General features: G+C 64.5%; 51 protein-coding genes (2 of these 51 running past the window's edge). 26 read left to right on the top strand and 25 right to left on the bottom strand.

The genetic code is table 11. From position 1 onward, the window contains the following. Both selD and senB read right to left on the bottom strand, forming a co-directional pair. Window positions 1-186, bottom strand: partial view of a selenide, water dikinase SelD gene (gene selD, locus ACEN9O_RS29285; RefSeq protein WP_495615294.1) — the 5' portion only. 864 nt of this gene lie to the left of the window's left edge; 186 of the gene's 1,050 nt are visible here — the first part of the coding sequence; the start codon lies at window positions 184-186; its stop codon lies beyond the left edge, outside the window. Window positions 187-200: 14 nt separating this feature from the next. Then, the gene (senB, locus tag ACEN9O_RS29280; protein WP_495615293.1) at window positions 201-1,184 is read right to left on the bottom strand and encodes a selenoneine biosynthesis selenosugar synthase SenB; all 984 of its coding nucleotides are present in this window, start codon (window positions 1,182-1,184) and stop codon (window positions 201-203) included. A gap of 34 nt (window positions 1,185-1,218) precedes the next feature. Here senB and senA point away from each other — a divergent pair, with 34 nt between their 5' ends. The 4 genes from senA (at window position 1,219) to ACEN9O_RS29260 (ending at window position 6,012) form a co-directional block, all read left to right on the top strand. Beyond that, window positions 1,219-2,421 carry a selenoneine synthase SenA gene (senA, locus tag ACEN9O_RS29275; RefSeq protein ID WP_495615292.1) on the top strand — a complete coding sequence of 401 codons (1,203 nt, stop codon included), beginning with the start codon at window positions 1,219-1,221 and terminating at the stop codon, window positions 2,419-2,421. A 70-nt stretch (window positions 2,422-2,491) separates the two neighbouring features. Beyond that, window positions 2,492-3,781 (top strand): Xaa-Pro dipeptidase, encoded by a 1,290-nt coding sequence (locus ACEN9O_RS29270; protein WP_495615291.1) that lies wholly within the window; start codon window positions 2,492-2,494, stop codon window positions 3,779-3,781. A 186-nt stretch (window positions 3,782-3,967) separates the two neighbouring features. Further along, complete coding sequence (locus ACEN9O_RS29265) at window positions 3,968-5,287, top strand: hypothetical protein (protein WP_495615290.1); 1,320 nt, start codon at window positions 3,968-3,970, stop codon at window positions 5,285-5,287. A 218-nt stretch (window positions 5,288-5,505) separates the two neighbouring features. Further along, window positions 5,506-6,012, top strand: coding sequence for a P-loop nucleotide/nucleoside kinase family protein (locus ACEN9O_RS29260; protein WP_495615289.1), 507 nt, complete (start codon window positions 5,506-5,508; stop codon window positions 6,010-6,012). Here the strand turns inward: ACEN9O_RS29260 and ACEN9O_RS29255 are convergent. The 5 genes from ACEN9O_RS29255 to ACEN9O_RS29235 form a co-directional block, all read right to left on the bottom strand. After that, window positions 6,009-7,241 carry a malic enzyme-like NAD(P)-binding protein gene (locus ACEN9O_RS29255; protein WP_495615288.1) on the bottom strand — a complete coding sequence of 411 codons (1,233 nt, stop codon included), beginning with the start codon at window positions 7,239-7,241 and terminating at the stop codon, window positions 6,009-6,011. The two genes, ACEN9O_RS29260 and ACEN9O_RS29255, sit on opposite strands and share 4 nt — an antisense overlap. A gap of 92 nt (window positions 7,242-7,333) precedes the next feature. After that, window positions 7,334-8,626 (bottom strand): Glu/Leu/Phe/Val family dehydrogenase, encoded by a 1,293-nt coding sequence (locus ACEN9O_RS29250; RefSeq protein WP_495615287.1) that lies wholly within the window; start codon window positions 8,624-8,626, stop codon window positions 7,334-7,336. Between the two features lie 208 nt (window positions 8,627-8,834). Then, on the bottom strand, window positions 8,835-9,797 hold the full coding sequence (locus ACEN9O_RS29245; RefSeq protein ID WP_495615286.1) for a LysR substrate-binding domain-containing protein: 963 nt from the start codon (window positions 9,795-9,797) through the stop codon (window positions 8,835-8,837). Between the two features lie 12 nt (window positions 9,798-9,809). Next, window positions 9,810-11,156, bottom strand: coding sequence for an MFS transporter (locus tag ACEN9O_RS29240; protein WP_495615285.1), 1,347 nt, complete (start codon window positions 11,154-11,156; stop codon window positions 9,810-9,812). 18 nt (window positions 11,157-11,174) lie between these two features. After that, entirely contained in the window at window positions 11,175-11,645 is a 471-nt protein-coding gene (locus ACEN9O_RS29235) for a MarR family winged helix-turn-helix transcriptional regulator (RefSeq protein WP_495615284.1), read from the bottom strand. 137 nt (window positions 11,646-11,782) lie between these two features. Here ACEN9O_RS29235 and ACEN9O_RS29230 point away from each other — a divergent pair, with 137 nt between their 5' ends. Together ACEN9O_RS29230 and ACEN9O_RS29225 are read left to right on the top strand one after the other, a co-directional pair. Beyond that, window positions 11,783-12,988, top strand: coding sequence for a cation:proton antiporter (locus ACEN9O_RS29230; RefSeq protein ID WP_495615283.1), 1,206 nt, complete (start codon window positions 11,783-11,785; stop codon window positions 12,986-12,988). A 12-nt stretch (window positions 12,989-13,000) separates the two neighbouring features. Continuing rightward, window positions 13,001-13,249 (top strand): DUF3297 family protein, encoded by a 249-nt coding sequence (locus ACEN9O_RS29225; protein WP_090320741.1) that lies wholly within the window; start codon window positions 13,001-13,003, stop codon window positions 13,247-13,249. Window positions 13,250-13,330: 81 nt separating this feature from the next. On the opposite strand, the gene ACEN9O_RS29220 is transcribed toward ACEN9O_RS29225, so the two are convergent. The 9 genes from ACEN9O_RS29220 to ACEN9O_RS29180 form a co-directional block, all read right to left on the bottom strand. Beyond that, on the bottom strand, window positions 13,331-16,345 hold the full coding sequence (locus ACEN9O_RS29220) for a TonB-dependent receptor (protein ID WP_495615282.1): 3,015 nt from the start codon (window positions 16,343-16,345) through the stop codon (window positions 13,331-13,333). A 124-nt stretch (window positions 16,346-16,469) separates the two neighbouring features. Then, window positions 16,470-18,479, bottom strand: coding sequence for a glucosidase family protein (locus ACEN9O_RS29215; RefSeq protein WP_495615281.1), 2,010 nt, complete (start codon window positions 18,477-18,479; stop codon window positions 16,470-16,472). Window positions 18,480-18,637: 158 nt separating this feature from the next. Continuing rightward, a complete protein-coding gene (locus tag ACEN9O_RS29210) occupies window positions 18,638-20,605 on the bottom strand; it encodes a glycoside hydrolase family 97 protein (RefSeq protein WP_495615280.1) in 1,968 nt (655 codons plus the stop codon). A 65-nt stretch (window positions 20,606-20,670) separates the two neighbouring features. Then, window positions 20,671-21,636, bottom strand: a complete 966-nt coding sequence (locus ACEN9O_RS29205; protein ID WP_495615279.1) for a LysR family transcriptional regulator — start codon at window positions 21,634-21,636, stop codon at window positions 20,671-20,673. Window positions 21,637-21,791: 155 nt separating this feature from the next. Beyond that, a complete protein-coding gene (locus ACEN9O_RS29200; RefSeq protein WP_495615278.1) occupies window positions 21,792-21,983 on the bottom strand; it encodes a hypothetical protein in 192 nt (63 codons plus the stop codon). Window positions 21,984-22,097: 114 nt separating this feature from the next. Beyond that, entirely contained in the window at window positions 22,098-23,348 is a 1,251-nt protein-coding gene (locus ACEN9O_RS29195; protein ID WP_495615277.1) for an MFS transporter, read from the bottom strand. Next, entirely contained in the window at window positions 23,341-23,652 is a 312-nt protein-coding gene (locus ACEN9O_RS29190; RefSeq protein ID WP_495615276.1) for a hypothetical protein, read from the bottom strand. Before ACEN9O_RS29190 ends, ACEN9O_RS29195 begins: the two co-directional genes overlap by 8 nt. A gap of 18 nt (window positions 23,653-23,670) precedes the next feature. Further along, window positions 23,671-24,222, bottom strand: coding sequence for an RNA polymerase sigma factor (locus tag ACEN9O_RS29185; protein WP_495615275.1), 552 nt, complete (start codon window positions 24,220-24,222; stop codon window positions 23,671-23,673). A gap of 47 nt (window positions 24,223-24,269) precedes the next feature. Beyond that, window positions 24,270-25,076, bottom strand: coding sequence for a class I SAM-dependent methyltransferase (locus ACEN9O_RS29180; protein ID WP_495615274.1), 807 nt, complete (start codon window positions 25,074-25,076; stop codon window positions 24,270-24,272). Window positions 25,077-25,149: 73 nt separating this feature from the next. On the opposite strand from ACEN9O_RS29180, the gene ACEN9O_RS29175 reads away from it, so the two are divergent. From ACEN9O_RS29175 to ACEN9O_RS29165, 3 genes are read left to right on the top strand one after another with little or no spacing between them, the layout of a single operon-like run. Then, on the top strand, window positions 25,150-25,542 hold the full coding sequence (locus tag ACEN9O_RS29175) for a helix-turn-helix domain-containing protein (RefSeq protein WP_495615273.1): 393 nt from the start codon (window positions 25,150-25,152) through the stop codon (window positions 25,540-25,542). A gap of 50 nt (window positions 25,543-25,592) precedes the next feature. After that, window positions 25,593-25,853: a DUF4160 domain-containing protein gene (locus ACEN9O_RS29170; RefSeq protein WP_495615272.1), complete on the top strand. Its 261-nt coding sequence runs from the start codon at window positions 25,593-25,595 to the stop codon at window positions 25,851-25,853. A 5-nt stretch (window positions 25,854-25,858) separates the two neighbouring features. Beyond that, window positions 25,859-26,113 (top strand): DUF2442 domain-containing protein, encoded by a 255-nt coding sequence (locus ACEN9O_RS29165; protein WP_495615271.1) that lies wholly within the window; start codon window positions 25,859-25,861, stop codon window positions 26,111-26,113. Window position 26,114: 1 nt separating this feature from the next. Here the strand turns inward: ACEN9O_RS29165 and ACEN9O_RS29160 are convergent, their stop codons facing one another. Beyond that, complete coding sequence (locus tag ACEN9O_RS29160; protein WP_495615270.1) at window positions 26,115-27,035, bottom strand: restriction endonuclease; 921 nt, start codon at window positions 27,033-27,035, stop codon at window positions 26,115-26,117. A gap of 261 nt (window positions 27,036-27,296) precedes the next feature. Here ACEN9O_RS29160 and ACEN9O_RS29155 point away from each other — a divergent pair, with 261 nt between their 5' ends. Continuing rightward, entirely contained in the window at window positions 27,297-29,729 is a 2,433-nt protein-coding gene (locus ACEN9O_RS29155) for a glycoside hydrolase family 95 protein (RefSeq protein ID WP_495615269.1), read from the top strand. A gap of 65 nt (window positions 29,730-29,794) precedes the next feature. Here the strand turns inward: ACEN9O_RS29155 and ACEN9O_RS29150 are convergent, their stop codons facing one another. Further along, window positions 29,795-31,198: a DEAD/DEAH box helicase gene (locus tag ACEN9O_RS29150; RefSeq protein WP_495615268.1), complete on the bottom strand. Its 1,404-nt coding sequence runs from the start codon at window positions 31,196-31,198 to the stop codon at window positions 29,795-29,797. A gap of 371 nt (window positions 31,199-31,569) precedes the next feature. Here ACEN9O_RS29150 and ACEN9O_RS29145 point away from each other — a divergent pair, with 371 nt between their 5' ends. Continuing rightward, window positions 31,570-31,986, top strand: a complete 417-nt coding sequence (locus tag ACEN9O_RS29145; protein ID WP_495615267.1) for a hypothetical protein — start codon at window positions 31,570-31,572, stop codon at window positions 31,984-31,986. A gap of 49 nt (window positions 31,987-32,035) precedes the next feature. Here the strand turns inward: ACEN9O_RS29145 and fabI are convergent, their stop codons facing one another. Then, the gene (fabI, locus tag ACEN9O_RS29140) at window positions 32,036-32,827 is read right to left on the bottom strand and encodes an enoyl-ACP reductase FabI (RefSeq protein ID WP_332855625.1); all 792 of its coding nucleotides are present in this window, start codon (window positions 32,825-32,827) and stop codon (window positions 32,036-32,038) included. Window positions 32,828-33,025: 198 nt separating this feature from the next. Beyond that, window positions 33,026-34,411, bottom strand: a complete 1,386-nt coding sequence (locus ACEN9O_RS29135) for a transglycosylase SLT domain-containing protein (RefSeq protein ID WP_495615266.1) — start codon at window positions 34,409-34,411, stop codon at window positions 33,026-33,028. Window positions 34,412-34,637: 226 nt separating this feature from the next. Between ACEN9O_RS29135 and ACEN9O_RS29130 the strand changes: the two genes are divergently transcribed. Both ACEN9O_RS29130 and ACEN9O_RS29125 read left to right on the top strand, forming a co-directional pair. After that, window positions 34,638-35,195, top strand: coding sequence for a DUF1415 domain-containing protein (locus tag ACEN9O_RS29130; RefSeq protein WP_495615265.1), 558 nt, complete (start codon window positions 34,638-34,640; stop codon window positions 35,193-35,195). Next, a complete protein-coding gene (locus ACEN9O_RS29125; RefSeq protein WP_495615264.1) occupies window positions 35,192-35,383 on the top strand; it encodes a DUF1289 domain-containing protein in 192 nt (63 codons plus the stop codon). The genes ACEN9O_RS29130 and ACEN9O_RS29125 overlap by 4 nt, the downstream gene beginning before the upstream one ends. Before the next feature lie 113 nt (window positions 35,384-35,496). On the opposite strand, the gene ACEN9O_RS29120 is transcribed toward ACEN9O_RS29125, so the two are convergent. Further along, complete coding sequence (locus ACEN9O_RS29120; protein ID WP_495615263.1) at window positions 35,497-36,006, bottom strand: DUF1993 domain-containing protein; 510 nt, start codon at window positions 36,004-36,006, stop codon at window positions 35,497-35,499. A 174-nt stretch (window positions 36,007-36,180) separates the two neighbouring features. Between ACEN9O_RS29120 and ACEN9O_RS29115 the strand changes: the two genes are divergently transcribed. Together ACEN9O_RS29115 and ACEN9O_RS29110 are read left to right on the top strand one after the other, a co-directional pair. Beyond that, on the top strand, window positions 36,181-39,303 hold the full coding sequence (locus ACEN9O_RS29115; RefSeq protein ID WP_495615262.1) for an EAL domain-containing protein: 3,123 nt from the start codon (window positions 36,181-36,183) through the stop codon (window positions 39,301-39,303). 63 nt (window positions 39,304-39,366) lie between these two features. Further along, on the top strand, window positions 39,367-41,604 hold the full coding sequence (locus ACEN9O_RS29110; protein WP_495615261.1) for a xanthine dehydrogenase family protein molybdopterin-binding subunit: 2,238 nt from the start codon (window positions 39,367-39,369) through the stop codon (window positions 41,602-41,604). 9 nt (window positions 41,605-41,613) lie between these two features. Here ACEN9O_RS29110 and ACEN9O_RS29105 read toward each other — a convergent pair whose 3' ends face one another. Continuing rightward, complete coding sequence (locus ACEN9O_RS29105) at window positions 41,614-42,624, bottom strand: IS110 family RNA-guided transposase (protein WP_495612909.1); 1,011 nt, start codon at window positions 42,622-42,624, stop codon at window positions 41,614-41,616. 315 nt (window positions 42,625-42,939) lie between these two features. On the opposite strand from ACEN9O_RS29105, the gene ACEN9O_RS29100 reads away from it, so the two are divergent. The 3 genes from ACEN9O_RS29100 to ACEN9O_RS29090 all read left to right on the top strand — a co-directional run bounded on the left by ACEN9O_RS29100 (window position 42,940) and on the right by ACEN9O_RS29090 (window position 46,303). Beyond that, complete coding sequence (locus ACEN9O_RS29100) at window positions 42,940-44,004, top strand: rhodanese-like domain-containing protein (RefSeq protein WP_495615260.1); 1,065 nt, start codon at window positions 42,940-42,942, stop codon at window positions 44,002-44,004. A gap of 104 nt (window positions 44,005-44,108) precedes the next feature. Then, on the top strand, window positions 44,109-45,293 hold the full coding sequence (locus ACEN9O_RS29095; protein ID WP_495615259.1) for a hypothetical protein: 1,185 nt from the start codon (window positions 44,109-44,111) through the stop codon (window positions 45,291-45,293). Further along, window positions 45,290-46,303, top strand: a complete 1,014-nt coding sequence (locus ACEN9O_RS29090) for a DUF4034 domain-containing protein (protein ID WP_495615258.1) — start codon at window positions 45,290-45,292, stop codon at window positions 46,301-46,303. The genes ACEN9O_RS29095 and ACEN9O_RS29090 overlap by 4 nt, the downstream gene beginning before the upstream one ends. 1 nt (window position 46,304) lies before the next feature. Here ACEN9O_RS29090 and ACEN9O_RS29085 read toward each other — a convergent pair whose 3' ends face one another. Further along, window positions 46,305-46,733 (bottom strand): thioredoxin family protein, encoded by a 429-nt coding sequence (locus ACEN9O_RS29085; protein WP_495615257.1) that lies wholly within the window; start codon window positions 46,731-46,733, stop codon window positions 46,305-46,307. 97 nt (window positions 46,734-46,830) lie between these two features. On the opposite strand from ACEN9O_RS29085, the gene tsaB reads away from it, so the two are divergent. From tsaB to ACEN9O_RS29065, 4 genes are read left to right on the top strand one after another with little or no spacing between them, the layout of a single operon-like run. Next, on the top strand, window positions 46,831-47,532 hold the full coding sequence (gene tsaB / locus ACEN9O_RS29080; RefSeq protein WP_495615256.1) for a tRNA (adenosine(37)-N6)-threonylcarbamoyltransferase complex dimerization subunit type 1 TsaB: 702 nt from the start codon (window positions 46,831-46,833) through the stop codon (window positions 47,530-47,532). Further along, window positions 47,529-47,999 carry a ribosomal protein S18-alanine N-acetyltransferase gene (gene rimI / locus ACEN9O_RS29075; RefSeq protein WP_495615255.1) on the top strand — a complete coding sequence of 157 codons (471 nt, stop codon included), beginning with the start codon at window positions 47,529-47,531 and terminating at the stop codon, window positions 47,997-47,999. Before tsaB ends, rimI begins: the two co-directional genes overlap by 4 nt. Further along, a complete protein-coding gene (locus ACEN9O_RS29070; RefSeq protein ID WP_495615254.1) occupies window positions 47,996-48,916 on the top strand; it encodes a uracil-DNA glycosylase in 921 nt (306 codons plus the stop codon). Before rimI ends, ACEN9O_RS29070 begins: the two co-directional genes overlap by 4 nt. Continuing rightward, on the top strand, window positions 48,909-49,931 hold the full coding sequence (locus ACEN9O_RS29065) for a DUF1853 family protein (protein ID WP_495615253.1): 1,023 nt from the start codon (window positions 48,909-48,911) through the stop codon (window positions 49,929-49,931). Before ACEN9O_RS29070 ends, ACEN9O_RS29065 begins: the two co-directional genes overlap by 8 nt. A 7-nt stretch (window positions 49,932-49,938) precedes the next feature. Here ACEN9O_RS29065 and lplT read toward each other — a convergent pair whose 3' ends face one another. Then, on the bottom strand, window positions 49,939-51,201 hold the full coding sequence (gene lplT / locus ACEN9O_RS29060; protein WP_495615252.1) for a lysophospholipid transporter LplT: 1,263 nt from the start codon (window positions 51,199-51,201) through the stop codon (window positions 49,939-49,941). A gap of 129 nt (window positions 51,202-51,330) precedes the next feature. Between lplT and alr the strand changes: the two genes are divergently transcribed. The 3 genes from alr to ACEN9O_RS29045 all read left to right on the top strand — a co-directional run bounded on the left by alr (window position 51,331) and on the right by ACEN9O_RS29045 (window position 54,197). Continuing rightward, the gene (gene alr, locus ACEN9O_RS29055; protein ID WP_495615251.1) at window positions 51,331-52,425 is read left to right on the top strand and encodes an alanine racemase; all 1,095 of its coding nucleotides are present in this window, start codon (window positions 51,331-51,333) and stop codon (window positions 52,423-52,425) included. Between the two features lie 4 nt (window positions 52,426-52,429). Further along, window positions 52,430-53,806, top strand: coding sequence for a DNA repair protein RadA (gene radA / locus ACEN9O_RS29050; RefSeq protein WP_495615250.1), 1,377 nt, complete (start codon window positions 52,430-52,432; stop codon window positions 53,804-53,806). 70 nt (window positions 53,807-53,876) lie between these two features. Continuing rightward, on the top strand, window positions 53,877-54,197 hold the full coding sequence (locus tag ACEN9O_RS29045; RefSeq protein WP_495615249.1) for a PilZ domain-containing protein: 321 nt from the start codon (window positions 53,877-53,879) through the stop codon (window positions 54,195-54,197). Here ACEN9O_RS29045 and ACEN9O_RS29040 read toward each other — a convergent pair. Further along, window positions 54,178-55,356, bottom strand: coding sequence for a citrate synthase family protein (locus tag ACEN9O_RS29040; protein WP_495615248.1), 1,179 nt, complete (start codon window positions 55,354-55,356; stop codon window positions 54,178-54,180). The two genes, ACEN9O_RS29045 and ACEN9O_RS29040, sit on opposite strands and share 20 nt — an antisense overlap. A gap of 100 nt (window positions 55,357-55,456) precedes the next feature. Here ACEN9O_RS29040 and ACEN9O_RS29035 point away from each other — a divergent pair, with 100 nt between their 5' ends. After that, a protein-coding gene (locus ACEN9O_RS29035; RefSeq protein WP_495618554.1) for a CoA transferase crosses the window boundary here: on the top strand, window positions 55,457-56,044 show its 5' end (the start). It continues 762 nt past the right edge of the window; the window shows 588 of its 1,350 coding nt (coding positions 1-588); the start codon lies at window positions 55,457-55,459; its stop codon lies off the right edge, out of view.

Raw genomic sequence — 56,044 nt, 5'->3', positions numbered from 1 at the left:
CGCCTGCTCGTTATTGAGTTTGTAGACGGCGGCGTCGTCGGCGGTCTCGATGCCGACCATCAGCTCCTTCGGCACCGGGAAGCCGGACGAATTCTTCAGGATCTCGGACAGCACGCCCGGCGCGATCTTGCAGCCGCAGCCGCCGCCGTGGGAGAAGGAGGTCAGTTTGATAGCATCATTGTTCATTTTTCATTCCTTGTTTAGCTGTGTTTAGCCTTGTGCAGCAGATTATCCACCAACTCCAGCAAAGCTGCCTGCTCGGCCGCCGGTGCGAATAAAGGGCGCCGCGCGTCGCATTGGGTGCGCAGCAGCTTGTAGAAGTCCGGTTCGGCCAGCGCGCGGTCGATCAGCCGCGCCAGCGCGGCGGCGTCGCCGGCCGGGAAATAGCCGGCGTAGTCGTCGCCCAGCATGCCGCGGTTGCCGCTGATGTCGCTGGCCAGCACCGGCACCCCGCTGCAAACCGCTTCGATGATGACGTTGGCGCCGCCCTCCATGTGCGAGGTGATCGCCATCAGGTGGCTGCGCTTGAGGCGCTGCCGCGTGGCCGCGTGGGGCAGCGCGCCCAGCCAGCGGTAGCGCGGATGGGCGGCCGCCGTCGCCAGTGCCGCTTGTTCCAGCGCCGGTTCCAGCGCGCCGCCGACGTGGACCAGGCGCGCCTTGGGCGCAGTGACCAGCGCGGCGGCGCGCATGAAAGTCAGTGGATCTTTTTCGGCACGCAGGTGGCCGACCATGACGATGTCCAGATGACGTTTGTTCGCAGGCTCCGCAGACCGCAGCGTGGCCGCCGACTGGAAGATCACGCTGGCCTTGGCGCGCAGTGGCGCGGGCAGGGCGTCCATGCCGGCCGGCTGCAGCAGCACCAGCGCGCTGGCCTGGCGCAGCGCCTGCTGGGCGCTGGCGTCGGTCTGGATGTCGCGATACAGGTCGGTCCCCGTCAGCAGCAGGATGGACGGCTGCTGCGGGAAGGCGCGCGCGTAGGCGTCGAGCGACGGCGCGGAGCGGCGCGCATGCAGGGCGATCAGCAGGTCGGGCGCGGCGTGCTGGCCGGTGTCGGGCCACTGTTGCGAAATCGATACCCGATAGCGCGTGCGCAGAAAACGCGCCCAGCGGCTGGCGCTCTGCCAGTTGCCGTTGTTGGCGCGTGCGGAGGCGGGACTGACGATCCAGATGTGGGGTGCGCTCACTGGTGTTTTGGCTAAAATTCGTTACAATCGGCTCATGACTTCAAGCCCAACTTCGTTCAGGACCGCGACGCCGCAGCAGATGGCGCAGGCGCTGCGGCATGCGCGGGATTATACGCTGATGCTGTTCGACTGCTTTGCAGCGGCCGGCATGGACGCGCCGGCGCGGGTGCCGCAACTGCGCATCGTTAATCCGCCCTTGTGGGAGCTGGGCCATATCGCCTGGTTCGCCGAATGGTTCATCCTGCGCGAGGCCGCCTCCAGCCATCCGGCCGACGCCAACGGCAACTGCCTGCTGAGCAAAGGCGACGACTGGTTCGATTCGGCGATGGTGCCGCACCGCGCCCGCTGGACCCTGGACCTGCCCAGCACCGGCGCGCTGAAGACCTACTGCCACGAAGTGCTGGACCGCGTGCTCGACAAGCTGTCGCGCGAACCCAATGACGATGCGGCGCTGTATCCGTACCGCTTGGCATTGGCGCACGAGGACATGCACGGCGAAGCGTTGCTCTACACCTTGCAGACCCTGGGCCTGACGGCGCCGGAGCAGGCGGCGCATAACGGGCATCCGCTGTTTTCGCCGTCGGAAATCGGCTTCCCCGGCGGGACCATCCAGCTGGGCAGCGCCGAGGGCGCAGGCTTCGTGTTCGACAACGAGCGCCAGGCGCACAGCTTCCGCGTGGCGCCGTTCTCCATCGACAGCACGCTGGTGACCAACGCGCAGTATGCCGATTTCGTCGGCGACGGCGGCTACGACAACCGCCAGTTCTGGAGCAGCGCCGGCGCCGACTGGCTGATGCGTCAGGAGCGTTCGGCGCCGCGCTACTGGCAGCGCGACGGCGGCCAATGGCGCACTGTGCGTTTCGGCCAGCCATCGACCTTGGCGGGCGCCGAGCCGGTGCGCCACCTGAACCTGTATGAGGCGCAGGCTTACTGCGCCTGGGCGGGGCGCCGGCTGCCGACCGAAACGGAGTGGGAGTATGCCGCGCAGTCCGGCCATCCGGCGTTCCGCTGGGGCCAGCTGTGGGAGTGGACGGCGTCGCCGTTCGAGCCTTATCCCGGCTTCACGGCGGACCGCTACCGCGAATATTCGGAGCCGTGGTTCTCCACGCACCAGACCTTGCGCGGCGCGTCGTTCGCGACGCCGCAGCGTTTTGTCTCGGCCAGGTTCCGCAACTTCTTCCTGCCCGAACGCGACGACATCTTTGTCGGATTCCGCACCTGCGCCTGGCCCGGATAGTTCAACAATTAGAAGGCTTTTTTACGGGGGCTCTGCTATTCTTTTCTTTTCCCAGAAAAGAGCCCACCCCATGAAACTCAAGCATCTCCTGATCTCCGCCACTGTCCTGAGCACCCTGGGCGTGGCCGCGCCGTCGTTTGCCGACGGCGGCAAAGTGGTGGCGATCCGCGCAGGTAAGCTGGTCGATGTCGTCGCCGGCACGGTGCTCGAGGATCAGACCATCGTCATCACCGGCGAGCGCATTACCTCGGTGGGGCCGAGCGCCTCGGCCAAGGTGCCGGCCGGTGCGCAGCTGATTGACCTGTCGTCGCAGACCGTGCTGCCAGGCCTGATCGACATGCACACCCATTTGACTGGCGACCCTTACCTGGGCGGCTACAACGCGCTGGGCGTGTCCGACACCCGCGCGGCGCTGTACGGCGTGCGCGCCGCGCGCAAGACGCTGGAGGCGGGCTTCACCACCGTGCGCAACGTCGGCGCCGGCGGCTTTGGCGACGTGGCGCTGCGCGACGCCATCAACGACGGCGATTTTATCGGCCCGCGCATGCGCACCGCCGGTTACGCCATCGGCATCCAGGGCGGCCACTGTGACGAGAACCTGCTGCCTGCCGAGATGAAGTTCACCAGCCGCGGCGTGGCCGACGGCCCGTGGGAGGCGCGCGCCAAGGTGCGCGAGATGGCCAAGTACGGCGCCGACGTGATCAAGATCTGTGCGTCGGGCGGCGTGCTGTCCAAGGGCGACGAGCCGGGCGCGCAGCAGTACACGCTGGAAGAGATGCAGGCCATCGTCGGCGAGGCGCATAAGCTGGGCCGCAAGGTGGCCGCGCACGCGCACGGCACCAGCAGCATTCGCGATGCGATCCTGGCCGGCGTCGATTCGATCGAGCACGCAAGCCTGATCGATGACGAGGGCATCAAGCTGGCGCGCGAGAAGGGCACGTACCTGGTGATGGATATCTACAACGACGACTTCATCCTGCAGGAAGGCGAGAAGGCCGGCATGCTGCCGGAATCGATCGCCAAGGAGAAGGTGATCGGCCAGCTCCAGCGCGACAACTTCCGCAAGGCCTTCACCGGCGGCGCGAAGATGGCCTTCGGCACCGATGCCGGCGTTTATCCGCACGGCGACAACGCCAGGCAGTTCGCCTACATGATCAAGTACGGCATGACATCGATGCAGGCGATCCAGGCGGCCACCATTAACGCGGCCGACCTGCTGGGCTGGAAGGACCGCGTAGGCTCGCTCACGGCCGGCAAGTTCGCCGACATCATCGCCGTCAAAGGCGATCCGGCGGAAAACGCGACGGAACTGACCAAGGTGACCTTCGTGATGAAGGGCGGCGAAGTAATCCGCAAGTAAGTCGTTTCAAAAAGCGCGCAGCGTCGTTGTGGCGTCTAGCTGCGCATTTTGAAACAACTTACAAATAAAGGCCTGCCGGGTCATCCCGCTGGCTCGCGGGGCCATGCTGTTGTGGTGCGGATGGTATAGGGACGGGGTTGTTTTTCTATATACTTTTCGCTTTCAGACAGTGCACTGCGAGCCAGTATGCGTTTTCCAAATTTCCCCCGCCATCTGGCCTTGTTGGCGCTGGCCGCCGCGTTGACCGCCTGCGGTGGCGGCTCCGGTTCATCCAGCCCCACCACGGGCACCACCGCCGCCACCACCTTCATCGGCACCGCGCCCGACACCACCAGCGTCATTGACGTCGACACGACGCGGAGGGTGGTCATTTTGCCCGGCGGCGCAGCGTTGAAAGGTATGAGCGACGCGATAGTGATCGGCGACCATATCGTGGTGCGCTCTTTCTCCGACTCGACCGTCGTCGTCAACGGCAACCAGGTGCATCCGCGTACCCGATTGAGTGTGCTGGACAAGGATGGCGCGATGCTTTCCTCTACCGACTACGGCTTCACGCTGGCAGCTGGCTACACCGGCGAGTGGCAGATGCTGCCGTCGCCGGACGGCTTTGTGATGCTCCAGTCGGGGCCGGGCACCAAGCTGCTGCACTTTGACGCGCAGGCCAAGCAGATCGACGACACAATCGACCTGTATCCACCGGTTGCATCGACATCGACCACCGAGCTGGCCTCGGCGGAGAGCAGCGGTGTGGTGGATGGTAACGGCTTCTGGCTGGTCACCAGCTTTTCCCTGCTGCCGATCACCGACAAAACGCAGTACTTGCTCAAGCTTTGCAAGTTCGATTTCAACGGCCGGCAGTTGACGCCTCCGTTCGAGATATCGACATCGGCCCTGCATCCGCACGTGGCGGCGTCGGACGGCGCGGTGCTGTCCACCTGGCTGGAGAATGGCGGGGCCATGGTCGCCATATGGCCGAAAGGGCTGGGCGCCCCGGTCCTGCATTCGCTGGGCACCAGCGGCGCGCTGCCTTATCCGATTGCGCTGGACGACAGCGGCAAACTGGGCGTGCTCTGGAACGGCAAGGCCACGCTCTCCAGCCCCGGCGGCGTGATGGGCGTGGCGCTGGATAAATCCGGCGTGGCGGTGCTGCCGGCTGGCCGCACCGACCTGGGACAAGAGACCTTGTCCAGCCACTGGCTTGGCAGCGGCCGTTCGCCCGACCTGGATGCGCATCTCTACAAGGGCAGCCTGCTGCTGGCCGACGTGGTGGTCGGCTCTTATAAAGTCGGCGATCCGGTGGGCGATGTGTTGGTGCTGGCCGACTACGGTGTCGGCACGGCGGCGATGTCGGCGCAGAAGTCGACCTTCTCGCGTCTCAAACTCACCGGCCCTTACGCCGAGTTGGGTGGGACTGCGGTGATACGGCAAATGATATTTGCCGATCGTGCCTTGCTGTTGATCGGTGACGAGAACCACCTTCAGGCCCTGCGCATCACCCGCAGCTGAGCGGTTGGGGCGGAGGTTGGCGCGGTTTGTTGACACGGTTGACAAGCTATGCGATGCTCGAAGCATGATGCTGACTACTCGCCAATTCTCGAAACGCACGATTATTGCCGCCATTATTCCGATGGCGGGTTAGCTTTTTATTGTCGAAGAAGCCCGCCCCGGAGGCGGGTTCTCTTTTTGGAACGTCGCCTTTGGGGTTTTAAACCCAGGAGAGTTCCATGAAAACAGAAGCCCAAGTTCCCGCTGTCGCGACCCTGCATCTCGTATGCGGGAAAGTCGCGGCGGGAAAATCCACGTTGATGAGCGAGCTGGCGCAAGCCCCGAACACTGTGCTGATCAGCGAGGACAAGATGCTGGCGACCCTCTACCCCGGAGAAATCCAGTCGCTGGCCGACTACGTGCGCTGTACGACGAAATTGCGGAGCGCCCTGCAAGGCCTGATCAGGGAAGTGCTGGCCGCCGGGACGTCGGTGGTGCTGGACTTCCCTGCGAATACCATGTCGACGCGTAGCTGGATGAAGACGCTGTTCGCCGGCATCCCGGCCGCGCATTGCCTGCACTATCTCGACGTCAGCGACGAGGAGTGCAAGCGGCGGCTGAAGCGCCGAAATGAAGAAGGCCTTCACCAGTTCAGCACGAGCGAGGCCGAATTTGACTTGATCACGCAATTCTTCGTCCCGCCAGCGGACGAGGAGGGCTTTAACGTGAAAAAGACAAGTTCTTAGATCAGCGATTCAGCCAGGTCGCGCAGATCCTCGGCGTATTCCAGCTCGATCAGCTCCTTGCGGGCGACGCCGCTGCGCCAGGCCGCGGCGGCGATCTTCGGCGTGACGCCGATCAGCAGGCGCGGGTCCAGCAGGCCAGGCACCACATAGTCCTTGCCGAAACGGGCGTCGCTGCGCGCGATGTCGGCCAGCGCCACCACGCAGGCGCGCTTCATTTCCTGGTTGATGGTCGAGGCGCCGCAGTCCAGCGCCGCGCGGAACAGGTAAGGGAAGCACAGCGCGTTGTTGATCTGGTTCGGATAGTCCGAACGGCCGGTGGCGATGATGGCGTCCGGCGCCACTTCGCGCACCAGTTCCGGGCGCAGCTCAGGCTCGGGATTGGCCAGCGTGAAGACGATAGGGTGCGGCTTCATGCGCTGGATGTCCATCGGCGACAGCACGCCGGGGCCGGATACGCCGAGGAATACGTCGGCGCCGTCCATCACGTCGGACAGCTTGCTGGCGCTGGTGTCCTGCGCCCATGCGGCTTTTTCGCCGTCCAGCGCGCGCGCCGTGGTCAGCACGCCCTTGCTGTCGCAGACGTAGATGTTCTTGCGTTCCGCGCCCAGGTCCACCAGCAGTTCCAGGCAGGCGATGGCGGCGGCGCCGGCGCCGGAGCAGACGATCTTCACGGTGGCGATATCGCGGCCGGTCATCTCGATCGCGTTCAGCATGCCGGCGCCGACCACGATGGCGGTGCCGTGCTGGTCGTCATGGAACACCGGGATCGACAGGCGCTCGCGCAGCTTGCGCTCGATGTAGAAGCATTCCGGCGCCTTGATGTCTTCCAGGTTGATGCCGCCGAAGGTTGGGTGCAGCGCGGCGATGATGTCGACCAGCTTATCGGGATCGGTTTCGTCGATCTCGATGTCGAAGGCATCGATGCCGGCGAATTTTTTGAACAGTACCACTTTGCCTTCCATTACAGGCTTGCCGGCCAGCGCGCCGATGTTGCCGAGGCCGAGCACCGCCGTGCCGTTGGTGATCACGCCGACCAGGTTGCCCTTGGCCGTGTACTCGTAGGCCTTGGCCGGCTCGCGCTGGATTTCCACGCACGGCGCGGCCACGCCAGGCGAATACGCCAGCGCCAGGTCTTCCTGGGTGGCGACGCTCTTGGTCACTTCGATGGCGATCTTGCCGGCGCTGCCAGCGCGGTGGTAGGCCAGTGCTTTTTGTTCGATGGTGCTCATGGTGTCCTCGTTATTTTGTTTGGCTCTGAATGCGAAAAACGCCCGCACGGGCCGAAGCCGGTGCAGGCGCAAAACTGCTGGGGTTCAATACATCATGGATACAGGCCGCGTACTTCGCGGGCCTGCAGTACGCGGGTGCACGCCAGGATGAAGGTGGCGGTGCGCAGCGTGACTTTCTTATCCTGCGACACCGTCCACACGGCGTTGAAGGCGTCCTGCATGATGCGGGTCAGGCGGGCGTTGATCTCGTCCTCGCTCCAGAAGAAGCTGGAGAAGTCCTGTACCCATTCGAAGTACGACACGGTCACGCCGCCGGCGTTGGCCAGCACGTCCGGCACGATCAGCACGTCCTTGTCGGTCAGGATGTCGTCCGCTTCCGGGGTGGTCGGGCCGTTGGCGCCTTCCAGGATAATCTTGGTGCGGATCGTCGGCGCGTTGGCGGCGGTGATCTGCTGTTCCAGCGCGGCCGGAATCAGGATGTCCGATTCGATGCCCCAGAACGCGTCGCGGTCCAGGAAGGCTTCGGCGCCGGCGAAACCGGTGACGCTGCCGCATTCGGCGACGTGCTGGTGCAGACGTGCCACATCCAGGCCGCCCTGGTTGACGACGGTGCCGGTGTGATCCTGCACGGCGATGACTTTGGAGCCGGCCTGGGCGAACATGGTCGCTGCCACACCGCCGACGTTACCGAAACCCTGGATCGCCACACGAGCGCCTTCGATCGCCACGCCGCGCTTGGCGGCGGCTTCGCGGCCTACCACGAACACGCCGCGGCCGGTCGCTTCGCGGCGGCCCAGCGAGCCGCCCAGCGAGATTGGTTTGCCGGTGACGACGCCGGTCGACAGGTTACCTTCGATCATGGCGTAGGAGTCCATCATCCATGCCATCACCTGTTCGTTGGTGTTGACGTCCGGTGCCGGGATGTCCTTGTTTGGTCCGATGATCAGCGAGATTTCGCTGGTGTAGCGGCGGGTCAGGCGTTGCAGTTCGCCGCGGGACAGGGTCTTCGGATCGACACGGATGCCGCCCTTGGCGCCGCCGTATGGTACGTTCACTGCCGCGTTTTTCACGGTCATCCATGCCGACAGGGCCATCACTTCGGACAGGGTCACGTCCTGGTGGAAGCGCACGCCGCCTTTGCCCGGGCCGCGCGACATATTGTGCTGGACGCGGTAGCCTTCGTAGTGGGCGATGGAGCCGTCATCGCGCTCGATCGGCACGTCGACGGTCAGGATGCGCTTTGGACGCTTGAGGGTTTCGACCCAGCGCGACAGGTTGCCCAGGTGCGGCGTGACGCGGTCGATCTGCTGCAGATAGACACCCCAAGGGCCCAGGTCTTCTGGATTGAGGTAGGAAGGCAGTGCGTGTGCTTGTACAGTGGTCATGCTCAAGTCTCCGTTTGAATTCGTGGCTGAAGGCCGCTCGTGGCGTTCTTCAAGTGGAGCGAATCATAGGACGGGAGACTGAAAACGGGCCAATGCTGTATGCGCATTCGGCTATGCAAAAAATGCATAGTTATGCGCCGCCGTCGTTCCCGCGCAGGCGGGAATCCATGCTGAGTATGGATTCCCGCTTTCGCGGGAATGACGGGTTTCAGCGCTCGGAGACCGTGACGCGGCGTTTGCGGCCGCTGTCTTTTTGCTGCTGTTCGAGGAATTCCCACAGTCTTTCGACGATGGCCTTGCCGCGCCGTTGCGCCGACGGGCGCTCGCGGTACAGGCGGATTTCCATCTCGATTTCCCATTCCGAGGCACCGCCGTCGGCGCGTGCCAGCTGCTTTTGCTTGAGCTCCCGCGTGACCGCCGATTCGGGCAGGAAGGCCACGCCACGGCCTTCCAGCGCCATCATCTTCAGGCCTTCGGCCATGTCGGTTTCGTAGTGCGGGTCCAGGTGCAGCGGGGTCTTGGTGTCGGCCAGGATCAGCTCCACCATGCGGCCCAGGTAGGCGTTGTTGGTGTACGATAAAAACGGCAGCGGCTCCTTCTTGGTACCGGGTAGTTTGAATTCCGGCGCCTTGTTCTTATCGCAGCGGGCATAGGGACGCAGCGATTCGCGGCCCATCACCAGCATGTCGTAGCGGCCCGGATCGAGCTGCACCGGCTGGCGCGGATGGTGGTAGCACAGCAGCAGGTCGCAGCCGCCTTCGACCAGCTGCATCACCGCGTCGTGCACGTTGAGTGCCATCAGGCGGCTGCTGATCGGCGCGAAGTCCTGCTCCAATGCGGTCAGCCATTTCGGCACGAACGTCAGCGACAGCGTGTGCGGCACTGCGAGGTCGATGCTGGTCTGCGCGGCGGCGCGCTTGGAGCGCAGCATGTCGCGCGCGCCGTTGATCTGCGCCAGCATCTCCAAGGCCTGCTCGTAGAACACGATGCCGGCCGGCGTCAAACGCGTGGGATACGAGGTGCGGTCGATCAGGTCCGTGCCCAGCCAGTTTTCCAGCGACTGGATGCGGCGCGAGAAGGCGGGCTGCGTCACGTGCCGCAGCGCCGCCGAGCGGCTGAAATTATTGGTCTCGACCAGCGAGATGAAGTCTTCCAGCCATTTGGTTTCCATGCACGTTTCCTTTTACTGCGGTTGCGGGGTGTTCGAGCTGATGCCGCGGATCGGCGTGAACAGGAATGCCAGCGTCGCGAACACCACCAGTATGATGCCACCGCCGAAGAACAATTGCGACAGCGAGATCATCGTCAGCACCCAGCCGGTGACGGCGGCCGACAACGGCGCCAGTCCCATGAAGATGAACATGAAGATGCTCATGGCTCGGCCCATCATGTGCGGCGGCACGCGACGCTGGATCCAGGTGAAGACGTTGATCTGCATATAGCCGGACAAAAGGCCGAGCGTCAGCATCAGCGCGCACGCCTGCCACGGCGCTTGCACGGCGCCGAGCGGCATCACCAGGAAGCCGGCGATGGCGTCCGCCACCAGCAGCACGGTGCCGAAGCTGGCGAAGCGCAGGCGCGCGCCCAGCACCGCGGCGCCGGCCATCCCGAACAGCATGCCGGCACCGTTGGCGCCCATCAGGATGCCGAGGGCGGAGGCGCCTTGCAGCTTCTCGCTGGCCAGTACCGGAATCGCCACCTGCATCGAGCCGCCGATGAACAGCGATACCGTGCCCCAGTAGATGAAGCACAGGCGCAGCGGCACGTCGTTCCACACCATCATCAGGCCGGCGCCGACGGAGCGCAGCACCGATTGCGGCGCTTCCGTTTGCGCCGGCGCCTTCAGCGGACCGACCTTGGACAAGGTCCAGGCGGAGATCAGGAAGCTGAAGCAGTCGAAGCCGAACGCGAAGGCCAGGCCGCGCGCATCTGCCACCATGCCGCCGCTGCTACCGGAAACGGCCAGCAGGCCGGCCGCCATCAGTGGGCCGATCAGCATCGACAGCTGGCGCAATCCCATCAAGACGCCGTTGGCCGCCTGCAGATGCTCGGCGGCGATCGCCTGCGGCATGATCGAGGTGCCCGACGGGATGCCGAAGGCCTGCGCCAGTCCGATGCCCAGGGCCAGCACGTAGATGATCATCAGCGTCAGGTGCGCGTTCAGGTCGATGGTCAGCGACAGCGATGCGCTCAGGGCGAAGGTCAGCGTCGGCTGGTTGTGCAGCACCAGCAACGCCAGCAGGCCAAGCAGCACGGCATTGGCGTACTTGCTGAGCATGAGGACGCGCTTGGGCGAGTAGCGGTCCACCACGGCGCCGCCGATCAGGATGAAGACCGCGCGCGGAACGCTCATCAGCGCGATCACGAAGCCTAGCGCCAGCGTGTCGCCGGTGAGCTTGAGCACCAGCCAGGGCAGGGCGATCATGGTCAGCTGGTCGCCCAGCATGGAGATCACGCCGCCGCGCAGCAGCCATTTGAAGTTCGGGTCGCGCTTCAATGCCGCGCGTTGCAGTTTTTTTGGATCGTCCATGATGGTTTTCTGTCCCGGTCAGGAGTTGGTGGCGTTCATGCCGGCGATCAGGCCGAGCGCCGTGCTCAGTTCATCGAAGTGCGCGGTGGGACAGTTGCGCAGCAGTTCCTTGCTGATCTGCTCCGCCACCGTGACGGCGTTGTTCAGCAGCTCGCGGCCGGTGTCGGTGATGGCGGCGTAGGCCACGCGGGCGTCGCGCGGATCCTGCTGGCGTTCGACCAGGCCGATTTTTTCCAGCGGCAGCAGGGTGCGGGTGACGCCGGACGCGGTCAGGCCCTGGCGCTCGGCCAAGTCGACGCGGCGCAGGCGGCCGCCGGGGGCGCGGTTCAGGTAATGCAGCAGCATGAAGTCGCTGAAGCTGATGCCGTGGTAGCCGCCCAGCACCTGGTCGAGCCGGCGCACCAGCGTGGCCTGCGCGCGCGCCAGCCGCAGCGCGAATTCCAGGCTGGGGCTGATGGCGGCCGGGGTGTCGTCAATGATGTCGTTCATGGTGTACTCCGTTGTCAATTAATTCTTGATAAATACTTGATTGAGCAAGTATATAGCAATTGCTTGACTACGCAAGTAGTTTTTATTAATTATCTATGATATCGTTTTCAGATTCCAAAAATATTGCAGGAGACACAATGCACATGGGTACCACCGAAATATTCCTGATCGCGATGCTGATCATTTTCAGCGTGCCCTATCTGATCTGGAGATTTGGCAATACGGACTACTACGCGCCGCTGGTGGTGGTGCAGATCATCACCGGCATTTTGCTGGGGCCGGGCATCATGGGCCGCGCCTATCCGGAGTACTACAGTTTCGTCTTCAACCCGCAGGTGGTGCAGTCGCTGAACGGCATCGCCTGGTGGGCGGTGATGATCTTTGTGATGATCGCCGGCATCGAGCTGGACCTGAAGAAGGCCTGGGAACACCGCCGCGAAAGCACCATCACCGCCGGCCTGGCGCTGGGCACGCCGCTGGTGTTCGGCTGCGTCGCCGCGCTGGGGCTGGTCGGCTATGAAGGCTGGATGGGGCCGAAGGCGCACAGCTGGCAGTTCGTGCTGGGCGTTGGCATGGCGTGCGCCGTGACCGCGCTGCCCATCCTGATCCTGCTGATGGAAAAGCTGGAGGTGCTGCGCCAGCCCATCGGCCAGCGCATCCTGCGCTACGCCAGCCTGGACGATATCGCCATCTGGGGCGTGCTGGCGGTGATCCTGCTGGACTGGGACCGCGTCGGCCGCCAGCTGGGCTTCCTGGTGGTGTTTGCCGTGGCGACCAGGCTGTTCCGCATGATGATGGTGCGGCTGGAGGAGCGCGACCGCTGGTACATCTCCTTCATCTGGCTGGCGGTCTGCGCCTTCGCGGCCGACTGGGCCGGCCTGCATTACATGGTCGGCGCCTTCCTGGCCGGTGCGGTGATGGACGCGGACTGGTTCAACCAGGAGAAGATGGACTTCATGCGCGCCAACGTGCTGATGGCCATCATGCCGGTGTTCTTCCTCAGCACCGGCCTGCGCACCAACTGGGCGATGGGCGGTTCGGCCGTGTTCATCGTGGCGGCGGTGATGCTGTTCGCCTCGGTCAGCGGCAAGCTGGCCGGCGTCCACCTGGCTGGCAAGATCCTCAAGTGGGGGCCGGGCGAGGCGTCCATCATCGGCTGGCTGCTGCAGACCAAGGCGCTGATCATGATCATTTTTGTCAACATTTTGCTCGACAAGCAAATCATCACCAGCGAGACCTTCACCGCGCTGCTGCTGATGGCGATAGGCAGCACCATGCTGACGGTGCCGGTGGTGTACCCAAAATTGCAGCGGGTCGCGCAGCTGATCTTCAAAACCAGCTGATATAATTGCGGGATGAACGATACTACCCAACTCCCTCCATTGCCGGATCGTCTGTCGATCGATCCGCGCAGCCCGCACCACGTTGCCGCCGTGTTCGAACACGATGTGGGCATCCGTTTTAACGATAAAGAACGCCTGGACGTTGATGAGTACTGCATCAGCGAAGGCTGGATCAAGGTCCCGGCCGGCAAAAGCCTGGACCGCAAAGGCAACCCGATGCTGATCAAGCTGAAGGGCAAAGTCGAAGCGTTTTATCGTTAATTCAACCGCTGTAAAAAAACCACCCGCCTGAACGCGCTCAAGATCGCGTTCGGTGCGGGTGGTTTTTTTTCGTGGCTACGGTCAGAACTTGTAGTTGTACTCCGCCGTGAAGCGCACCTGCCGCTCAGGCGAACGGCCCAGCACCTGGTTGTAGTACGGACTGATCGTGTCCGCGCCCGAGTTGTAGACCGGCTGCGTGGCCAGGTCGGTCTGCTTGTTCAACAGGTTGAACACGTCGGCCTTCAGGGTCAGGCCCTTGAGCCAGCGCGGCATGTAGGTCGCATTCAACGCCAGCCGGACGTCGGTCGGCAGCGTGCCGACCGAACCGCGCGGCGTCAGCTTCTCGTCGCAATAGAAGGTCGCGGCGCCATACCAGCCTGCCGGGTTGTTGTTGACGTTGAGCGCCTTGGGCAGGTTGCCGATGCAGGACTTGGGCGCGCCGGTGGCGATGTTGAGGTTGGCGCCCACGCGCCATTCCGGCGTCAGGTCGTAGTAGCCATACGCCTTGAGCACATGCGTGTGGTTGTTGGGCAGCAGGCCATTCGCGCCGTCCATCAGTTCCGGATAATCGAAGGCGGTGGTGGCGGCGATGTCGGCCTGGCCGATGTCCGATGCCACCTGGCCTTCCATATTGCCCCGGCTGCGCGACCACGTGTAATTGAGCTTGCCGTACCAGCCGTTGCGCAGCGGGTGTTCGACGAAGAAGTCCAGCGCCGTGTAGATGCGTTCCACCTTGGGCAGGCCCATGTCCGCGGCCGTCAGCGGCACCGTCACCAGCTTGCCGTCGCCGCGCAGGTCCAGCTCCAGCGTGTTGCCGCGGCCTGGATTGACCAGCAGGCAGGGCATGGTGTATTTGCTGGCGTCGACGTTGTTGCGGCGCGCCCAGGCATCCACCGGACGCTGGTCGCACCAGTCTTCGATGGTGTTGCGCAGCGTGCGATAGGTGAACTTGGTCCCGGCGGTGTAGGCCGGCGTCAGCGCCGCCTCGAAGCCCAGCGCCAGTTCGTCCTGGTAGGTGGCGCCCAGGTTGCTGGCCGCCACCTGGTGCGGATCCTTGGCCTGGCCATACTCGTTACCGGCGGAGAAGGGCGGGCTGATCTCGGTCAGGCCGGTCGGCACGCCGGTCTTGGGATCGACGCCGGTGTAGGTGAAGTAGTGGTCGATGTGCACCGGGTTGCCCGCCAGGCGCAGCGCCACGCTGGTGGGGATCTGCAGGTGGTAGCGGCCGGCGTTGGCGAACAGCTTCATGCTGCTGTCGCCGTGCACGTCCCAGGCCGCGCCCAGGCGTGGCGCCAGCATGTGGCGCTGCTCGGCATATGGCACGCCGAAGCTGTTCTTGTTGGTGAACTGCTCGTTGCGCAGGCCCAGGTCCAGCAGCAGCGTGTCGGTGATCTGCCAGCGGTCCTGCAGGTACTGCGCGCTCTGGTCGGTCTTCGGCGCGGCCGAATCGCTCTGGTGGTATTCGTCCACGTAGTAGCCCTGCGTGCCGTAGCCGCCGCCGGATGCCGGCGAGCGTCCGCCCGGCACCGCCGCATTCGGATTGGACGAGCGCGAGTAGTACCAGGTACCGCCGCCCGCCAGCGAGGAGCCGTTGATGGAGGAGACGTTGTTGTGGTCGATGCCGGCGCGCAGCGCGTGGTCGCCCAGCTTGTACTCGACGTCCAGGCGCAGTGTCGATTGCTTGTCCTCCGCGTTCTCCACCTGCATGGTGCCGCCTATGGGCTGCGGGTTGGTGTAGCTCAGCCCCGGCACCTGCGCGCGCGCCGGTGCGCTGACCTGGAACACGCCCGGCACGTAGCCCTCGACGCTTTGCGGATAGGTCGATTTGAAGCGGCCAGCCAGCGCCGTCACGGTCAGGCGGTCGGTCAGGAAGCCGGTGTATTTCAGGATCGAGTCGTTGGTGATGGCGCCGTCGCCCGTCACGCCGTCGGCGCGCACGTTGTTGCGCTGTAGCGTGGCGTAGCTGAAGCCGTAGTTTTGCTGCGTCTTTTTGGTCTCGTCGTGGATCTGGGTGAATTCGAGGCGGTGGTCGTCGTTGATGTTGTAATCGAGCTTGACCAGGTAGCGTGGCGTGCGGCTTTCGCGCTCGGTCCAGCCGTTGGTCTTGTTGGTCGAATCTGAATCCTTGCTGATGTAGCCGGTGGTGAAGCGGTCCTGCTCCACGTTGGCGAACACGAACAGCTTGTCCTTGATCAGCGGGCCACCCACGTAGGCGCTGCCGAAGACGTCGTTGGCGGAGTTGGCGCCGCGGTAGGTCAGCAGCTTGCCGTCGGTGGCGGGATTGGCGCCGGTCTGCGGATAGTAGGTGTCCTCCGGCTTGGCGCGCAGCTTGTTGGGCGTGTACTGCAGCACCGCGCCGGCTTCCCAGCGGTTGGTGCCGCTCTTGGTGGTGATGTTGACCACGCCGCCGGTGGAGCGGCCGAATTCCGCGCTATAGCCGCCTTGCAGGATCTGCGCTTGCGCGATGGCGAAGAACGGCAGGGTGGTCGAGCCGATCTGCTTGTACACATTGGTGACCGGGAAGCCGTTGATGTAGTACGAGTTCTCCGTCACGCCGGCGCCGCCGAAGCTGTCGCCGCCGATGCGCGGATTGCCGCGCGAGGTGCCTGGCGCCAGCTGGATGATGCCCGACAGGCTTTGCGCCACCGGCAGCGCATCCAGTTCGCGGGCGGTGAACACGGCGCCGTTGTTGGTGTTGCTGACGTCGATGCTGCGGCGCCGGCTGGTGACGGTGACCGACTGTACGGCCTCGAACGAGGCTTCGACGCCTTGGCCGATCAAGGCTTCCACTTCCAGCGTGCGTTCGACTTCGCCGCCGCGCATCAGCATGACCTTGTAGGTGCCGGGCTGCATGGAGGTGGCCTGATAGCGTCCGCTGGCGTCGGGATGGACGGTGCGGCGCGCGCCGTTGGCGATATTCTCCAGCACGATGCTGGTGCCGTTGGCGTTGGCTACCTGCCCGTAGATGGAGCCGGTGGCGTTCGATTGCGCGTAGGCCGGTGCGAGCACGCCGCCTGACAAAAGCGCGCCGCCGAATGCCAGCGCGAGGGCGTGGGCGACAAGCGTCATCCGGGCGCGGTGAGTGGGGTTCTTCATGATGTCTCCTGGTTGTTTTTATGATGGCCGGCTGCCGCAGGCAGCCGACGGAGACATACTAGGCAAGGCGGGGATGGCAATCTAATGAATCTTTAGCGACTACCATTGCTGAAAACGATATACATTAATTGGGGAGCGTGACCTGCAATGGCGCCTTGCCGTCCCAGGCCTGATCCAGCACGGTCTTGCCGTTCAGGCGCACCAGCACGCGTTGCGCCGGCTGGCCAGGTCGAAGGCGTGTGGTGATCAGATCGAGCCCTGCGCCCTGGTCGCCCGCGCCGAATGCGCGTATGCGCCGCAAGGCCATGCGCGGCCAGCCCTTGGGCAGGCGCGGCGCGAAGCTGAAGCTGCGCAAGCCTGTGGCCTCGATACCGAACAGGCCTTCCGTCATCACCCGCGCATACAGGCCGCTTTCGGCCGACAGGTGGCGTTGCTGGCCTTCCGGCCAGGCCTCCACCGCGTACGGCACGTGTTCACCCAACAGGCGGCGGCCGGAGTAGTAGCGCAGGTAAGGCATGGTGCGTTCCAGTTCGCCCGCCTTCAGCAGGCCGCGCAGCGCATACAGCGTGGCGCGGTCCCAGAAGGTCTTGTCGCCGGCCTCGGTGAGCACGCCGTTTTCCGACCATAGCTGCGGCGACAGCAGCGCATCGATGGTGCCGCGCTGGCGTTCCGTGATGCCGAGCGCCAGCGGCAGCGCGATCCACGCGCGTAGCTTGTCGTTGCCGGCGTAGTAGCGGTAGGTGTCGAAGCCGCCCATGCTGGCGCCGAAGTAGCGTTCGATGGCGGCGCGCTGTTCCCGCGCCTCCTGCTGTAGCGCGGTGGCGCGCTGCTGGTCGCCCAGCGCTGCGTTCAGGCGTGCGGCGCCGGTCAGGCCGCCGTAGGCCAGCACGTTGGTCGACAGGTTGGCTTTGCCGGATGGGAAGCGGCCTTCCAGTTCATCGCTGTCGGAATGGACAATGCCTTCGGCGTCGCGCTGGCGGCGGGTGAATTCCAGGCACCAATCGATCAAGGGCAGCAGCTGGCGCGCGGTGCCCGCATCGCCCTGCGCCAGCGCGAACTGGCTGGCGCCGTAGGAGATCATGGCGCAGTCGCCACGGTCGCCGGCGCCGTTCCAGTAGCCGCGGCCCTCGGCGATGATGGAGGAGGGCAGCGGCTTGTATTCGGGATTCATGTAGCGCGCGAACAGGCCGAAGCTGATGATCGCGCTCTGCACGGCGGCGCGGTCGCCCAGGTAGGGGAAGAAGGGATTGACGTATTCCGCCTGGTCGTTGGCCCAGATGGCGGCGTAGTAGCGGGTGCCGCCCGGTCCGTGCAGCAGGCCGCCGCGCGTGGCAAACACGCTTTCGGCGGCGCGCACTTTGGAGAAGGCGAACATGGCGTCGAGCACGGGGTCCGGCGTTTCCAGCACAAGGTCACCGCGCCACTGCGCCACCTTGCGCGCCCGCGCCTGCAAGGCTTCGTCGCCGTCCACGTACACCATTTCGTTTTGCAGCCGGCCGCTGATGATTACGTCGACATGCACGCGCGCGCCCGGCGCCAGCGTGCCTTCGCGCGCGGCCGACTGCACGGCGATCACGTAGGCGCCGTGCGTGCCTTTGTCGGCGGGCGTGGTCTCGCTGTGGTCCAGCGCGGCGAAGCTGTAGCGCCGTGCTGCCTTGCCGTTGTTGACCAGCTCCAGCCGCTCCACCAGCGCCGGCTCGTCCGGCGACGGCGTCAGCGTGCGGATCAGCAGCAGGCCCGGCGCCAGCTGGGATTGGAGATCGAGGCGACCGTCGAAGCGCACTTGTTGCAGGCGCTCGGCGGTGGCGGGGGTGCCGTCGATCGTGATGGTGGGCGAGGCCTCGGGGCCGAACTTGCGTATCAGGCTGGCGTGGGTGTCGTCAGGGATGGTGCGCAGCATCGGCCACACCACGGTGCGCGACAACAGCAGCGTGCCGTCAGGCTGGCTGCCGTAGTCGATCACCGCCGATACCTGGCGGCCGCTCATCTCCAGCTGGTCGCGATGGGTGTCGGCGACTTGCCAGCGGATCGCGTTGCCGTCGATCTGCCAGCGCGGTGTGAAGGCCGGTGGCGCTGCTTGTGCAAGGCTGGCCGCCAGCAGCGCGGTGGCCAGGGCGCGTAATGTTATGTGCATGTCGTTCTCCTTATGGGAATTCCGAGATTTCGTCATTCCCGCGCAGGCGGGAATCCATAGATTTCGTCATTCCCGCGCAGGCGGGAATCCATAGGTCGCATAATTGGAGGCGGCGCATGGATTCCCGCTTTCGCGGGAATGACGGGGGCGAGGTGTGCTTATTGCGCAGTTTTGACGGGGCGGATGATGGCGGCCCAGCCGCCGCCTGGCGCCAGGCGCATGGTGAGGCGGCTGGTGCGGCTTACGCTGGCGCTGCCGGTCTGCACGTCGGTGGCGAAGATCGCCGCGTTCGGGCCATCCTCCATGCTGCTTATCTGGTAGCTGCCTTCGCCCAGGAAGGACAGGTCGAGCGCCAGTTCACGGCCGTCGGCGCCGGTCATGGCGCCCACGTACCAGGTGTCGCCGTGGCGGCGCGCCATCGCCACGTAGCGGCCCAATTCGGCGTGCAGCACGCGGCTCTCGTCCCATTCGACCGGCACCTGGCGGATGAAGTCCAGCGAGGACGGATTGGCGCGGTACTGAGACGGGCTGTCGGCCAGCATCTGCAAGGGGCTTTCATAGACCACGTACATCGCCAGCTGGTGCGCGCGCGTGCCTTGGCTCATGGGGCGGTCGAAGCTGGCCACGAAGTCCTTGCGGTGGGCGTTGCTCATGGCGCCGGGGGTGTAGTCCATCGGTCCGGCGAACATGCGGATGAAGGGGATGGTGACGTCGTGCTCTGGGGTTTGCTTGTCGGTCCACTTGTCGTTTTCCAGTCCCTTCACGCCTTCGAAGGTGAGCACGTTCGGCCAGGTGCGCTGCAGGCCGCTGGGCTTGAAGCTGCCGTGGAAGTCCACCAGCAGCTTGCGCGCCGCTGCCTCGCGCGCCACGCGCTCGTAGTAGTTGACCATCCACTGGTCGGCGCGCTGCATGAAGTCGACCTTGATGCCGGCCGCGCCCCAGCGCGCGAACTGGTCCAGCGCCGCCGTCATCTGGGTGTCCAGCGTTTTCCACGAGACCCACAGAATGATGCCGACGCCGCGCTCCTTCGCATGCGCCATCAGCGCCGGCATGTCGATCGCCGGCTTGACCGCCAGCAGGTCGCCCAGCTCATACCAGCCTTCGTCCATGATGATGTATTCGAGGCCGTTCTCCGCCGCGAAGTCGATGTAGTGGCGATAGGTGCGGGTGTCGATGCCAGACTTGAACGGCACGTTGTACAGGTGGTTGGCGTTGTACCAGTCCCACGCCACCTTGCCGGGCTTGATCCAGTCGGTCTGCTTCAACTCCTGGGCGTCGGCCAGCAGGTAGGGCATCTGGTTCAGCAGCAGGCCGCCGGCGTCGGCGGCGACGCCCAGGATGCGCCACGGGTAGGCGCGCGTGCCGGCGGTGCGCGCGATGTAGGGCGCTTCCTGCGTCACCGGCACGTTGCGGTCGTCGCGCGCGGTCTCGGCCAGCGCCACCTTCGGGAAGATGGCGCGCAGGCCGTCCGCCTCGCCGTGCAGGTACATGCCGGGATAGTCGCGCAGGCCGGATTCGGTCAGCACCAGGTGGGCGCCGCCGCTACGCACCAGCGCCGGCACGCCGATCAGTTTTCCGGCCGCCTCGCCGACGGCCAGCGGCTGGTAGTAGTGCTCATTATGCGACTGCATGGACTTCTCCTGCGGCCAGTACAGCGTGTCCTGCGGCCGCACATGGACGCCCGCCAGTTCGTCCTCCACCGTCACCTGGCCGGGTAGCTCGGTACGAAATCGGTAGGCGATGCCTTCGTCGTAGGCACGCACCTCCAGCGCGTAGCCACCGTCGAAGTCCAGCCGCAGGCCGTTGTAGTGGTCGCGCACGTGGCGCGACTTCTGCGCCACCACGGGCCGCACCGTGGTATCGATGCTGGTGCGCTGCTGCCCGGTCAGGCGCGGATGGTCGCCCAGGGTGCCGATGCCGCTCAGTTTAAGGCCGATGGTGGTGGGCAGCACCAGCTGGGTGTCGCGGTGGGTGACCGCCAGCGTGAGCTGCGCGCCGGTGTCGATGGTGACGCGCAGTTGGCGGTCTGGTGAGCTCAGCTCCAGCAGGTTGGTGGCCTGGCTGGCCAGCGGCGCGATCAGGAACAGCGCGCTCGCCAGGCGGCGCGCGAAGGATAGGTGTTTCAAGGCAGTCTCCACATAGGTATTTTTGGCATGCTAAGCGCGCGGGGCGATAGCAGTCCATTCACCTTTTATGCGCTTGCCATATCCAATACGGCAAGGCTGGTCGACGCCTGGCGTCGTATCGCCTGCAGCAGCAGCTCGGCGCCCGGCGACAGCAGGCGGTCGCGCCGGCGGATGATGCCGAAGGGGTCCATCTGGCACGCCAGTTCGATCGGCAGCACCGTCAGCAGGCCCAGTTCCTGGTAGCGCAGCGCGACGTCGGCCGACATCACGTTGAGCGCGTCGCTCATTTGCAGCATGCTGGTGATCAGCACGATTTCGCTGGTGTCGACCACGTCGCCCGGCGGTTCCAGGCCGGCGTTGTGGAATTGCTGGTCGAAGCGCTGGCGCAGGATGCTGCCGGGCGGCGGCATGATCCACGGCGCGCACGCCAGCTCGTGCAGCGTGAGCCGCGCGCGCGTGGCCAGCGGGTGGCCGGTGCGCGCCACCACCACCACCGGTTCGGCGGCCAGTTCCTCGTATTGCAGGTCGGCGCTGTCGGGCAGGCCGATCATGCGCGCCAGCAGGAAATCGAAGGTGCCGCGTTGCAGGCGATCGAGCAGCACCACGCTCGATTCGACTTGCACGCCGATGCGCAGCAGCGGCGCCATTTTCTTGACGCGCGTGATGGCGCAGGGCAGCAGCCGCATGGCCGGCGTCATGATGCTGCCGACGTCGACCTGGCCGGCCAGGCCGGAGCGCAGCGCGACGATGTCCTCGTGCGCGCGCGCCAGGCTGGTGAGCGCCATGCGCGCGTGGCGTATCATGCTCTCGCCGTAGATGGTGGGTTCCATGCCGCGCGGCAGGCGCTCGAACAGCGCGATGCCGAGCATGTCCTCCAGCTCCTTGAGCTGCTTGGAGGCGGCCGGCTGCGTCATGCACAGGACTTCGGCCGCGCGCATCAGCGTGCCTTCGTCGTCGAGCGCGATCAGCAAGAGCAGCTGGCGGGTTTTCAGGCGTGCGCGCAGGAACCAGTTTGGATTAGGTGCGTTCATGGCGTCTCCCTTGTCATTATGAAAAAATTATAAGGGGCGGAGCCATAGCCAACCAATGATGCAATCGAGGCGTTTGATATCTAAATCGGCATAATGCGAAACGGCCCGGTCGGGAATCCGACCGGGCCGTTTCGCATTGCCGCGGAGTGGCTTGTTTAATGCGCCGGCGGTTCGCCGCGTAATCTGTCCAGCATCTGCAAGGTCGCCGGCAGCAGGTTCATGATGCCGTGGTAGGCACAGTATTCACAAAATGCTTCCTCCGGACTCATGGCGGTGATGCTGGCGTCCGAGTGTCCGCGGCGGCGCAGTGCGCGTAAGCAGGCTGCGTCCATATTCCTTGCGTTCATGCGCTGATTCCCTTTCGAATGGTTCAAGGTTGGTTGGGGAGTGTGTCTCAGCGCAATTATATGCTCAAAATAATTCCATGTGGCAACTATGTTGAGATATTTTCAGTTTTGGGGCTATTTTGTCATGGCGGCTGCCTGCGGCATCGCGTTGGCCGCCGCATTGCGGTTCAGGCGCCACAGCAGCGTCAGGCCGACCAGCGAGGTGCCGACCACGACAAAGCCCACCACGTCGAAATGCTGCAGCTGGCCGGTCGCGCTCTGCGTAACGATGTGGCCGGCCAGCACCGACGCCACGCCGCCCGACAGCTGCTGGATCGAGGCGCTGATGGCGTTGAACGAGCCGCGCTGGGTCTGTGCCGGCACCATCGACATCATGGCCTGGAACGGAATCATGCGCGAGAAGATGCCGATGAACAGCACCGTGTTGACGACGATAAGCACCGGCAGCGAGGTCACGCCCAGGTGGGTGTAGATCAGCACCATGGTGATGGTCAGCGTGGTGCCGAACGTGAACACGCGGAACTTGCCGACCGCGTCGGCCAGCTTGCCGATCAGCGGGCCGATGAAGATGGTGCACAGGCCGGTGACCAGGTAGACCGTCGGCAGGTGGGCCAGGTCGATGCCGAGATTGTTGACCACATAGGCGCTGCTGAACGGCATCAGCATGAAGCCGCCGGTGGTCAGCAGCGCGGTGGTGGCGAAGGCCAGCAGGTAGCGCCGCTCGGTGACGGTGTGGAACAGGTGCATCCAGGCGCTGTGCTCCTGCGGCTTGCCGAGGTGGGCGTCGACCGGTTGCAGCTTCCACGCCACCAGCAGGCCGCCGGTCAGGCCGAAGGCCGCCATGGCGATAAAGGGGATGTGCCAGTTCCACTGGCTCGACAGGTAGATGCCGGCCGGGATGCCCAGCACCTGGCTGGCGGCGAACGCGGTCTGGATCAGGCCCATGACGCGGCCGCGCTGCTGCGGCTCGAACAGGTCGGTGGCGATGGCCAGCACGACGGAGCCGATCACGCCGCCGAACAGGCCGGTGACGATGCGCGCGGCCAGCAGCGATTCAAAGCTTTGCGCCATGCCGCACCACAGCGTGCCCAGGATGAAGCCGGTGTAGAAGAACAGCAGCAGCTTCTTGCGGTCGAAGCGGTCGGCAAAGCCGGCCGTGAGCAGGCCGGACGCGCCGGCGCTGAAGGCGTAGGCCGAGACGATCAGGCCGAACTGTTTGGGGCCGATGCTCAGGGCCGGCATGATGACGGCGCCGAGCGGCGACATCAGCATGAAATCGAGGATGACGGCGAATTGCAGGAAGGCCAGCATCGCCACCACGGTTTTCTGATAGCCGCTGAACGGCGTCGGTGTGGGTTTAGTCATGTATTTGTTCTTTGTTGGGGCGGCAATAGGCGCCGCGGTCTTTGTGGAATTGTGCGCGCTCTTCCGGCGTCATTGCCTGCCAGCGCTGCCAGCGTTCGCGGCCGTAATGGCCGCCGTGGCGTCCGCGGAAACCGCCGAACAGAATTCGACATAGTACCAGCAAGCCTAGCGCGCGCCAGTAGTCGATTTGCATGCTGCCGGCGAAAACGCCGGGCATGACGGCGTTCCATAACATCATCACGACCCAGGCCAGCGCGGCCACCCCCACGAGGATCAGTGGCAGGAACATCAGTTTCCTTTTCATTTCAGTTACTCCTTTCTTTCATTCATTGTCGTACAGGGTTTGCAGGCGCGTGCGCAGGTACAGGACCGCGTAGCGCTTGCGGGCCAACAGGGTGTTGATGGACAAGCCGCTTTGCGCGGCCATTTCTTTGAAGCTGGCGCCATCCAGCTCATGGGCGATGAAGACGTCGCGCTGGTTGGCCGGCAATTCTTCCAGCGCCGTCTGCAGTTCGGCCAGCAGCACGGAGCGCGCGTAGGCGTCCTCCGGGCTGCCGTCGGACGAGGGCAGCAGCAGGTCGAGGCGGCAATCCTCGCCGTCCTCGCCGGCCATGTCGTCGAGCCGCACTTCCTTCTTCTTGCGGAAGCGGTCGATGATGCGGTTGCGCGCCACCCGGAACAGCCAGGCGCTGACTTGCTCGATCGGCTCCGGCAGGCGGTAGGCCTGGACGAATTCGTGGAAGACATCCTGCAGGATGTCGTCCGCATCGGTGGGATCGCTGACGCGGCGCCGGATGAAATTCCCGAGACGCGACCGCTCCCGCAGTACGGTGGCAGCGATATCCTGTTCGGTGGTTGAATTCGGTGGTGTCATGGCTCTGTAGACGGCTCATGACTGAGCATATTGTGTCAAATTGGAACTTATTTTTGTGCGCGCACGTTCCAGCAGGCGGCCGTGAAGCGGACCTCGTCGCCATGCACATAGGGCTCGAAGCCCGCGCGCACGGCTTGCGCCACTTGCTGGCGGGTGTGGTCGTCCGCCGTTTGCAGCGCGCGGCCTACCGGGCCCAGCTGGGTCAGGTACTGGTATAGCTGTTTTTCGGGGAAGGCGCAAGCGATGTCCAGCGGCTCGATGCCGATGGCGCGCCAGCCGCCTTGTTCAAGGATGGCATGCAGGCGCTGCCGGTTGGCCAGGCCGAACTGACCGGGCTCGTCGGGACGGCGCGGCGGCAGGCCGGGCAGCAGGTGGGCCGCGCTGCGTTCGGCGGCGGTCATGAAGGGATTGTCTTCGGGGCTGCGCCAGACGATTGCATGCAGGCTCGCACCTTCGCGCGCCGCTTGCCGCAGGTTGCTGAACGCGGCCACGGGATCGTCGAAGAACATCAGGCCGAAGCGGGAGACGATGGCGTCGAAGGTGGCGGATTCGAAGACGTGCGTTTGCGCGTCGTCGAGGATGTAGCTGATGGTGGACTGTTGGCCTCTGGCTGCTGCGGCGGTCAGCATCGGCGCGGAGACGTCGATGCCGGTGCAGTGGCCGTCCGGGCCCAGCTGGCGGGCGATGGCATGGACCATGCTGCCGGTGCCGCAGCCGACGTCCAGTACCCGGCGGGCGTCGCTGGGGATGGCCTGCACGATCAAGTCCTCGATGGGCTGGTACATCCGGTCGAGCATGTCTTGCGCGGCGACCCAGGTGTTGCCGGCGGCGCCGTTCCATAGTGATGCGTCCATGATATGTCCTCTCGCTTGTGTTCAAAAAGTGAAGGTGCTACTGTGCCACTTCAAGTCAACTTGAGGTCAAGCGATGGCGAGTCTGGACATAGCCGAAGTGGCGCGGATATCGGGCATGCCCGCCTCCACGCTGCGATTTTACGAGGAAAAGGGCTTGATCTCGCCGATTGGCAGGCGTGGCTTGCGCCGGGTGTTCGACGCCGGCGTGGTCGAGCGGCTGGCGCTGATCGCGTTGGGCCGCGCGTCCGGCTTTACGCTCGACGAGATCGCGGGCATGTTCGGCGCCGACGGCGACCTGCGCATCGACCGCCACCTGCTGACGGCCAAGGCGGACGATCTGGACCGCACCATCAAGAAACTCACCACCATGCGCGACGGCCTGCGGCACGCGGCCGTGTGCAAGGCCGCCAGCCATATGGAATGCCCCACCTTCCGGCGGATCTTGCGGATTACGGCCAGGAAGTAGGCAGGCTTTTGCTATACTGATTTTGACTTCATACGTTGGAGCGGTCAGCTATGCCTACGATCAGCATCTTTTACGGCCTTGTGATCCAAATGTTTTTTTGTGATCACCTTCCGCCGCATTTCCACGTGAAGTATGGTGAATTCAAAGCCACTATCGATATTCGGAAGCAGGAGCTGATGGGTGGCCGATTGCCTCCCAGGGCGCTCGGTTTGGTGTTGGACTGGACCGATTTGCATCAAGATGAATTATTGGAAAATTGGCGTCTATGTGAAGCTATGCAGGCTCCTAATCCAATATCGCCATTGGAGTAACAAGTATGGATTGGGATGTCGTCGATTTGAAACTGCAGGATGAGCATACTTTCTGGGTGCGGTTTCAGGATGGAGTTGAGGGTGTCGTCGAATTTAAGCCGTCCGCTTTTCGAGGAGTCTTTGCCCATCTGCGTGACCATGCACTGTTCGGTCAAGTGACCGTAGTGGATGGTGTCGTTACTTGGCCAGGGGACCTTGACCTGGCGCCGGACGCTATGCACGACGAGATTCAGGGTAAGGGTTGCTGGATATTGTCCTGAGCTAAAGCGAGTTCAGGTGGTAGTGATCTTGCAGGTGAAATTTCAGGGGACTACTTCTGCTAATGTGGCAGTCGGCCGGCCCCGGAGTGTGGGCTAGTTGAGCGTAGCGAAGCATATCGAAGAATCGATTTGCATCCACTAGATTGACAGGCATGACTGTTTCCGTACTTTGTTGTGCAGCTTTGACCGCGCCTTTGCTGAAGCGCGATGTGGACACAAACACTCCACGCGTATAGCCCCCTAAAAACAAGGCTCCCAAGAATGCCCTGATTTGCTCGACTTCTACTGTATTTTTTTGCCTTTTGACCTGAATACCTACGCGGTTACCTGTAGCGTCTTCCAAGACAGCATCAATTCCTCCGTCGTTTGTGTATGCTGTTGCAACTACCTGACGGCCAAAATCACTGAAGACGCTTGCTACAGTTAATTCCAGCAATCTAGGGTGCATCGTAGTCCTTGCATCAAACTTCTGCCTCAGATACTGGCGCACTTCCCGAACTGGTGCAGCGATATCTGTGAGGTCCAAATCTTGTAGGGCGGACATTGATGCTAGGGTTACGACCCAATACTGCCATTGTTGGGCCGCTAACACCGCTCTGTCTTCTGCGATCCACCAACCACATTCGGGGCAGATGTGAAGGCAGATCTTTCGCTCGCAAATCTCGCCGCTGAGTTCCGTTTGCGGACTGCCTACAGGCGCTCCTAGAAATTCCGGGGCGTGAGTCATTAGACTGTGAGCCGATTCGAATTCTGAGAATGGGACATCCCATAAGTCAGGATCATAGTAGTCGTCTGTGCCGCTGCCACAGTAAGCGCATTTAACTTCATCCTCATCTTCGAGGTTCCACCTCCACCACGGCAATTCCAGGCGCATAGCTGAGGGAGAGATAATTGACTGGACATGTTGCCTGGCTGTTTTCATGGCTACGACCTAGTTGGAGCTCAAGGTATGAGTATTTTGGATCAAATTTTCCGGGTGCGTCGCGCCAATGCCGGATCAGCTGTCTGGTGAAGCGTTCGATACGCTTGACTATCAGCGAATAGGAAAGACTCAGGCGTCTTGTCTTGCTGCTTGGCCGGAATGGCATTCGTTGAAGAATATTGTTTTCGGTTTAGTCAATTCCATAATTGAGTGGCTGCATTTCTAAAGTCACAATGGGCAAAACGACTTTATAGACGAGACATGAAAACGACGCGCCGAAAATTTATGATTTCCGCAGGGCTGGCAACGGCCTTTCCTGGCTTGGCCCACGCCACCGTCAAAGCGATCTCCCGCGGCGACGCGGAAAGCCTGTCCTTATGGTACGAGAACGGTGCCGGTCCTTGGGTGGAGGCTCTTCCCGTGGGCAATGGCCGGCTCGGCGCCATGTGTTTCGGTCGCGTTGCGCAAGAGCGTATCCAGCTGAACGAGGACACCTTGTTCGCGGGCGGTCCGTATGAGCCCAACAATGCGGACGCGCTACGCGCTTTGCCGCAGGTGCGCGCGCTAATCGACCAAGGCAAGTACCGTGAGGCGCAAGAGCTGATTTCAGCGTCCATGATGGCGACTCCAAGCGTACAGATGCCTTACGGGGCCGCTGGCGATTTGTTCCTGGACTTCAAGGGCCTGTCGGGTGGCGAAGCATTTCGACGCTGGCTGGATCTCGACACCGCAATCTCCTCTGTACGTTTTGCGAATGGCGCGGTCCAATACAAGCGTGAAGTATTCGCCAGCGCTCCTGACCAGGTGATCGTCGTGCGGCTCACCGCCTCCGGCGGCTTGATGAACTTCGACCTCGGTTACCGGCATCCGATGGAAGCCAGTTATGGCGAGACGGATTACGCCGGCGTCAAGACGGCCGGCGCTGCCAGGCAGATCCCCTGGGATCACCGCGAATCGCTGCACAAGGACCGGCGTCCTTCCGATCTCCTGGTACGCAAGGATGGCCAGGACGCGCTGCTGATCGAAGGGCGGAATATCGGTTACGCGGGGATCGCGCCGGCCTTGCGCTATGCGGTTAGAGTGCGGGCTCTGGGCGACGGCACCATCAACGTCCGCGAAGATGGTATCGAAGTACGTGATGCGAAGGTGGTGACACTGGTGATCGCTGCCGCCACTAGTTACGTCAACTACGCGGATGTCAGCGGCGATCCGGTGCGGGCGGTGCGCCAGCAAACCGAGGCTGCCGCACGCCGCTCGTATGCCGATCTGCGCGCACGCCACCTGCACGAACACCAGGGACGTTTTCGTCGCCTGTCGCTAAGGTTGGGCTCTGGCACCGCCGATCCCCGCCCAACCAATGTGCGCGTCGCGCAGTCCGAGGCGCAACCGGATCCAGGGCTTGCCGCGCTTTACGTCCAGTACGGCCGCTACCTGCTGTTGTCGGCATCGAGGCCGGGAAGCCAGCCCGCGAACTTGCAGGGGATGTGGAACGAGGGCGTCAATCCCCCGTGGGGCAGTAAGTACACGATTAACATTAACACCGAGATGAACTACTGGCCGGCGCAATCGGCCAACCTGGCCGAATGCGTTGAACCTCTGCTTCGCATGGTCGAGGACCTGGCGGTCACCGGGGCGCTGACTGCCACCAAGGCTTATGGCGCGCGCGGCTGGATGGCTCACCACAATACCGACCTTTGGCGCGCCACTGCGCCGATTGATGGCGCCTTGTGGGGCATGTGGCCCTGCGGCGGTGCCTGGTTGTGCCAGACGCTATGGGATCATTACGAATACAATCCGGAGCCGGCTTACCTGCGGCGCATCTATCCGCTCTTGAAGGGCGCCTCGCTGTTCTTTGTCGACGCGATGGTGGAAGATCCGAAGGGCAGGGGACTGATTACCTCGCCGTCTATTTCGCCGGAAAATCAACATCATGCGGGCGTCGCCATTTGCGCTGGGCCCACCATGGACCGCCAGATTGTGCGCGATCTGTTCGGCTGGACGATCAAGGCGCATGCGCTGTTGAAGGAAAGCGATAGCGACTTCATATCCGAGCTGAATGCGAAGCGCCGCCGGCTGCCTGAAGACCGCGTTGGCGCGAAGGGCCAACTGCAGGAATGGCTGGACGACTGGGATGCCTCGGCGCCGGAACAACAGCACCGCCATGTCTCCCATTTGTATGGCGTCTACCCAAGCGAGCAGATCAACATACGCGACACCCCTGAACTGGTGGCGGCCGCCAAAGTCACGTTGAACACACGCGGCGACCGGTCCACCGGCTGGGCCACGGCGTGGCGGCTTGCGCTGTGGACCCGCATGGGCGAGGCCGAGCGTGCCTATACGATTTTGACGGGGCTGCTGGGGCCGGAGCGGACGTATCCCAATATGTTCGATGCGCATCCGCCCTTCCAAATCGACGGCAACTTTGGCGGCACCGCGGCGATCCTGGAAATGCTGGTGCAATCCTGGGGCGGAGAAGTTCGTTTGCTTCCCGCGCTGCCGCGGGCATGGCCGGAGGGTTTCCTGCATGGCGTGCGTGCGCGCGGCGGCCTGGAACTGGATCTGGACTGGGCCCAGGGTAAATTGCGCCAGCTGCAAGTGCGCGGCAAGCCTGGACAGGCGGTCACCTTGGTCTACGGGGATCGCAAGATCGCTATCGTGCTCAACGCCGAAGGGCGTCTGCGCATGACGTTCTGAAGTTCCAGCCGGCCCAAACGCAAAAAAGCCCCCAGCGGGGGCTTTTCAGTTCAGCGGACTAGCGATTAACGGTCGCCGTAGCTGCGGCGTGCGCCGTCGCTGCTGCGTGGGTTGCTGCCCTTGTAGCCGCCGCCGGTGCTGCCTTCCTTGCGCGGTGCGCCTGGCTTGCTGAACGTGCGCTGGCCCGATGGCTTGGCGCCGCCGCGGTTGTCGCCCGGCTTCCAGCCGCCTGGACGCGGCGACGAACGCGATGCCGACGCGGTCTTCTTCGGCTCGTAGCCTTCGATGACGTTGACCGGAATCAGCTGCTTGGTGAAGCGCTCGATACGCTTGACGTTCATGCCTTCGGCGTGGTTCACCAGCGAGATCGCCAGACCGTTGCGGCCGGCGCGGCCGGTACGGCCGATGCGGTGCACGTAGTCTTCAGGGAACTTCGGCAGGTCGTAGTTGAACACGTGGGTGATGGTCGGCACGTCGATGCCGCGGGCTGCGACGTCGGTGGCGATCAGGATCTTGACCTGGCCACGGCGCAGGCTGTCGAGCGTGCGGTTGCGGGCGCCCTGGTGCATGTCGCCATGCAGTGCGGCGGCCGAGAAGCCGGCGATGTTCAGGCGGTCGGCGATGGTGTCGGCGTCACGCTTGGTGGCGGTGAAGACCACGGCCTGGTCCAGCGAGTCGTCGCGCAGCAGGTGGTCCAGCAGGCGGTTCTTGTGCGACAGGTCGTCGACGAAGTGCACGCGCTGGGTGATGTTCTCGTGCTTGTTGGCGGCGCTGAGGATCTGGATGATCTGCGGATCCTTGGTGATGCGGCGCGCCATGTTGCCGACGACGCCGTCCAGCGTGGCCGAGAACAGCATGGTCTGGCGGGTCGACGGGGTGGCGTCGACGATCTTTTCGATGTCGTCGATGAAACCCATGTCCAGCATGCGGTCGGCTTCGTCCAGCACCAGGATTTCCAGCTGCGAGAAATCGATCTTGCCCGATTCCATGTGGTCGATCAGACGGCCCGGGGTTGCCACCAGAATCTCAGGATTCTTGGCCAGCAGTTGCATCTGTTTTGGGTAAGGCATACCGCCCAGGATCGACACGGCCTTGATGCGGCGCAGGTTGACGCTGTACTTGTCGGTATTGGTGGTCACTTGCAGGGCCAGTTCGCGGGTCGGGGTCAACACCAGCATCTTTGGCTGTGCAGCTTTGAAACGTGGGCGCTCGCCGCGGGCGCGGGCGGCTTGCATTTCTTGATTCGGAGTCTTGCCGGCGGCTGCCGGGTCGATCTCGGACAAACGGTGCAGCGACGGCAGCATGAACGCTGCAGTCTTGCCGGAACCGGTTTGCGAGGATACCAACAAGTCCTTGCCTGCGATCGCCGCAGGGATAGCCTGCTGCTGTACCGGGGTCGGCGCGGTGTAGCCGGCGTCGGTCAGGGCTTTGATGATGGACGTGTTGAGACCAAGTGCTTCAAATGTCATGCTGTTCTTTCGTAAAAAACCGGCGTTCATGCAAAAGCTGAACGCGAAATAGCTACGCCTACCAAAACGAAATGACTCAATCAAAATCGAAAGAAATTTCGGCACAAAAGCTTTGCGCCGGGACGGTGTCAGGTGCGACACCAAAGGCGGGAGGGCTTTATAAGCGACATCAGGGTGATGCGCTAAGGCTTGCGAAGCTGCTAGTAATACTTGGCTGATCAATCGGCGCTGCTTTTGTTGCAACGCGCTCACTGCAGCGCACAGGCGACACTATACAGCAGTTACGCTGGTCTGTATAGGTCAATCCCGGGCTATTGTGCAGTGCCGCAGTTATTTGTGTGCTAACTTTGTGTATTTGACTGGAGCGGACGATGCAAATTCGATGGGGTTGGATGGCGATCCTGTGCGCGGCGGCGCAGGCGGTGGCGGCGCCGGTGGAGGAATTGAAGCCCGCGCAGCTGGCGGCGTTTGTCGCCGGGCACGAATATGTGGTGGTGCAACTGACCTCGCCCGATACGGGCTGCGGCTACTGCATCGGCGCCGACAAGATCTTCGACCAGGCCGCTGCCGCGCCGCACCAGCCGGCGCTGGCGTTTGTGCGCGTGCAGTGGTCGCCGTGGCGCCAGATCCCCGACTTTGGCAAACTGATGCCGGTGTACGGCGTGCCGATGCAGTATGTGTTCAGGCAGGGCAGGCTGCTGGGCGATATCAGCGGCCGTCCCAGCGGCGCGCAAGCCTTTGTGGCCAAGGTCGACGCGGTGATCGCCAATCCGCCCGTGCCCCAATGAAAAAACGCCCTGCATGCAGGGCGTTTTGCTGGGGTGGGGCGGATGCGGATCAGGTGTAGTCTTCCGCGTTCAGGCCCATGACGTGCGAGAAGCCGCCGTCGACGTAGGTGATCTCGCCGGTGATGCCGGAGGCCAGGTCGGACAGCATGAAGGCGGCGGTGTTGCCCACTTCTTCAATGGTGACGTTGCGGCGCAGCGGCGCGTGCGACGAGGCAAAGCCCAGCAGCTTGCCGAAGTCCTTGATGCCGGACGCGGCCAAGGTCTTGATCGGGCCGGCCGAGATGCCGTTGGCGCGGATGCCCAGCTTGCCCAGGTTTTCCGCCAGGTAGCGTACCGACGCTTCCAGCGAGGCCTTGGCCAGGCCCATGGTGTTGTAGTAGGGGATGGCGCGCACCGCGCCCAGGTACGACAGGGTCAGCAGCGACGAGCCTTCCTTCAGCAGCGGCAGCGCGGCCTTGGCCATGGCCGGGAAGCTGTAGGCCGAGATGTCGTGGGCGATGCGGAAGTTCTCGCGGGTCAGGCCGTCCAGGAACTCGCCGGCAATCGCTTCGCGCGGCGCGAAGCCGATCGCGTGCACCAGGCCGTCCAGCTGCGACCAGCTCTGGCCCAGGTCGGCGAACAGCGCGGCGATCTGCTCGTCGCTGCCGACGTCGCAGTCGTAGACCAGCTTGCTGTCGAATTCTGCGGCGAACTCGGTGATGCGGTCCTTGAAGCGTTCGCCGACGTAGGTGAACGCCAGTTCGGCACCTTCGCGATGGCAGGCCTTGGCGATACCGTAAGCGATGGAACGGTTCGACAGCAAACCAGTGATGAGGATTTTTTTGCCTTGCAAGAACGCCATAGTGACTCCGATTGCAACTGCGTGCCGTGGCTCGCCCTGGAGGGCTGGCTGGCGACGTCAGTGGGGTTGTTGTTTGTGTGAGGGGCGCGTTGCCGGCCGCTGCAAGACCAAGATTGTAGGGCGAGTGGGCCGCGACTGCAACCTTTGATCGCTGCCTCAGCCCCGGCGGCCTGCGCTCAAACCGGGGCCGGGCGGGCGTCAGTCGCGGTTTTTGCGGTGTTTGCCCTTGACGGCGTCGCGCGAGACGTGGGCCTTGACCAGCGCCACCGGGCTGGACCTGGAAGCCTTGCCGCCCCTGGCCAGTTTGTAGCCGGCCTTGCTGGTGGTGCGCTCGCGCTCGGCCTCGAAGGCGACGGTGGCGTTGCGCTCCACCTCAGGCGAAATGTCGACGCTGGCCGAGGTCGAGATCTTCGGCACCAGGATGGTGGAGCCGGCCTTCAGCAGCGTCTTCTGCGGGATGTTGTTGGCCTGGCGGATGACTTCCGGCGTGGTGTGGAAGCGCGAGGCCAGCGTGCTGATGCTTTCGCGCGCGGTGGTGATCTTGTGCGTGGTCCAGGTCGACAGCTCCTTGCCCCATTGCGCCAGGTTCAGGTGGAACTTGTCGGCGTTTTCCTTGGGCAGCAGGATCTTGGTCTGCTCGTCGCCGGTGATGACCGGGCGCTTGAACTGCGGGTTCAGCGCCTTGAACTCGTCGACCGACAGCTCGGCCAGGTGGGCGGCGATGGTCAGGTCGATGTCGCTGGTCTTGTCGACCGCGGTGAAGTAGGGCGTGTTGTCGATGGCCGGCAGGTTCAGGCCGTACTGGGCCGGATTGGCGATGATGTTCTTCACCGCCTGCAGCTTGGGCACGTAGTTGCGGGTCTCGGCCGGCATCAGCTCGGCCAGGCTTTCGAAGTCGGTCGGCTTGCCGGCGGCCTGGTTGCGCTTGATGGCCTTCTGCACCGAGCCTTCGCCCCAGTTGTAGGCGGCCAGCGCCAGTTGCCAGTCGCCGAACATGTCGTACAGGCGCTGCAGATAGCTCAGCGCGGCGTCGGTCGAGGCCAGGATGCCGCGCCGCTCGTCCTTGAAGGCGTCCTGCTTGAGGTTGAAGTCGCGGCCGGTGCCCGGCACGAACTGCCACATGCCGGCGGCGTTGGCGCTGGACAGGGCCTGCGGGTTGAACGCCGATTCGATGAAGGGCAGCAGCGCCAGCTCGGTCGGCATGCCGCGCTTTTCCAGCTCGGTGACGACGTGGAACAGGTAGCGCGAGGCGCGCGCCGTGGTGCGGCTGATGTAGTCGGGACGGGCGGCGTACCAGTTGACGTGCTTGGCCACCAGGTCGTTACTGATATCCGGAATGGCGTAGCCGCTGCGGATGCGGCCCCAGACGTCTTTTTCGCGGAAAGCATCGTCCTCGGCTGCCTTGGCCGGTTTGTTGACTTTCAGGGAGGAGACATCGAGGGCGGGAGATTTGGGCAGGGCGGACAGCGGCAGCGGTGCCGCCGGCGGCAGGCCCGGCGCTTCATCGTAGGCCTGGCTGATCGCCGGCGCCATCAGGGCCAGCAGGGTCGCCAAGGCGGCGGATTTAGAAATACGTGCTTGCATAGTTTTCCATTGTTGTCGACGAGTAACATCGAGCGGACCATGAATAAACGTGGAGTGTACGAAGGTCGGGGTAGCGAGTCAAGAAATATGTCAGGTCGATGACTAATTCTTTTGCGCAATAATTCTATGTAAATAAGGCGGAGATCGCTGCAAAATGGCTGAAGTATGAGTTCCCGCCAAGAATGCGTACAATTCTGCTTTTGAGCAGTCAACAAGGAATTGAACTATGAGTAAGCCCGCCATCGATCACGACGCCGTCATCGCCGAGACCGTCAACTGGGTGGACCAGGCCGTCATCGGCCTGAACCTGTGCCCGTTCGCCAAGGCCGTGCAGGTCAAGCAGCAGGTCCGCTACGTGGTCTGCGAGGCGACCACGCCGGAAGAGCTGCTGGAAAAGCTGATGGCGGAGCTGGAGTACCTGGCCGAGACCGATCCGGAAAAGGTCGACACGACGATGATCATCCATCCCAACGTGCTGGCCGATTTCGAGGACTACAACGAGTTCCTGGACGTGGCCGACGCCGCGCTGGAAGAGATGGACCTGGACGGCATCCTGCAGGTGGCCAGCTTCCATCCGGACTACCAGTTCGCCGACACCCACAAGAACGATATCGAGAACTACACCAACCGCTCGCCCTACCCGACGCTGCACCTGCTGCGCGAGGACAGCGTGGAGCGCGCGGTGGCGGCCTTCCCGGAAGCGGGCGAGATCTTCGAGAAGAACATCGAGACGCTGCGCGCCCTGGGCCACGACGGCTGGGATAAGCTGATGAAGGTGAAATGATGGCCAACCTGCCGCTCCGGCCGGACACGCCCTGCGTGGCGGTGTGCTCGACCACCTTCGACGAGATCTGCCGCGGCTGCGGCAGGTCGGTGGTCGAGGTGGCGCACTGGGTGTCGATGAGCGCCGAGCAGAAGGAACTGGTGTGGCAGCGCATCCTGGCGCAGGGTTATCCGCGCCGCAATACTTGAGCCGCCGCAAGGGTCGTCCCCGCGCAGGCGGGGATCCATGCTGAGTATGGATTCCCGCCTGCGCGGGAATGACGGCGATTGGATTCCCGCCTGCGCGGGAATGACGGCGATTGTTAATACGTGCCGATGAAGTTCTTCTTGCCGATGTCCAGGCCGTTGTGGCGCAGGATGTCGTAGGCCGTGGTGGCGTGGAAGAAGAAGTGCGGCAGCGCGTAGTGGAACAGATAGGTCTGGCCGGTGAAGTGCTTGGTCTTCTCGCCGCTGCCGGTGGTGATCTCGCGCGTCTCGCTGCCTTCGATGGCGCTGGCCGGCACGCTGTCGATGTAGGCCAGGGTCTTGGCGATGCGGGCCTTGAGCTCGGCGAAGCTGGTTTCGCTGTCCTCGTACGACGGCACGTCCAGGCCGCCCAGGCGGGCTGCGGCGCCTTTCGAGAAGTCGCAGGCGATCTGGATCTGGCGGGTGAACGGCAGCATGTCCGGGAACAGGCGGAACTGCAGCAGCGCGTTCGGCTCGATCTTTTTCTCGGCGGCGTGGGTCTCGGCCTTGTCGAGGATGACCAGCAGGCTGTTCAGGATTTGCTTGAACACGGGAATGGAGGCGGAATACATGGAGAAAGTGGTCATGGCAAGGTCCTCGGTTGAATTGAGTCGCGATGATAGCCTGCCTGTGGGTTTTTTGCTTGGCCCCTGACTTTTCGAGGCGTTTCCGTGCATAATTCCGGATAGTAAGCTTAAAGTTTGCGCGACTAACCAACTATAGACAGATGATGCAAACTTCTCACGACTACGTCCCGGTGCATGATTAGCGCCTTATACGAACGGATGCGTACCAGGCTCAGCGCCCTGTACGGCCTGTCGATCTATGGTGCGCTGTTGCTGGTGGTGTTCGGCGGCCTGGTGATCCCGGCGATCATCGGCAGCTATCTGCTGATCGGCGTGCACGAGCAGCAGTCGGCGCGCGTGGCGCTGAACGAATCGCTGCAGCGCAACGCCGACATCCTGGCGCTGGGCATGCAGGAATCGCTGTGGAATATGAACGCCGAGTCGGCCCGCTCGCTGGTCGAATCGGTGATGCGCGACCAGTCGGTGCTGCAGGTGGAGGTGGTCGGCCAGGCCGACACCCAGTTCATGAACGTGCATTCGTCGCGCCGCGCGGCCGGCAACGTGTTCCGCGCCGAGCGCGAGATCCTGGTGCGCGGCGAGCGCATCGGCCGCATCACGGTCGAGATGGACGATGCCCGCAGCCAGCAGGAGCTGCGCGAGAAGCAGGTTTCCTATGTGTTCGTGCTGGCCGGGCAGCTGATGGTGTCGCTGCTGCTGATCGTGCTGTTCCTCAATTCCCGCCTGATCAAGCCGCTGCGCAAGCTGATGCGCTTCTCCGACCGCCTGTCGCACGGCGATTTCGAAACCCGGCTGGACCTGGTCGGCAGCGACGAGCTGGGCCGCCTGGCCGGCCAGCTGGAGCAGATGCGGGTGGCGATCAAGCGCCTGTTCGAGGACATCGGCCAGCGCGAGGAGCGCTTCCGCACCATCGTCACGCAGGTGCCGGGCGCGGTGTTCCGCTTCCGCCCCGACGGCCCGATCGACTTCGTCTCCGACGCCATCGAGGAGATCTCCGGCTATTCGGCCGCGCAGTTCATGCGCAGCACCACCCACTCGTGGACCAACCTGATCGCGCCGGAAGACCGCAAGAAGCAGCGCCGCGCGGTGTCCGAGGCGATCCGCGGCGCCCAGCCCTACGAGGTCGAATACCGCATCCTGGACGCCTCCGGCACCGAGCGCTGGGTGGCCGAGAACGGCCAGCCGCAGCCGCACGACGGCGAGGGCAACGCGCCCTGGGTGGACGGCATCATCTCCGACATCAGCCAGCGCAAGCACAACGAGATGCGCATCGAGGGCCTGCTGGCCGAGCAGAGCGCCATCCTGGACAACGTGATGTTCGGCGTGATGTTCGTGCGTAACCGCCAGATCGTCTCGGTCAACCGCCGCTGCGAGGAGCTGTTCGGCTACGAGCCGGGCGCGATGACCGGCGCCTCGACCTCCATCGTCTTCCCCAACTCCTTCGATTTCGAGGCGGCCGGCGCGCGCCAGTATCCGTCGCTGTCGGAGGGCGACTACTTCAACGAGGAGCGCCACTACCGCCGCAAGGACGGCAGCCTGTTCTGGTGCATGGTCAGCGGCTACGCGCTGGACCACAAGCGCGCCAACGAGGGCAGCATCTGGGTGTATGCCGACATCACCGCGCGCAAGGAGGCCGAGGAGAAGCTGCGCCTGTCGGCCACCGTGATCGAGCACATCGCCGACGGCGTGGTGGTGCTGGACGCCCAGGGCACCATCGTCGCGGTCAATCCGGCCTTCACCCAGATCACCGGCTACACCGAGCAGGAGGCGCTGGGCCACGACCACACGCTGACGCGCTCCGGCCGCCACGACGCGGAATTCTACGCCGACATGTGGAAGGCGCAGGTGGAGAGCGGCTTCTGGCGCGGCGAGATCTGGAACCAGCGCAAGAACGGCGAGCTGTATCTGGAGTGGCTGACGGTGAGCGCGGTGCGCGACACGCGCGGCGAGACCACGCATTACGTCGGCGTGTTCAGCGACATCACCAAGGCCAAGGAATCGCAGGAAAAGCTGGACCACCTGGCGCACCATGACCCGCTGACCGCGCTGCCGAACCGCCTGCTGTTCCACGACCGCCTGCAGCACGCCCTGCAGCGCGCCACGCGCGACGGCGAGCAGCTGGCCTTGCTGTTCATCGACCTGGACCGCTTCAAGAACGTCAACGACACGCTGGGCCACCACATCGGCGACGAGCTGCTCAAGCAGGTCGCCAAGGCGCTGCAGGAGCGCCTGCGCGAGGGCGACACGCTGGCGCGCCTGGGCGGCGACGAGTTCATTGTGCTGCTGGAGGATATCGACAACCAGTTCGGCGCCAGCCAGGTGGCCGAGAAGCTGGTGCAGATGTTCGAGCAGCCGTTCATGGTGGCCGGCCACGAGCTGTTCGTCACCTGCAGCGTCGGCATCAGTGTGTTCCCGGAGGACGCGGTCGACCTGAATATGCTGATACGGAACGCCGACGTGGCGATGTACCAGGCCAAGGCGCGCGGCCGCAACGGCTACAGCTTCTACACGCCGTCGATGACCGGCGAGGGCGTCGAGCGGCTGCGGCTGGAGACCTTCCTGCGCCGCTCGATCGAGAAGGACGAGATCTTCCTCAACTACCAGCCGCAGGTGGAAATCGACACCGGCCGCCTGATCGGCGTGGAGGCGCTGGTGCGCTGGAACCATCCCGAGCTGGGCCTGATCCCGCCGATCCGCTTCATTCCGCTGGCCGAGGACACGGGCTTCATCAACCAGCTGGGCAAGTGGGTGCTGGAGGAGGCATGCCGCCAGATGATGCGCTGGCAGGCGGCCGGCCTGCAGGTGCCGAAGATGGCGGTCAACCTGTCGGCCAAGCAGTTCGAGCGCGGCAGCATCGTCAACATGGTGGCCGACATCCTGCACGAGACCGGGCTGGCGCCGGAGCGCCTGCAGCTGGAGGTGACGGAGTCGGTCATCATGAACACCGGCGACGCCATGGTCTTCATCAACGACCTGCACTCGATCGGTGTGGGCCTGGCGATCGACGATTTCGGCACCGGCTACTCGTCGCTGGCCTACCTGAAGCAGCTGCCGGTGCAGACGCTGAAGATCGACCGTTCCTTCATCAAGGACATCTCGACCGACGTCAACGACGAGGCCATCGCCATCGCCATCATCCAGCTGGGCAAGAGCATGAACCTGTCCGTGATCGCCGAGGGCGTGGAGACCGAGGAACAGGCGGCCTTCCTGCTGCGCCACGGTTGCGGCCTGGCGCAGGGCTACTTCTACAGCAAGCCAGTGGCAGCGCAGGACTTGCTGACACGCTGGCACCAACCATAAATCATAGATAAATCACGGGAGACCCCAGTGCAGCCATCGTTAAAAAGAACGCGCCGGCGCTTTATGTTCGGCGCCGTCGCCGCGGCCGGCGCGCTGGTGGTGGGCTGGGGCGCGATGCCGCCCAGGCAGCGCCTGCACGCCTCGCATCCGATGCTGCTGGGCGGCGCCTCGGTGGCGCTCAACGGCTGGGTCGCGGTGGCGCCCGACGGCACGGTGAGCGTGGCCATGGCGCGCAGCGAGATGGGACAGGGCGTGCATACCGCCCTGCCGATGCTGGTGGCGGAGGAGATGGACGTGCCGCTGTCGGCGGTGCGGCTGGTGCAGGCGCCGGCCGATAAAATCTACGGCAATATCGCCATGCTCAAGGACGGCCTGCCGTTTCACCCGGACGACAACGGCAACCTGAAGGCGGCGGTCAGCTGGACCGTCGGCAAGGTCGCGCGCGAGCTGGGGCTGGTCATCACCGGCGGCTCGTCCAGCGTGAAGGACGGGTGGCAGCCGATGCGCGAAGCCGGCGCCGCCGCGCGCGCCATGCTGGTGGCCGCCGCCGCCAGGCAGTGGAACGGGCGCGTGGAAGACTGCCGCACCGAAGACGGCTTCGTCATCCATGCCGACGGCCGGCGCCTGGCCTACGGCGCGCTGGCGGTGGCCGCCGCCACTGCGACGCCGGGCGAGATCCGCCTGAAGGCGCCCAAGGATTTCAAGCTGATCGGCCACGCGCAGCCGCGCCGCGACACGCCGTCCAAGGTGAACGGCACGGCGGTGTTCGGCCTCGACGTGCGGCCGGAGGGCATGGTGTATGCGGCGGTGCGCATGTCGCCGGTGATCGGCGGCACGGTCGCCAGCGTCAACGTGGCCGCGGTGCTGAAGATGCCGGGCGTGGTGGGGGCGGTCGATTTTTCCCGCGTGCTGCCGGCCAGGACCGGCGCCGGCAGCGGCGTGGCGGTGGTGGCCAAGACCTGGTGGCAGGCCAGGCAGGCCGCGCTGGCCTTGCCGGTGGAGTGGTCCACCGACGAGCGGGCCAGGATGTCGAGCGCCGCCATCTACGCGGAGTTCGGAGCGAAGCTCGACTCGGAATCGGGCCACGCCTACTTCAAGGCCGGCGACATGGACGCGGTGGAGGGCAAGGCCGCCGGCGTCGCCAGGACCGTGACGGCGGAATATCGCGCGCCCTATCTGGCGCATGCGGCGATGGAGCCGGTCAACTGCACTGCGCAGGTCAAGGACGGTTATGTCTACCTGTGGGCGCCGACGCAGTCGCCCGGCTTCGCGGTGGAGACGGCGGCCAGAGTGGCCGGCGTCCCGGCGGACAAGGTGGTGCTGGTCGTGACCCTGCTGGGCGGCGGCTTCGGGCGGCGGCTGGATGTGGACATGGTGGCGCAGGTGGTGGCCGTGGCCAGGGAGACCGGCGGCCTGCCGGTGCAGATGATCTGGTCGCGCGAGGACGACACCACGCACGACGTGTACCGCCCGGCGGCGCTGGCGCGCTTCAGCGCCAGCCTGGACGCGGCGGGCAATGTGCTGGGCTACGATAACAAGTCGGCCAGCGGGTCGGTGTCGCAGCAGTTCTTCAAGCGTAACCTGGGCTTGCCGGCCGCCGGGCCGGACAAGACCACGGCCGAAGGCGAGTTCGATATGCAGTACGAGTTCCCCAACCAGCGCATCCGCCATGTGATCGTCGACAGTCCGGTGCCGCTGGGGTTTTGGCGTTCGGTCGGGCATTCGCACAATGCCTTCTTCAAGGAGAGCTTCATCGACGAGCTGGCGCATGCGGCGGGCAAGGACGGCGTCGAGTTCCGGCGCGGCTTGCTGAAGCGGCATCCGCGCCATCTGGCGGTATTGGATGCGGCGGTGGCCAGGGCCGGTGTCGCGCCGGCCGGGCGCGCGCATGGCGTGGCGCTGCACCAGTCGTTCGGCACCATTGTCGCGCAGGTGGCCGAGGTGTCGGTCGAGGGCACGGAGATCCGCGTGCACCGGGTGGTGTGCGCGGTCGATTGCGGCATCGCCGTCAATCCCAACATCATCGCGCAGCAGGCCGAATCGGGCGTGGTGTTCGGGCTCTCGGCGGCCTTGTTCGGCGCGGTGACCATCAAGGACGGCAAGGTCGAGCAGACCAACTTCCACGACTATCCGGTGGTGCGCATGAACCAGGCGCCCGAGGTGGAGACCATCATCATGCCGAGCGCGGAGCATCCCGAAGGCATGGGCGAGCCGGCCACGCCGCCGATCGCGCCGGCGGTGGCCAACGCGGTGTTCAAGCTGACCGGCAAGCGCCTGCGCAGCCTGCCGCTGACGCTATAAGCCGTGGGGTCAGATACCGTCTTGAATGGCAAGCCCTTTCGATAAGTAATTAGGATCGAAAGGCTTGTCATTGCGTATCACCCCATAAATCAAGTGAGCCAGCTTGTGCATGACTGCCCCGATCACGGCTTTCTTTGCCATTCCGGTCGCGGCAAGCCGTTCGGCGAATTGCCGCAGGATGGGGTTATGTCGGCGCGCCACCAAGCTCGGCATGTACAGGGCAGCGCGCATTGAGGTGCTGCCGGTTCGACTGATCGTCGTTCGTCCCCTCAGCGAGCTTCCAGAGCTGCGTTGTTTGGGCGTTACCCCAAGAAAGGCAGCGAAGGTTTTCGCGCTGTCAAAGCGGCGAATATCCCCCAAATGCCCCAGTATTTTTGCCACGGTCGTCGTTCCGACGCCAGGTATGGTGGCGAGCAGATCGGCATCGTGCTTGAGGCCAGGATGGCGATCTATGTGATCGTCGATGTCGCCTTCGAGCTTCTCTATTTCTACGCTGAGCCAAGCGACATGCTGTCGCACATGCTGCGCGACGTCCTCCATCCCGCTGATGATCAATGCCTCCAACCGATTTTCTTCCTGCTGGCGAATGTCCTTCAAGGCTTGGACGCGCAGCGACCAAGCCCGCAACTGGCGCTGCTCCAGCGGCGGCGGACTCCAGGGCGCGGGCTTCATCGCGACGCAGTAGCGTGCAATCAGCCCGGCGTCGATCGTATCGTTCTTGTTGCGAATATTTTCGCTGTGGCCGAAGCCCTTGATGCAGACTGGATTGACCACGCTCACCACCAGCCCGGCCTGGTGGAGCGCCAATGCCAACGGCTCGGAATAGACCCCGGTCGCCTCCATGCAAGCATGCATTGCCGACAGGGGAACTTTGGATTTGGTGAGCCAGTCGACCATTGCCCGATGGCCTTCGGCGGAATTTTCCAGCACTTTGGTCTTGGTTTTTCCGTTGACCAGCAGTGCAATATCTAACTTCTTCTTGCTGACATCAATACCTACCGCTGCGCATATCGTATCCATTTTTGACCTTCCTCGTATGCGGGCTTACGCGCTGGCGCGATGGCCCCAGATACCGTTCGGACTTATCAAATGAAACAGGCAGAGGCACCTATCTGACCCACGTGCTCCACGGCACTAAGTCTGATCAGCGTCACTCCGCCTGGCCGCACCTACCTCCTTATTATCCGATGGAGATGCGGTATGCTCAATATACGAAGTCTGACATTCGGACACGGCCTCTGCCGTAGCAGCCGCTACGGCAGAGGCCGTGTCCGAATGTCAGACTTGACCCCACGGGTGTGGTAGGCTTGATTTACTTTTTTGAATCTGATTAATATGATTTTTCGCCAACTTTTTGATCCGACTTCCTCCACCTACACCTATCTCTTGGGCGATGGTGGCGAGGCGCTGCTGATCGATCCGGTCTACGAGCTGGTGCCGCGCGACATGGCCTTGCTGAAGGAACTGGGCCTGCGCCTGCTGACCACGCTGGACACGCATGTCCATGCCGACCACGTCACCGGCGCCTGGCGCTTGCACCAAAGCTGCGGTAGCCGCATCGCCTTGGCCGAGGCGGCGGGCGCGGCGCTGGCCGACCGTCCGTTGCGCCATGGCGATCGTATCGATTTCGGCAGCCGTTACCTGACCGTGCGGGCCACGCCCGGCCACACCAACGGCTGCCTGACCTTTGTGCTCGACGACGAGAGCATGGCCTTCACCGGCGACAGCCTGCTGATACGCGGCTGCGGCCGCACCGATTTCCAGCAGGGCAGTCCGCAGCAGCTGTTTGCCTCGGTGCGCGAGCAGATCCTGTCGCTGCCTGAAACTTGCCTGCTCTATCCGGGGCACGATTACCGCGGCATCACCGTGACCAGCGTGGCCGAGGAGCGCCGCTTCAATCCGCGCCTGGGCGGCGACGTGGACGAGGGCGACTTTGCCGGGCATATGAACAACCTGCACCTGCCGCATCCGAAGATGATCGCGGTGGCGGTGCCGGCCAATATGCGCTGCGGCCAGCCGGAGGGCGACGCGCCGCCGCCCGATATGCCGACGTGGGCGCCGTTGACGCTGCGCTTCAGCGGCGTGTGGGAGATCGAGCCGATGGCGCTGCTGGAACATGCGGCCGGGGTACAGATCGTCGACGTGCGCGAGGCGCCGGAATTCATCGACCAGCTGGGCCATCTGGAAGGGGCGCGGCTGGTGCCGCTGTCGCAGCTGATGGACCGCGTGGGCGAGCTGGATAAAAACCGGCCGGTGGTGGCGGTGTGCCGCTCGGGCGTGCGTTCGGCCCAGGCCAGCGTGCTGCTGGCCAAGGCCGGCTTCACGCAGGTTGCCAACCTGGCCGGCGGCATGCTGCGCTGGAAGTCCGAGGCGCTGCCGGTGGCTTCCGACAGCGTTTGATGCCGTATTTATGCCGTATTTTTTATTTTGGCGTGTGACATTTTGTGTAGATGCAGGCTTGGCTAAGCAGGTATAGTTTATTTTTTTATCATCTGCCGATGCCCATGACCAGCGTACGCCACCTTCCCGTGCTGATCTTTGCCTTGTGTTCGACGCTCGCCGTCGCCGCCGCGCCGGACGACGAACAGAATGCGGAGATGGCCAAGGGCCTGCATGGCAATTTGCTGCGCGCGTTCGCGCTGGACCGTGACTTGCAGCTCGATCCGGACCTGCGTGCGGCTGCCAGCGACATCAGCGCCGCTCACGTGGCGCGAATGGACCTGTTGTTTCCGGCCTGGCTGGCCGAGGAGCAGCAGTTGCAAACCAAGGCCAGGGCGGGCAAAAACCCGGTCCCCAGCGAGTTGTTCGTCGCTGTCTGGGCCCGCTTGCTGAACGAATTGGCCTTGTGGCAGATCGAGCCGGGCGACGCCGACTATGAGCGCGCAACGCTGGCGGCGCTGCAATCGTCGCCGCGCGTTTGCGATGTGGCCGGCGAAGGCCTGTTTAGCGATTTCGCCGCGCGCATCGCGCGCATCCAGGCCATGCCGGCGGCCCAGCGCACGGCGGCGCTGGCGACGGAGCGGCGCTTGCTGGGTCACTGGGGGCAGGTCCGGGCCGAGCTCGCGCCCTGGCCGGATCCCTTGCCGCAGGATGCCGCCGCGCAGTGGCGCAAGCGGACGCCATCGGCCGGCGAACGGCCGGCGCTGGCGTTGCCACCGGTGCTGGCGGGCGCCATTCTGGCCGATAAGAAAGGCTATGAGGAGCTGCATCCAAGCTTGAAATGCGCTTTGCAGCAATGGTGGTTGCAGGTGAGCTTGCGCCAGGGCGTGACGCCGGCCGCCGCGCTGAACGCCTTCCGCTACGGCACGCTGATCAATGCAGGCGACCGTCTTGCCGGCATCGGCGATAGTGCGCCGGCGGATGGCAAGCTGGCGGTTTCGGGCGTTCCCGCCTATCCGAGCGTCGCCACGCGGTTTCTCGTCACCGGCGCCACCACCTTGCGCGCGCGGCTGGATGCCGCCGGCAAGCCATTGCAGGCCAGTGTCGTCGGCCGCAAGATCGAAGTGCCCGGCATCCGTGGTACGCGTCCCCTGGCCTTTGAAAACGTCTTTGACGCGGTGGCCGTGAAGTATGCGCTCAATGGTTTTAGCTACCCGAGCCCGCCCGGCGTCGATCCGTTCATGTTCCAACTGGTGTGGAACTTGTCAGATGAAAAGGCCGCCAACAAGGCGGCAGGAGGTGGACAATGAGATCGCTGTCGAGATGCCTGCGCATCTTGCTGGTTTGGGCCACGGCTTGCGGCGGCGCCGTGCCAGCCCTGGCAACCAGCCCCGAGTCACCGATCACCACCGAGGCCACGCAAGCGTTCTGGTGGGGCGACTTCGCCGCGCTGGAGAAACAGAACACCTTGCTCCGGCAGCCGGGCCACATCGCCGCCGATGGATCTTCGGATGTCGAAATGTTCCGCTTCGGGCTGAGCCGCGTAATCGGCAACGACGTCGCCGACCGCGAGCCGTATCTGCGGGAGCTGGAGGCGTTGACCCTGCAATGGGCCGTCGAGCACCAGCAATCGGCATTGGCGCATGTGCTGTACGCGAACGTGCTGGTGTCCCACGCGTGGTCGTACCGCGGCAGCGGCTTCGCAAAAGACGTGCCGCCGGAGGCCAGGGAGGATTTCCAGGCGTATCTGAAGCGCGCTGCCGAGTACCTGGTGGCGCACGCCGACGTGGCCCTGACCGATAGTTATGCGCATGATACGTTGGTGCGTATCGGCATGGGTATGGGTTGGAGCGCGGCGCAGCAGCGCGCCATCGCCGAAGACGGCTTGAAGCGCAACCCCGAGGATGTCGCCCTGTACTTCACCGTGCTGGAAACCATGCTGCCGAAGTGGGGCGGCGATGCCAGCACGCTGGACCAGTACATCCGTCAGGTGACGGAAAAAACCAAGGCCATCTACGGCACCGGCATGTACGCGCGCCTGTATTCGTACGCGGGCGAGGAAGAGTATGGCCACGCCTTGTTCGAGGACAGCGGGGCGGACTGGCCGACCATGAAACGCAGCTATGACGACATGCAGGCGCGTTTTCCCGGCAGTCCAGGCCGCCGTAACCGCTATGCTTATATGGCCTGTCTGGCCAAGGACAAGGAGACCTTGCGCAGTCTGCTGGAGGAATTGGGGCCGAAGGTCGACGCGTCGAAGTGGGGACCCAATCCCCAGCGCAGCCTGGAAGGCTGCCAGCGTCTGGCGGCCAAGATTTAGTTCAGGCTTGCGCGTTGCGCATCAGCGTGCGCAGGTTGCAGTCGGCTTGCCATTGGCGGCGCTCTTCGCTGCTGACGGCCAGATCGGCCAGCTCGGCATCGCTTTGCGCGGACTGGGCCAGCACCAGGCGGTGCGCCAGGCCGGCGTCCGGCAGCATGGTGCCGAAGAAGGCCACCAGTTCGTGATGCTGGATCAGCAGCGTGGGGAAGTTTTCCACGTCGAGGTCGCCCACCACGTCGGCGTGGTCTTCGATGTCGATCCAGACGAAGAACTTGTCCGGGTGGCGCGCGGCCACTTCCTCGAACGTGGCGCGATAGGTGGCGCAGGTGCCGCACCAGGCGGCGCACAGGCAGGCCACGATCCAGCGGTCGCCGGCCAGGGCGGCGGCGATCTCTGTGCGATTCTCGGAATTCAGGGTGATGCTGTGCATGGTATTCGTCGACTAACGGCGGCCTCTGCGCCTAACGGGCGTATTCTACATCCCCGCGCGGGGTCGCGCCTGCCAGCCCGGCAGGTTAAAATACGGCATGCCTATTATTCTTGCCATTGAAACCTCCTCCGAACTGGCCTCCGTCGCGCTGCTGCGCGGCGAGAGCGTCATCAGCCGCGTGTCCTCGGGCGTGCGCACCCATTCGCAATCGGTGCTGCCGATGATACAGGAGCTGCTGGCCGAAGCCGCTATCGCCCTGAAAGACTGCGACGCCATCGCCTTCGGCTCCGGCCCCGGCTCGTTCACCGGCGTGCGCACCGCTTGCGGGATCGCGCAGGGCCTGGCCTTCGGCGGCGATCTGCCGGTGGTGCCGGTGGTGACGCTGGACGCGATGGCGCTGGCCTGCCATCAGCGGCACGGCGCCGGCGAGGTGCTGGCGGTGCTGGACGCGCGCATGGGCGAAGTATATTGGGCGCAGTACCAGTTCGCGGACGGTGCGGCGCCGCAGGCGGTGCTGCCGCCTGCGCTGTCGGCGCCCGGGGGCGTGCAACCGCAGGGCGCGCCTGTCGCTTGCGGCAACGGCTTGTCGGCCTATGCCGAGGCGTTTGCCGGCGGCGGCTATGCCGAGGTGATGCCGCACGCGGAGCAGGTCGCGCAACTGGCGGCGATCGCCTTCGCCGCCGGCGCGACCGTGACGGCGGCCGAGGCGCAGCCGCTGTATTTGCGTAACAAGATCGCCTACACCCAAGCCGAGCGGCGCGACATGGCGGCCGCCAAAGCCGCCGAAGGTGGCGCATGAAGCAGGCGTGGGATCTGGCGCGGCTGAACTATGAGCCGATGCAGGCAACCGATTTGCACGACGTGGTGGCGCTGGAGCAGAGCGTTTATCCGCATCCCTGGAGCATGGCCAATTTCGTCGATTCCCTGAACAGCAATTACGAGGCCTGGGTGTTGCGCGACCAGCAGGGCGAGTTGCTGGGATATTTCCTGGTGATGGCGATCGTCGACGAGGCGCATTTGCTGAACGTGGCGGTGTCGGCGGAGAAGCAGGGGCAGGGCCTGGGACGGTTCCTGCTGAACCAGGCCGTGGCCTGCGCGCGCGGGCTGGGCATGGAGTCGGTGCTGCTGGAAGTGCGGCCATCGAACACGCGGGCGCTGGAGATTTATGAGCGCTATGGATTCAAACATATCGGTCGGCGCAAGGGCTATTACCCGGCCGCCAATCAGCAACGCGAGGACGCAATCGTTATGCGGTTCAGCTTATGAGTCAGACGATAGCCCGCAGCACCCTGTTCCTCGATGAGATGGGCGTGGGCGTGCAGTGGAAATTGCGCAATCCGCCAGCCGGCGAAGCGGCGCTGATGCAGGATGACGCGGTCGAGGAGCCGGTGGCGATTGAAACGCCACCCGCACCCGTGGCTGCATTCGCCTCCGCGCCAGCACCAGCACCAGCGCCCGCAGTCGCGCAAGCACCCGTAGCCGTCCCTTCGCCGGCACCTGTGGTTGCGTCCGCGCCGGAAGAGCCGGTTGCAGAGCCGGCCGTCGCAGCCGCCGACGACTCCAACGCATGGTTCGATGAGGCGCCCGCGCCGGCACGCGCGGAGCCGGTCAGCGATGCGGCCATCGCCGCCATGGACTGGGCCGCGCTGAAGACCGCCGTCTCCACCTGCACCCGCTGCGCGCTGTGCGACACGCGCCGCAACGCGGTGAACGGCCGTGGCGCCGTCGATGCAAGCTGGATCGCCATCGCCGCCGCGCCATCGCGCCTGGACGAGAAGGAAAACCAGCCCATCGCCGGCGAGGCAGGCCAACTCCTGGACAATATGCTGAAAGCCATCGCCCTGAAACCGCAGACGGATGTCTACGTGACCAACCTGGTCAAATGCCGCCCGTCCGCGGCCGATGGCGCCGACCGCGCACCGACCGGCGAGGAGCTGCTGGCCTGCCGTCCCTTCCTGGAGCGCGAGCTGGCGCTGACCGGCGCGACGATGGCCATGACCTTCGGCCAGTACGCCGCCAAGGGCCTGATGATGGGCCCGGCCGCGCGCGGCCAGGTGATGCGCTACGGCGCCGCCCAGTTGCCGGTCGTGGCCACCTACCATCCGGACGACCTGCTGCGCCGGCCGGAAGACAAGTCCAAGGCCTGGGGCGACCTGTGTCTCGCCAAGGTCGCCCGTGACTAGCCTGCCGTCCGCCGCGCCGGCGAACCCGTCCCCGATCGACGGGACGCGCGCCGGAACCACGCCGGCGGACAGCTACCAAGCACGCTTCGAACAGCGTTGGGGGCACCTGACCCGCCCGCACGTGCGCGCGCTGGCCTGGCTGTTGGACGCGCCCGACCTGCTGGACCCGGCCTCGCCGCACTGGCATGGCCGCATCGCCACCCTCGGCGCCATGACGCCGGAAACCGCCGACTGGCTGGCCGCGCTGGAGCAGGATCCGATTCCCCTCGACGCCGCGCTGGGCACCCGCCACTACTCGCGCCTGGGCCTGTATGCGGAAAAGCTGATGGCCTTTTATTTCGCCGAGCACGGCAAGCTGGTCGCGCACGGCCTGCAGGTGCGCGCCAACCGCAACGACACCGTCGGCGAATTCGACTTCCTGCTGCGCGACGGCGACGACCTGGTCCACCTGGAATTCGCCACCAAGTTCTACCTGCTCGACGCCAGCGAGGCGGGCGCCGATTTCAACGGCCTGATCGGCCCCAACCTGGCCGACACGCTGGGCGCCAAGATGCGCAAGATCTTCGACAAGCAGCTATCGCTGGCCAGCCATCCGGCGGCGCAGCCCTTGCTGCCGCAGCCGGTGGCGCGCGCGCAGGCGCTGGTCAAGGGCTGGCTGTTCTATCCGGGCGGCGAGGGCGCGGCACCGATGCCGGGTATCTCTGAGCCACACTGCAACGGCTTCTGGATCACGCTGCAACAGGCCGCCGGGCTGCAGGGCGAGCGCTACGCCATCATGCCGCGCCTGCACTGGCTGGCGCCGCTGAAGACGCCGCTGGAGTCGACCGCGATGAGCAAGGAGGAACTGCTGGCCGCGCTGCACGAGCACATGGCGCAGGTGGCCGCGCCGGTGATGGTGGCGGTGCTGGAGCAGCAAGGGGAGTGGCTGGTGGAGCGGCGCCGCGGCTTCGTGGTGCCCGACGATTGGCGCGCGCAAGCCGCGCAGCGCCGCCAGGACGGGGCGCTGCCAGCCTAGCGGTCGGTCAGTGTTTCAGCTCGCCGATCAGCGCGACCGAATCGAACTCGCGCTGGTTGGCCGCATGCTTGCGCATGATGAAGTACATGGTGCCAGCCAGGAACAGGCCGAACAGCACGATGATGACGTCCAGGTTCAGGTGGCCGCGCAGCATCAGCGAGTACACCGCCAGCATGGTCAGGATCGAAAGGTTCTCGTTGAAGTTCTGCACCGCGATCGAATGGCCCGCGCTCATCAGCACGTGGCCGCGGTGTTGCAGCAGCGCGTTCATCGGCACCAGGAAGAAGCCGCCCAGCAGGCCGACCAGAATCAGCAGCGGATAGGCCAGCATCACCGATTTCACCATGATCATGCTCATGACGATGACGCCCATCGCGATCCCCATCGGGATCACGGTCAGCGATTTGCGCAGCGAGATGAAGCGCGCCGACAGCACCGCGCCCAGCGCCACGCCGATGGCGACCACGCCGACCAGGCTGGTCGATTGTTCATAGCTCAGCTTGAGCGTGCGGTTGGCCCACTCCAGCACGATGAATTGCAGCGTCTGCGCGGCGCCCCAGAACAGGGTGGTGACCGCCAGCGAGATCTGGCCCAGCTTGTCTTTCCACAGCAGGCCGTAGCAGTTGGCGAAGTCGGTGATCAGCTTGACTGGATTGCGCTCCTGGTGGCCGTAGACGCAGCCGGTGTCGGGAATGCGGGTGTTGAACAGCGCCGCCAGCATGTAGATGCCCACCACCACGCACAGCGCCGCCTGGGGCGGGGTGTTGATGCCGGTGTCGATCCAGGGGAAGTCAAAGCCCAGCAGGAAGGACGACACTTGGCCGCCGACCAGCTTGCCGCCCATGACGGTGCCGAAAATGATCGACATCACGGTCAGGCCCTCGACCCAGCCATTGGCGGCCACGAGTTTCTCTGCGGGAAGTAATTCGGTGAGGATGCCGTATTTGGCCGGCGAATATACCGCAGCGCCAAAGCCGACCAGCGCATAAGCCATCAAAGGATGGACATGGGCGAATATCAGCAGGCATCCAGCAACCTTGATCAGGTTGGAGATGAACATGACCTTGCCCTTGGGCATCGAATCGGCGAAGGCGCCGACAAATGCGGCCAACAGCACGTAAAAGAGCGTAAATGAGAGCTTCAGCAGTGGGGTGATCCACGCCGGGGACTTCATTGTTACCAGCAGGTCGATCGCAACAAAGAGCAGCGCATTATCCGCCAACGACGAAAAAAATTGCGCTGCCATAATGGTATAGAAACCACGATTCATTCTGGGGTGCCTGAAAACTTATCTGGCTTGCTTTATACCATGCTTTGATCGTATCCCCAAGAATTGAGCCGTGCAGTCAGGTCGCTACACGGTAAAATACGGCCTTCCCATATTCCGCTCAAATTGCTTATGCCTAGGCCTATCCTCGCAACCATCCACGTTGATTCCATGAAGCATAACCTGGCCCGCGCCCGGGCCAACGCGCCGGGCGCCAAGGCCTGGGGCGTGGTCAAGGCGAACGGCTATGGCCACGGACTGGAGCGGGCAATGCGCGGTTTCGCCGACGCCGACGGGCTGGCGCTGGTGGAGGTGGACTACGCCGTGCGCCTGCGCGAGCTGGGCTGGAAAAAGCCCATCCTGCTACTGGAAGGGTTCTTCGACCCGGCGGATCTGCACACCATGGCCGGCTACGGCTTGCAGGCCGCCGTGCATTGCGACGAGCAGCTGGCGTGGCTGGAGGCGGCCCAGGCGGCGCTGTCGGCGCGCGGCATCAAATTTGATCTGCATCTCAAAATGAACAGCGGCATGAACCGGCTCGGCTTCATGCCGGACGCCTACGCCGCCGCGCATGCGCGCCTGAGCGCGATCTCCTGCGTCGGCAGCATCACCATGATCACCCACTTCGCCAACGCCGACGACGCCGAGCATCCGCTGCTGCCGATCGCCGAGCAGGTGCGCCGCTTCGAGCTGGGCACGGCCGGGCTGGCGGGGGCGCGCAGCCTGTCGAATTCGGCAGGCGTGCTGATGCACCAGCAAACCCTGCGCAACGACTGGATACGTCCCGGCATCATGCTGTACGGCGGCACGCCGGGCGGCGCCACGGCGGAATCGTTCGGCCTGGAGCCGACCATGACCCTGGGCAGCGAGATCATCGGCGTGCAGAATATCGTGGCCGGCGACGTGGTCGGCTACGGCAGCCGCTTCCAGGCCGAGGGGCCGATGCGCATCGGCGTGGTGGCCTGCGGCTATGCGGACGGCTATCCGCGCAGCGCGCCGATGGGCACGCCGGTGCTGGTCGACGGCGTGCGCACCACGCTGGTGGGACGGGTGTCGATGGACATGCTGACCGTGGACCTGACGGCGCTGCCGTCGGCGCGGGTGGGCAGCAAGGTCACGCTGTGGGGACGCGGCATGCCGATCGACGACGTGGCGACGGCGGCCGGTACCATCGGCTACGAGCTGATGTGCGCGCTGGCGCAGCGCGTGCCGGTGGTGGAAGGCTGAGCGGATGGCCAAGGCGAAAACCAACTACACCTGTAGCGAATGCGGCGGCACGGCCACCAAGTGGACCGGCCAGTGCTCGTCCTGCCAGCAATGGAACACGATGGTGGAGACCGTCATCGAGGCGGGCGGCAACAACCGTTACTCGCAGCCGCAGCACCTGTCGCTGGCGCAGACCGCGCCGGTGCTGTCGCTGGCCGACATCGACGCCATCGACGTGCCGCGCTTCGGCACCGGCATCGAGGAGTTCGACCGTGTGCTGGGCGGCGGCCTGGTGGCCGGCGGCGTGGTGCTGATCGGCGGCGATCCGGGCATCGGCAAGTCGACCCTGCTGTTGCAGGCGCTGGCCAATGTGTCGCACCTGAAAAAAGTCCTGTACGTCAGCGGCGAGGAATCCGGCGCGCAGATCGCGCTGCGCGCCAAGCGCCTGAACATCGATGCCCGCGACCTGAAATTGCAGGCGGAGATACAGCTGGAGAAAATCCTCGGCACCCTGGCCGACCTGAAGCCGGAAGTGGCGGTGATCGATTCGATCCAGACCGTGTATTCGGACGCGCTCAGTTCGGCGCCGGGTTCGGTGGCGCAGGTGCGCGAGTGCGCGGCGCAGCTGACCCGCGTGGCCAAGCAGACCGGCATCACCATCATCCTGGTCGGCCACGTGACCAAGGAGGGCGCGCTGGCCGGGCCGCGCGTGCTGGAGCACATCGTCGACACGGTGCTGTATTTCGAGGGCGACAATCATTCCAGCTTCCGCCTGGTGCGGGCCATCAAGAACCGTTTCGGCGCGGTCAACGAGCTGGGCGTGTTCGCGATGACGGAGAAGGGTTTGAAGGGCGTGTCGAATCCGTCGGCGCTGTTCCTGTCCCAGCATGACAACCAGGTGCCGGGTTCCTGCGTGATGGTGACGCAGGAGGGCACGCGTCCCTTGCTGGTCGAAATCCAGGCGCTGGTCGACGCCAGCCACCTGCCTAACGCGCGCCGTTTGTCGGTGGGTTTGGAGCAGAATAGGCTGGCCATGCTGCTGGCTGTGCTGCACCGGCATGCCGGCATCGCGGCCTTCGACCAGGACGTGTTCATCAACGCGGTGGGCGGCGTGAAGATCACCGAACCGGCGGCCGACCTGGCGGTGCTGCTGGCGATTAATTCGTCGATGCGCAACAAGCCGCTGCCGCGCGGCTTCGTGGTGTTCGGCGAAGTCGGCCTGGCCGGCGAGATCCGGCCGGCGCCGCGCGGGCAGGAGCGTCTGCGCGAGGCGGCCAAGCTGGGCTTCTCGATGGCGATGATACCGACCGCCAATGCGCCCAAGCAGCCGATCGAGGGCATGACCATCATCGCGGTCGACCGCATCGACGATGCCTTCAATAAGCTGCGCGAAATCCAATAACGTTGTATTGTTACGTGTTGTAATCGTTAATACTGAATAATTGGTAAAGCATACGTACAAAGGATAGATAGTGTTAGTTGATCAGAGGTCAGTAGCGCGCAAGATCCTGCGCTCCAAGGTGGTGGCGGTGATGGATGGCATGCCGCCGCAGCCGGGACGCACGATCGATATCAGCGCCAACGGTTTGTCGATAACGTTCGAGCATAAATTGGCCGTGGGGCATATGGGGAATATCTCGTTCGAGCTGTTCCTCGATGGTAAGCCGCAGATCCTCACCTGCCGCTCCAAGGTGACTTATTGCATTTTCAGCGGCGATCATTTCAAGATCGGCTACCAGTTCCTCAACCTGGATGCCGCCCAAACCAGCGCCATCAACAAGTTCCTGCGCTAGGCCCGACATAGCGGGCCCTGGGCCGTATCGGGCGCCTGGCCTGTGCCTGTTCGAGCGCATGCGCCAGCCAGCCGACGCAGCGGCCCAGTGCAAACAGCATGAAGGGCGCGTCCTCCGGCAGGTCATGGGCGGCGGCCAGCAAGGTCAGCGCAAAATCAATGTTCGGCAATTCCCCCGCCTGCGCTTCGGCTGCGGCGGCGAGGTCTGTGTGCGGCTGCAATTCCGGCAATAACTTCATCAGGGCGCGGGCGCGCGGGTCGCCTTGCGCGTACAGCATGTGGCCGAAGCCGGGCAGCGGACGGCCGCCGGCGCGCCAGCTGGCCACGGCTGCAGAGGCGCCGTGCTGGCGGGCGGCGGCGATCAGTTGGGCGAATTCGGCCGGGGCGCCGCCGTGCAGCGGCCCGGTCAGCGTGGTGAAGCCGGCCAGCACGCCGGCCGCCAGCGAGGCGCCGGTCGAGATGGCGACGCGGGTGGCGAAGGTGGAGGCGTTCAGCTCGTGATCGGCCATCAGCACCAGCGCGCGGCGCAGCAGGTCTTCGGACGCGGGGCATTGCCACGCCAGCGCCAGGCGGCGGCTGATGGTGGCGGCCGGTTCGTCCGCCGGCGCGGGGCCGATCATCGCGCGGGCAAGCGTGGACAGGATGGTCGCGGCTTCCGCGCGCAGGTCGGCGGCGGGGCGGTCCATCGACGGCGCATCGCTGGCGCTGCGTAGCGCCAGGGCCAGCAGGCCCGCGCCCAGTGCGCCGGCAGGCGGCGCGCAGTCGAGCGGTGCTGGAGTGGGCGGCACGGCCGCTGCGGCGCGTACCTGGCCGGGTTCGGCCTCCCATAACAAATCGGCGACCTGTTCCAGCGTGGCGCTGTCGGACAGCGTGACGGCATCGCGGCCGCGATACAGCAGGCGGCCGTCGGCGGCAGTGGAAATGGCGGACGGCAGCACCGGATCGCCCCATTGCATGGCCTGCGCGGAGACCGTCTCGATCTTGCGGCGGCCGTTGCTGCGCCTGGCCATGCGCAGGATGTCGTCGCGGTGGTAGAGGCTGCGGCGCGGATCGGCCTCGTCCGATTTTGCGCGTATCTTGCCCCGGCTGACGTTGGCGTACAGCGTTTGCGGGCGGACATTCAATACCTTCAGCGCTTCTGCCGCTGTCATCCAGACCATCTCGGATTCCTATGTTGACACTTCAAGTCAAGATTGACGCCCCCGGTGGGCGATCCTAAGCTGGAACAGCATATCAATTCCTGGAGCTGCCATGTCTAAAATGTTGGAGGCTATTTCGTCCGCGCTGTGCTTGTCGGCGCGGGATTGCGTGAGCTTCACCGGCGAGGGTGAACTGCCTTCATGCTATGCGGTGACGGAGCTGGCGGCGGCGTCGGCGGGCGCGGCCGCGCTGGCGATGCGGCAACTGATCGCGGCACAGGGCGGAGCGGCGGCGCCGGTGACGGTCGATCGGCGGCTGGCGTCGTTGTGGTTCGGCTGGTCCCTGCGCCCGGTGGGCTGGGAGCCGCCGCCGCCGTGGGATCCGGTGGCCGGCGATTATCCGACGGCCGACGGCTGGATACGCCTGCACACCAACGCGCCGCACCATCGCGACGCGGCGCTGGCGGTGTTGAAGGCGCCGGCCGAACGCGAGGCGGTGGCGCGGGCGGTGGCTGGCTGGCGCGGCGCCGAGCTGGAGGCGGCGGTAGTGGCACAGGGCGGTTGCGCGGCGATGATGCGCTCCGGCGAAGCGTGGGCGGCGCATGAGCAGGGACGGGCGGTGGCTGCCGAACCGCTGGTCGCGTTCGCGGCGCAGGCCGGCAGTTTCAACGTGGGCTGGACGCCGACGCCGTCGCGGCCGCTGGCGGGC

This window comes from Duganella sp. Dugasp78 (assembly GCF_059491455.1).
The sequence above is the reverse complement of the archived record's forward strand: the minus strand, read 5'-3'. Positions and strand labels throughout refer to the sequence as shown.

Bases quoted from the DNA above. Each gene is read 5' to 3' on its own strand.
- senA (WP_495615292.1), top strand. From the start codon at position 1,219: ATGACTTCAAGCCCAACTTCGTTCAGGACCGCGACGCCGCAGCAGATG.
- ACEN9O_RS29270 (WP_495615291.1), top strand. From the start codon at position 2,492: ATGAAACTCAAGCATCTCCTGATCTCCGCCACTGTCCTGAGCACCCTG.
- ACEN9O_RS29265 (WP_495615290.1), top strand. From the start codon at position 3,968: ATGCGTTTTCCAAATTTCCCCCGCCATCTGGCCTTGTTGGCGCTGGCC.
- ACEN9O_RS29260 (WP_495615289.1), top strand. From the start codon at position 5,506: ATGAAAACAGAAGCCCAAGTTCCCGCTGTCGCGACCCTGCATCTCGTA.
- ACEN9O_RS29255 (WP_495615288.1), bottom strand. From the start codon at position 7,241: ATGAGCACCATCGAACAAAAAGCACTGGCCTACCACCGCGCTGGCAGC.
- ACEN9O_RS29250 (WP_495615287.1), bottom strand. From the start codon at position 8,626: ATGACCACTGTACAAGCACACGCACTGCCTTCCTACCTCAATCCAGAA.
- ACEN9O_RS29245 (WP_495615286.1), bottom strand. From the start codon at position 9,797: ATGGAAACCAAATGGCTGGAAGACTTCATCTCGCTGGTCGAGACCAAT.
- ACEN9O_RS29240 (WP_495615285.1), bottom strand. From the start codon at position 11,156: ATGGACGATCCAAAAAAACTGCAACGCGCGGCATTGAAGCGCGACCCG.
- ACEN9O_RS29235 (WP_495615284.1), bottom strand. From the start codon at position 11,645: ATGAACGACATCATTGACGACACCCCGGCCGCCATCAGCCCCAGCCTG.
- ACEN9O_RS29230 (WP_495615283.1), top strand. From the start codon at position 11,783: ATGCACATGGGTACCACCGAAATATTCCTGATCGCGATGCTGATCATT.
- ACEN9O_RS29225 (WP_090320741.1), top strand. From the start codon at position 13,001: ATGAACGATACTACCCAACTCCCTCCATTGCCGGATCGTCTGTCGATC.
- ACEN9O_RS29220 (WP_495615282.1), bottom strand. From the start codon at position 16,345: ATGAAGAACCCCACTCACCGCGCCCGGATGACGCTTGTCGCCCACGCC.
- ACEN9O_RS29215 (WP_495615281.1), bottom strand. From the start codon at position 18,479: ATGCACATAACATTACGCGCCCTGGCCACCGCGCTGCTGGCGGCCAGC.
- ACEN9O_RS29205 (WP_495615279.1), bottom strand. From the start codon at position 21,636: ATGAACGCACCTAATCCAAACTGGTTCCTGCGCGCACGCCTGAAAACC.
- ACEN9O_RS29200 (WP_495615278.1), bottom strand. From the start codon at position 21,983: ATGAACGCAAGGAATATGGACGCAGCCTGCTTACGCGCACTGCGCCGC.
- ACEN9O_RS29195 (WP_495615277.1), bottom strand. From the start codon at position 23,348: ATGACTAAACCCACACCGACGCCGTTCAGCGGCTATCAGAAAACCGTG.
- ACEN9O_RS29190 (WP_495615276.1), bottom strand. From the start codon at position 23,652: ATGAAAAGGAAACTGATGTTCCTGCCACTGATCCTCGTGGGGGTGGCC.
- ACEN9O_RS29185 (WP_495615275.1), bottom strand. From the start codon at position 24,222: ATGACACCACCGAATTCAACCACCGAACAGGATATCGCTGCCACCGTA.
- ACEN9O_RS29180 (WP_495615274.1), bottom strand. From the start codon at position 25,076: ATGGACGCATCACTATGGAACGGCGCCGCCGGCAACACCTGGGTCGCC.
- ACEN9O_RS29175 (WP_495615273.1), top strand. From the start codon at position 25,150: ATGGCGAGTCTGGACATAGCCGAAGTGGCGCGGATATCGGGCATGCCC.
- ACEN9O_RS29170 (WP_495615272.1), top strand. From the start codon at position 25,593: ATGCCTACGATCAGCATCTTTTACGGCCTTGTGATCCAAATGTTTTTT.
- ACEN9O_RS29165 (WP_495615271.1), top strand. From the start codon at position 25,859: ATGGATTGGGATGTCGTCGATTTGAAACTGCAGGATGAGCATACTTTC.
- ACEN9O_RS29160 (WP_495615270.1), bottom strand. From the start codon at position 27,035: ATGAAAACAGCCAGGCAACATGTCCAGTCAATTATCTCTCCCTCAGCT.
- ACEN9O_RS29155 (WP_495615269.1), top strand. From the start codon at position 27,297: ATGAAAACGACGCGCCGAAAATTTATGATTTCCGCAGGGCTGGCAACG.
- ACEN9O_RS29150 (WP_495615268.1), bottom strand. From the start codon at position 31,198: ATGACATTTGAAGCACTTGGTCTCAACACGTCCATCATCAAAGCCCTG.
- ACEN9O_RS29145 (WP_495615267.1), top strand. From the start codon at position 31,570: ATGCAAATTCGATGGGGTTGGATGGCGATCCTGTGCGCGGCGGCGCAG.
- fabI (WP_332855625.1), bottom strand. From the start codon at position 32,827: ATGGCGTTCTTGCAAGGCAAAAAAATCCTCATCACTGGTTTGCTGTCG.
- ACEN9O_RS29135 (WP_495615266.1), bottom strand. From the start codon at position 34,411: ATGCAAGCACGTATTTCTAAATCCGCCGCCTTGGCGACCCTGCTGGCC.
- ACEN9O_RS29130 (WP_495615265.1), top strand. From the start codon at position 34,638: ATGAGTAAGCCCGCCATCGATCACGACGCCGTCATCGCCGAGACCGTC.
- ACEN9O_RS29125 (WP_495615264.1), top strand. From the start codon at position 35,192: ATGATGGCCAACCTGCCGCTCCGGCCGGACACGCCCTGCGTGGCGGTG.
- ACEN9O_RS29120 (WP_495615263.1), bottom strand. From the start codon at position 36,006: ATGACCACTTTCTCCATGTATTCCGCCTCCATTCCCGTGTTCAAGCAA.
- ACEN9O_RS29115 (WP_495615262.1), top strand. From the start codon at position 36,181: ATGATTAGCGCCTTATACGAACGGATGCGTACCAGGCTCAGCGCCCTG.
- ACEN9O_RS29110 (WP_495615261.1), top strand. From the start codon at position 39,367: ATGTTCGGCGCCGTCGCCGCGGCCGGCGCGCTGGTGGTGGGCTGGGGC.
- ACEN9O_RS29105 (WP_495612909.1), bottom strand. From the start codon at position 42,624: ATGGATACGATATGCGCAGCGGTAGGTATTGATGTCAGCAAGAAGAAG.
- ACEN9O_RS29100 (WP_495615260.1), top strand. From the start codon at position 42,940: ATGATTTTTCGCCAACTTTTTGATCCGACTTCCTCCACCTACACCTAT.
- ACEN9O_RS29095 (WP_495615259.1), top strand. From the start codon at position 44,109: ATGACCAGCGTACGCCACCTTCCCGTGCTGATCTTTGCCTTGTGTTCG.
- ACEN9O_RS29090 (WP_495615258.1), top strand. From the start codon at position 45,290: ATGAGATCGCTGTCGAGATGCCTGCGCATCTTGCTGGTTTGGGCCACG.
- ACEN9O_RS29085 (WP_495615257.1), bottom strand. From the start codon at position 46,733: ATGCACAGCATCACCCTGAATTCCGAGAATCGCACAGAGATCGCCGCC.
- tsaB (WP_495615256.1), top strand. From the start codon at position 46,831: ATGCCTATTATTCTTGCCATTGAAACCTCCTCCGAACTGGCCTCCGTC.
- rimI (WP_495615255.1), top strand. From the start codon at position 47,529: ATGAAGCAGGCGTGGGATCTGGCGCGGCTGAACTATGAGCCGATGCAG.
- ACEN9O_RS29070 (WP_495615254.1), top strand. From the start codon at position 47,996: ATGAGTCAGACGATAGCCCGCAGCACCCTGTTCCTCGATGAGATGGGC.
- lplT (WP_495615252.1), bottom strand. From the start codon at position 51,201: ATGAATCGTGGTTTCTATACCATTATGGCAGCGCAATTTTTTTCGTCG.
- alr (WP_495615251.1), top strand. From the start codon at position 51,331: ATGCCTAGGCCTATCCTCGCAACCATCCACGTTGATTCCATGAAGCAT.
- radA (WP_495615250.1), top strand. From the start codon at position 52,430: ATGGCCAAGGCGAAAACCAACTACACCTGTAGCGAATGCGGCGGCACG.
- ACEN9O_RS29040 (WP_495615248.1), bottom strand. From the start codon at position 55,356: ATGGTCTGGATGACAGCGGCAGAAGCGCTGAAGGTATTGAATGTCCGC.